Below are 57671 nucleotides of genomic sequence, written 5' to 3' on the forward strand. Positions count from 1 at the left end.
GGAAGGTGCGAATAAGCAGGTCATTTCTTCCCAAGCTGACTCGCTGATTAAAATTTCGCGGATCTGGGCCGATTTTTTTCCCGCAAACACATCGAATCAGCCTATTTAGGCTATTTTTTCCACCATTTCTGGCGTTATTTCCGGTTTTTACTGAGATCTCTCCCACTGACGTATCATTTGGTCCACCCGAAACAGGTTGGCCAGGGTGAATAACATCGCCAGTTGGTTATCGTTTTTCAGCAGCCCCTTGTATCTGGCTTTCACGAAGCCGAACTGCCGCTTGATGATGCGAAACGGGTGCTCCACCCTGGCACGGATGCTGGCTTTCATGTATTCGATGTTGATGGCCGTTTTGTTCTTGCGCGGATGCTGCTTCAAGGTTTTTACCTTGCCGGGACGCTCGGCGATCAGCCAGTCCACATCCACCTCGGCCAGCTCCTCGCGCTGTGGCGCTCCTTGGTAGCCGGCATCGGCTGAGACAAATTGCTCCTCTCCATGAAGCAGATTACCCAGCTGATTGAGGTCATGCTCGTTGGCCGCGGTGGTGACTAGGCTGTGGGTCAGGCCACTCTTGGCATCGACACCAATGTGGGCCTTCATGCCAAAGTGCCACTGATTGCCTTTCTTGGTCTGATGCATCTCCGGATCGCGTTGCTGCTCTTTGTTCTTGGTAGAGCTGGGTGCCTCAATGATGGTGGCATCCACCAAAGTGCCTTGGGTCATCATGACGCCTGCTTCGGCCAGCCAGCGATTGATGGTCTTGAACAATTGACGGGCCAGTTGATGCTGCTCGAGCAGGTGGCGGAAATTCATGATGGTGGTGCGATCCGGCAGGGCGCTATCCAGGGATAATCGGGCAAACAGGCGCATGGAGGCGATTTCGTACAGGGCATCTTCCATGGCACCGTCGCTCAGGTTGTACCAATGCTGCATGCAGTGAATACGCAGCATGGTCTCCAGCGGATAGGGCCGTCGGCCATTGCCCGCCTTGGGATAAAACGGCTCGATGACAGCGGTCATATTCTGCCATGGCAGAATCTGCTCCATGCGGGAGAGGAAAATCTCTTTTCGGGTCTGACGGCGCTTAGTGCTGAATTCACTATCGGCGAAGGTGAGTTGATGGCTCATGATGTCCCTCTGGGATGCGCTCCGGATGAATATGATGATCTCATATCAGGAACTTGTTCGCACCTTCCTTAATCGAGGATGAGATATTTCTCAATAAAAATTAGGCAGAGATACCCTGTCTAATTTTGTAGAAAATTCAGATGGGCGCGGATGTATCTTAAGAATTGCTGATCGTTTTTCACATGCAGCTTTTTCATTATGCCGCGGCGGGTCGCTTTGGCCTGAAGATCGCTTATTGAGAGTAGGTGAGCCGTTTCGGCTAAGGTATATCCGCTGGCGAGAAACATTAAGAACTTGCGTTCGTCGACAGAAAAGTTGCGGGTAGTGCAGTAATGGCAGATAGTTGCAGGCACGTTGTTGCGCAGCGCACGTTTTTGCAGGATGGGGACTAATTTTTTAGTCATTTCCTCAACGTCATCTTCCCGATAGATCAGCGGCAACATGTACAGGCAGGGCCGGAACATCAGCTTATCTTTATCGTTTCTGTTGCAGATGACAACCCGGTGTTGGCGGCGGGTATGGATCGGAATCTGATAGCAATCGGCGCTGAGCCAATCTTCATCCAGGGAGATAAACGCGATGTCAGCGCGATCGATATTCTCGACAGGTAAAAAGCAGATCTCCTGATGCCACTGATTTGCCAGATGGGAGATGATGATTTTCAGTCCATGTTCGAAGTGACTGTTTTCTTCCTTGATGGCGATACTTAACATTAAAGAGTTCCTGAACCACTGGAGGGGTAAGGGAATGTTAAGCAAAATCATAAATATTCTAAATACATGTATCCTTAAATCTGGCGTTTCGTGGGCTGAGTTGTTACCAGGTGATTTCCTGGATACCCTTGAACAAGCAGAAAAAATCAACATTCGTACACTTCGCCAGCAACTGAAATAAAAGGCATTGACTCAGCAGGCGCTGACCGTATAATTCACGCGTTTCATCTGCATGAAGTAATCACTTCGCAATGCGCCCTTAGCTCAGTTGGATAGAGCAACGGCCTTCTAAGCCGTAGGTCGTAGGTTCGAATCCTACAGGGCGTACCATTCAAAGTTAGTCCCTATGCTCAGCTTCAACGCACCGTTACGAGTGGGACGGTTTTTCTGCTTCCAGCCAATGTTCTACCTCATAAAGACTTTGTTGGATCTCCTCTCTGAGTGAAAAATCACCCAACGGCTGCTGTTCAAGTGCTGCACACATCGTGCTGGCTGAGCGCATTCCCATGCTGGCGCAGCTGCTTTTGAGCTGATGTGCCAGACGTTTTATCTGCTCGCGCTCATTTAAATCTCGCGCCGTGTCAATTTCATCTAATAAAGGAAGGGTGTGTTGCTTAAAGAGCGCTAACCATTCGTGCACCTTTTGCCATCCCATGACCTGGATATCCCCAGCCAATTGCTGAAAATCTAACCGTTTGTTGTCATTGTCTGATGCAAGCGGGAGAGACTCGTTGGCGTGCAGATAATGCGTAATAAGTCGACTGAGTTCATCCCGGGGAACCGGTTTTTGAATAATGCCGAGAAACAGGGTACTGGTTCTTTGGTTTAGCGTTTCGTCGATGACGTGTGCGCTAAAGCCGATCAGGTTAAGTGCCGGATAGTCGTGGGCTAACTGCTGTGCCAGCGTGATCCCGTCGATATCAGGAAGATCGAAATCAACCAGAGCAGCATTAAAGCTGGCATCTTCCCGCAACAGGCTTAACGCCTCCTCGGCACAGTCGACAGCGGTGACCTGTGCGCCATTGAGAGTGAGCATTTCTGTGCTGATGCGCTGCGTAAGAGGATTATCCTCGATAAGCAATAAGCGTAAGCCCTGTAACGATATGGAGCGTTGTGCGGGTTTAATGACGGGCATCGTGGTTGCCCGCAATGGCAGACGCAGCTGGAAACAACTCCCGACGCCGGGTGTGCTGGTGACGCTTAGCTCTCCCTGCATTGCCTTGGCGAGACTGGCGCTGATGGTGAGTCCGAGTCCGGTTCCACCGCGTTTACCGCTTACCTGAACGAACGGCTGAAAAATATCGTGCTGACGGGCAGGGTCAATTCCGCATCCCGTATCCTCAACCTCAACATACCAGTCCTGATCTTCACGCCGACTACGCAGGATAATGTGTCCTCGATCGGTAAAGCGTAGTGCGTTGTTTAATAAGTTAGTAATGATTTGCCGGATGCGGCGCGGATCGCCACGTAGGGAAGCGGGAACGTTATCGGCAAAATCCGCAACCAGCACAACCGGACGACCGGCAACGCGGCTGTTCATGAGTTGAAGCGTACTTTCCAGCAAGGGTTTGGGTTCAAAAGGCTCATCGCCTATCGCCACATTTTTTCCACCGGCTTCGATGGCGGAATAGTCGAGGATATCGTTGAGGATGGTCAGCAGAGACTCGCCCGAGTCGGTGATTGCGCGTAGATTTTCCCGATGCTGTGTCAGAGCGGGATTGTCTGAGAGCAACTGCGCAGTGCCGAGGATACCATACAACGGAGTGCGTATTTCATGACTCATAGCGGCAAGAAACGCCGATTTCGCCTGGTTAGCTTTTTCAGCTTCTGCACGGGCCTGCCGGTGTTCAGATACCATAGAATGCAGCTCGGCGGTGCGAGCTTTAACCTGTGCGGCCAGATGTTTGCGATGGTTATTGAGGGCGTGAACGCTACTGCGAAAGGCATCCATCAACCGCCCGATGGTATCCAGCTCGCAAACGCCTGCGGTTTCCGGAAATGGGGAGTCAATATCCCCCTCAAGTAGACGCTGCAACGCCTGGGTTTGCTGTGCCAGTGGGCGTGTGACTGAGCGATAAACCACACGCCAAAGTATAAGAATCAGCAAACATAATGACACGCCACCTAACAGCAGCAGCAAGTGTTGCCCGCGCTGGCTGGCCTGTTTGAGATGCGCCAGTCCGCTTTGATTGCGTTGGCCGATGATTTCCACCAACTGGCTGACTTCGCTACTGAAACGGGTAAATTGTTCGATATTATTCTGCGATAAGATCTGCAATTGGGTCGTGATGTCATTATCCTGGCGATACAGGGACAGCAGCTCAATATAACGGCTAATCGTATTGACGGTGTCGGCCACCTGAGTGCGCACCACTGGATCTTCAATACGTATTTGTCGGCGGTGAAGCACTCTGACGGCGGCATTCAACTGGCTTTCCAGCGCAGCCAGGTTATTCTGCGCCTGGTTATTCCCCAGATTCATCACCATTTGCTGCACGCGTAGCGCGCTCAGGCGCAGCTCATTCATCTGGTTATAATATTCCAGATCGATATCGATGAGCCTGTCCAACGCGTGTTCAGCCGCTTGCCCCTGATGACTCTCAATTAAATCATAAATGCTTGCCTGCGTGGCGCCCGCCGAGGTAGCTGCATTGCTGGCCTGGCCGCGCGCCATTTCGGCAACGTCAGCGGTGGCCTCAATAATTTTCTGGCTAAGTTGTTGCTGTTGAGCGCGTAATCTCAGGCGTTCGCCAACCATCTCCCCCTGATGGCTTAACGACTGGGCGATCTCTTTTTCCTGTTGTTCAATGGCCGAGGTATCAAAGCCCTGTTCACGAAGAGTTTTGAGTAATGTGGTTATTTTCAGACTCTGGGCGGTTAGCATTCTCCCCTGAGCCAGCCACATATTTTCATTGTCTGCGGTGGTTAGATTTTGTGCTGAAAACAGTTCCCAGGCACTGGCCTCGCTGAGCTGGCGTGCCATATCCATGGTTGGAATTAGCGCCTGGGTATTGGCCTGCTCAACCTGGCTGACAAAACGCAGGTTATACCAGCCTGTCAGCGTACTGATAAGAGTCAGTGCCGCCATCAGCGCAAAGCCTATCCACAGTCGTTTGGTCAGAGATAAATTCACTGTCTGGTCGCCACAGATTAAAAAGGTTGAGTCCAAAAGAGGAAAGCAACTAGGATAAAGCCTTATCAATGTTGAGGCTATCATGCGCGTATTGGTTTTCCTGCTTATCACACTTTTTCCCGGCTTAAGTCACGCGGCCGGGGCCGCACTGCTGCGCTGGCAGGATACGCAGCAGGCAGTACCGGAATCGCACGTGGCCGTGACCGCAAGCCGAGTGTGGAAACTGTGCGCGTTGTATCCCAGTCTGAAAGATTCCTATTGGCTCTCCGTGAATTACGGCATGCTTGAGGCGGCAAAAAAATATGGAGTAAGCCTGAAGGTGTTTGAGGCGGGAGGGTATCGTCAGTTCACCACGCAAAAAACACAAATCGCCCAGTGCCAGCAGTGGGGAGCGGATGCCATTTTATTGGGCAGCAGCACAACGACTTTTCCGGATTTGCAGGCGCAGGTTGGTACGTTGCCGGTCATTGAGGTAGTGAATGCGATACACGATCCGACGGTGAAAGCCCGGGTTGGAGTTCCATGGTTCCAGATGGGTTACCAGCCAGGTCGCTATCTGGTTAAGTGGAGCGCGGGAAAACCGTTAAAGGTCTTATTATTGCCCGGACCTGATGACGCCGGAGGCAGCCGCGAAATGGTGGCAGGATTCCGTCAGGCGATTGCCGGCAGTCAGGTGCACATCGTGGATGTGGCGTTGGGGGACAATGATATTGAGGTTCAGCGCAACCTGTTACAAGAGATGCTGGAACGTCACCCGGATGTCGACGTGGTTGCCGGTACAGCAATTGCTGCGGAGGCAGCGATGGGAGAGAAGCGGAATCAGGGGACGCCGTTAACCGTGGTCTCTTTTTATCTTTCGCATCAGGTGTATCGCGGGCTTAAACGCGAAAGAATCATTATGGCCGCCAGCGATCAAATGGTCTGGCAAGGTGAACTGGCGATTCAACAGGCCATCAGAGTATTACAAGGGCAACCGGTGGCGGAAAATATCAGTCCACCGATCCTGGTGCTCACCCCGAAAAATGCCGACAGCCAGCATGTTCAGCGCTCGCTGTCACCCGGCGGGTTCCGTCCGGTTTATCTGTATCAGTACACGTCGGCCGCTAAAAAATAACCTTCGCCGTGCTGCGTCACCAGTAAATCAGCCCGTAGCTTATGGCGCAAACGGCGGATCAATACATCCACGGTGCGTAAGTCTGGATTGTCTACCCGTCGTGCCGAAAGCATACGCAGTAAACGTTCGCGGCTGAGAATTTCCCCTGGGTTGGTAACAAAAGCGACCAGCATTTCATACTCGGCACGGGTGAGTTTGATCGCCTCATCGCCCAGTTCCAGGGTATGACGGGAAATGTTCAGACAATATCCGGCAAACTGATAGCAGTTGTCTTTGGTCTCCGGTTGTGCCTGGCGGGCAAGGTCGATACGCCAGAGCAAATTTTTCACCCGCACTACCAGTTCACGTAGCTCCAGCGGCTTGGTGACATAATCATCGGCCCCCATTTCCAGGCCAACGATACGGTCAATTTGATCGCTGCGACCCGTCACCAGAATGATCCCCACCGTCGAGCGTTCACGTAGAGCGCGGGTCAGCATTAAGCCATTTTCGTCCGGGAGATTGATATCCAACAGAATAAGATCGACAGGATGTTGTGACATGATTTCACGTAGGCCTGTAGCGCTGGCGGTGACCGAGACGTGGTAACCCTCCTGTTCAAAGTATGCCTGTAACCTCGCCTGGGTGACGGGTTCATCCTCAACAATGACAATGTGATGCGACATCCTGATGGCGTGCTCTTTCTGTTCATATCTGTTCACATTGTGCCGTAAGTCATTCATCCTGACCAGTGTTGCTGTTCACATTTGAGAAATAAGATCCTCTGTAACTAAACCATAAGATTACAGGGGCTATTATGCGGAAACTATGGAGGGCGCTGCTCAGACCGAGCGCACGTTGGTCAGTGTTGGCGCTGGTCGTTATCGGGATTGTGGTCGGTATTGCGCTGATCGTCTTACCGCACGTTGGTATTAAATTAACCAGTTCTACCGAGTTTTGCGTGAGCTGCCACAGTATGCAGCCGGTTTACGAAGAATATAAACAGTCTGCGCATTTTCAGAATGCCTCCGGGGTACGCGCAGAATGTCATGACTGCCACATTCCATCCGATATTCCAGGCATGGTGAAACGTAAGCTGGAGGCCAGCAACGATATTTACCAAACCTTTGTTGCCCACTCTATTGATACTCCAGAGAAATTCGAAGCCAAACGCGCTGAGCTGGCGGAGCGCGAATGGGCGCGAATGAAGGAGAACAACTCCGCGACCTGTCGTTCTTGTCATGACTATGATGCGATGGACCACGCTAAACAACATCCTGAAGCTGCTCGCCAGATGAAGATTGCGGCCAAGGACAACCAATCCTGTATCGACTGCCATAAAGGTATTGCGCATCAGCTTCCCGATATGAGTAGCGGTTTCCGTAAGCAGTTTGATCAGTTACGCGCCAATGCAAACGACGATGGCGAGACGCTCTACTCTCTGGACATCAAACCTATTTATGCCGCCAAAGGTGATAAAGAACCTGCAGGATCACTGCTACCCGCTTCTGAAGTGAAAGTGTTAAAGCGTGACGGTGACTGGCTGCAAATTGAAATTGTGGGCTGGACCGAGAGTAATGGGCGTCAGCGCGTGTTGGCGCAATTGCCGGGCAAGCGCATTTTTGTGGCTTCCATTCGTGGCGACATCCAGCAGCACGTGAAGACGCTGGAGCAAACCACCGTTGCGGAAACGAATACGCCATGGAGTAAATTGCAGGCCACCGCCTGGATGCAGAAGGGCGATATGGTCAACGACATCAAACCTATCTGGGCTTATGCCGACTCGCTCTACAACGGAACCTGTAACCAATGCCACGGCGCGCCAGAGAAAGAACACTTTGATGCTAACGGTTGGATTGGCACGTTGAACGGCATGATTGGCTTTACCAGTCTGGATAAACGTGAAGAACGTACCTTACTGAAATATTTGCAGATGAATGCCTCTGACACTACGGATAAGCCGCATGGCGATAAGGGAGAAAGCAATGAAAAATAACGATCTCTTTCAGGCATCTCGCCGACGTTTTCTAATGCAGTTGGGGGGCTTGACCGTAGCTGGTATGTTAGGGCCTTCGCTGCTCACGCCGCGTAGCGCCAACGCCGCAGAAGTCCAGGGCACTGGCGTCAAAGAGGGGATTCTGACCGGTTCTCACTGGGGGGCTATCCGTGCCACCGTGGTTGATGGTCGTTTTATTGAGGCCAAACCGTTTGAGCATGATAAATACCCGTCAAAAATGATCGCCGGACTCCCGGATCACGTACACGGTGGAGCGCGTATTCGCTACCCGATGGTCCGCGTGGACTGGTTGCGTAAGCGCCATCAGAGCGATACCACTCAGCGCGGAGATAACCGCTTTGTACGCGTTTCGTGGGATGAAGCGCTGGACTTCTTCTACCAGGAGCTGGAACGCATTCAGAAGACCTATGGTCCGAGCGCGCTGCTGACTGCCAGCGGCTGGCAATCGACCGGGATGTTCCACAATGCTTCCGGGATGCTGGCACGTGCCATTGCGCTGCATGGCAACAGCGTGAGTACCGGGGGAGACTATTCCACCGGCGCCGCTCAGGTCATTCTGCCGCGCGTTGTAGGGTCAATGGAGGTATATGAGCAGCAGACCTCCTGGCCGCTGGTACTAGAAAACAGCAAAACCATTGTGCTGTGGGGTTCCGATCTCATCAAAAACCAGCAGGCGAACTGGTGGTGTCCGGATCATGATGTCTACGAATACTACGAGCAACTGAAGGATAAAGTGGCGCGGGGTGAGATTTCGGTCATCAGCGTTGACCCGGTCGTCACCTCAACGCATGACTATCTGGGCCGCGACAAGGTTAAGCACATCGCCGTGAACCCGCAGGCTGATGTGCCGCTACAGCTGGCGTTGGCACACACGCTGTATACCGAGAAGCTCTACGATAAGCATTTCCTCGATAACTACTGCGTTGGGTTTGAGCAATTTCTGCCTTATCTGCTGGGCGAAAGTGACGGACAGCCTAAAGATGCCCAGTGGGCGGAAAAAATCTGCGGAATTGATGCAGATACGATTCGTGAACTGGCGCGGCAGATGGCGGGCGGCAGAACGCAAATTATTGCCGGCTGGTGCGTGCAGCGTATGCAGCATGGGGAACAGTGGGCGTGGATGATCGTGGTGCTGGCCTCGATGCTCGGACAAATCGGTTTACCCGGCGGCGGCTTTGGCTTTGGCTGGCATTACAACGGTGCGGGCACCCCGGGGCGTAAAGGGATTATCCTGAGCGGTTTTTCTGGCTCCACCACCGTGCCTCCTGTGCATGACAGTACCGATTATAAGGGCTACAGCAGTACTATTCCGATCGCGCGTTTTATCGATGCGATTCTGGAGCCGGGCAAAAACATTAACTGGAACGGCAAAACCGTTAAGTTACCGCCGTTGAAGATGTGTGTTTTTGCCGGGACCAACCCTTTCCATCGTCACCAGCAGATTAATCGCATTATTGAGGGATGGCGTAAGCTGGAAACCGTCATCGCCATCGATAATCAGTGGACGTCGACCTGTCGATTCGCCGACATCGTATTACCGGCGACGACCCAGTTTGAACGTAACGATCTTGACCAATATGGCAACCACTCCAACCGCGGAATTATCGCCATGAAGCAGTTGGTGCAGCCGCAGTTTGAAGCGCGTAATGATTTCGATATTTTCCGCGATCTTTGCCGCCGCTTTAACCGTGAAGAAGCGTTCACTGAAGGGCTGGATGAGATGGGCTGGTTGAAGCGCATCTGGCAGGAAGGAAGCCAGCAAGGGAAGGGACGCGGCGTTCATCTTCCGGCCTTCGACGTTTTCTGGAATCAGCAAGAGTACGTTGAATTCGAACATCCGCAGATGTTTGTTCGTCATCAGGCCTTCCGTGAAGATCCCGACCTTGAACCGCTGGGCACGCCGAGCGGTTTGATCGAGATATATTCGAAAACCATTGCCGATATGCAATATGACGATTGCCAGGGGCATCCGATGTGGTTTGAGAAAATCGAACGCTCACACGGAGGACCCGGATCGCAGCGTTGGCCGCTACATTTGCAATCCGTGCACCCGGATTTCCGTCTGCATTCACAGCTCTGCGAGTCCGAAGCGCTGCGTAAGCATTATGCGGTAAGTGGCAAAGAGCCGGTGTTTATCAACCCGCAGGATGCCAACGCCAGGGGCATTCGCAACGGCGATATAGTTCGTGTATTTAACGCGCGTGGACAAGTGCTGGCCGGGGCGGTTGTCTCCGATCTCTACTCGCCGGGCGTGGCGCGCATCCATGAAGGTGCCTGGTACGATCCTGATAACGGTGGAGAAATCGGAGCGCTGTGTAAATACGGCAATCCGAACGTGTTAACGATAGATATCGGCACGTCTCAGCTGGCGCAGGCGACCAGCGCCCATACTACGCTGGTGGAAATTGAGAAGTATACCGGCAAGGTGGATAACGTGACGGCGTTCAGTGGCCCGATAAAAATGGTGGCGCAGTGTGAATATGTCCCGGCTGAGCAGGTGACGTCATGACGAAACACTTTTCCCTGACAACAGAACAAATGGCCTGCGTGTACGCCTGGCTGGCGCAGTTGTTTTCCCGGGAGCGTGACGATGAAAGCCTGGCGCTTTTACAGTCCAGCGAAATGGCTGAGTGGTTCGCGGTGCTCAAAGGTGAGCCGCTGCTTGAGGCGCAGGTCCTTTTGCTGGAGGAAAAAATTGCTGCGCTGAAGGCGCGTGAAGACGCTACTCTGGAACTGGCAGCTGATTTTTGCAGCCTGTTCCTGATGTCGGATAAACACGCGGCGTTACCCTATGCGTCGGCTCATCTTGAAGGAGGGCCAAACTATGGGGTCATTAAACAACTATTATCTGATGCGGGCATGCAGGTAAGCGATACGTTTAGCGAGTCAGCCGATCATCTGGCGATTTTTATCGAACTGCTGAGCCATCTGCATTTTTCCCTGGCAGAGGCAGGACCGCGTCATCAGCAGGTTGATGCGTTGCGCAGAGAAACGCTGGCAGGGCTGTTACGCTGGTTACCGGAGTTCACCACTAAATGCCGTCGGTATGATGACTTTGGTTTCTATGGTGCACTGAGCCAGCTGTTGCTGGCATTGGTCAGGCTGGATAATCAGCGCTGAGAGCAGCACATCCGGAGGTAATGAATCTGTTGCCTCCGTGGTATTGCTACGTTCACCTTATGTTTTTCACCTCTCTGAAACGATACTGCCTGTGAACGTGTTAAGGGTACTATCGCCGTACCCTTAACAATCCCGGCTCCCGGCGGGAAAATTGTTGCTGCGCAATACCCTCCGCTTATTCCTTCAGGCTACCGGGTCGGGCGCGAGGCAACATCCCTGTAAAACGCGCCCTGAACCCGCATCCCTGCGGGTTCTCCCGGCCTTACGGAAACACGTCGGCAATTTTCAGCCGGACCAGTCCACACCTGATCTCCTGTGCTTTTATTTGAAAATCGCTGAACAGCAAAACAGATTTAACTGGAAATCAGGGCGTTGAAGCGATGACCTCGTTATGGCTGTTCCACTCTCAGTTATTTCCATGGTCATTCATCTTCGTGAACTGAATGGCATTAGCACATTCGCTCCCGTTTTAATCCTCTCACCGTACAACCAGCACCGGACATTTCGCGTGGCGTACCACGGCTGCTGCCGTTGAACCCAGCAGATAAGTGCTAAAACCGGGTTTATGTGAGGCGATGACGATAAGCTCGGCGTCCACCGCCTCTGCCAACTTGAGGATCTGATCCTTCGGCGGGCCGTAAACGACATGAGTTTGACTCCTGCCTGCAGGAATATTGAACTGCTTAATAATCTCTTCGAGTTTTTCGCTGGCCTTGGCCTGCAGACCACTTCTGTCCGGGAATTCGGTAGAGTAGGCTAGCCCTAGCGAGGCATAGAACGGAACGGTAGGAATAACGGCTAAAAAGTGAACCTTCGCGGTTTTGGCATGCGCCTGAACCTGTGGAACAACATGGCGAGTTAAATCGGTTTCAGAGATATCGATGGGCACCAGAATTGAGCGATACATATTCACTACCTCCTGTTTGTTTACCTCTACTCTGAGTGTAGCGAAAGTTGTCTTTGTATAATAAGTGACCAGATCAAGGTTACGTGCATAAATGTGCGTCAATGAAATGTGTGTGTCGCATGTCTGGCCGTATATGTATATGTGAGCAAAACTGTAAGACAGGTATCTTCATTAATACGTGTAATCAAAAAACAGAAAAGGGTTCTTTTTTATGTGTTTTCATTATATATTTAATTATATAACGATTGTCACCAAAGGATTAATTTCAGCAGCTTTTAATCTTTATCAAACTTTTATTCTGATGTTTGTGTGATTAATAGTTAATCAAACTTTATGTTTGGTTTAAAATTCTAATTTTAAAAGAAATTTGATATTTACATTTCGTTCTCATTAATTATGCGAGCCCCTTCAAACTTACCCGTTGGCTGATTCTTATTTCTCTCTTCGCTTGATGAATATCAATAAGTAGCTGCTTTAGTATATTTATTGTCTACCTCTAAAAGGGTATTCGTCTGATGGAAATAAAAGATGAGAAAAATAAATAAAACTATCATATGGACGATGCTGCTGTGCATTGTTCTTGGTGCAGTTATTGTTTTGGCAGGGCAATGGACATTGCACAAAACCTCGAGCACGGAATTTTGTTTGTCGTGCCATACGATGCAGGCACCTTACGAGGAATATACCGGCTCGGTTCACTTCCAGAATCAGAAAGGCATTCGCGCAGAGTGCGCGGACTGTCATATCCCGGAGGGCGGGCTGGATTATCTGGTGGCTAAGCTGCGGGCCTCAAAAGATGTTTATCACCAGTTCATAACCAAAAAAATCGATACCCCGGAAAAATTTGAAGAACATCGTCTGGAGATGGCGCAAACCGTCTGGGCACAGCTCAAGGCGAGTGATTCTGCGACCTGCCGTAGCTGCCATAGTATGGACGCCATGGATCTTGCTGCACAAAGCGCGGATGCCCAGAAGATGCACAAAATGGGCATCGCGGAAAAGCAAACCTGTATTGATTGCCATAAAGGCGTCGCCCATTTCCCACCTGAAATAAAAATGGATGACAGTGCGCTTAAAGGGCTTGAAGCGCAGTCAGCCTCTACTCCAGCCTCGGCAACTGAGCTTTATGCCGTAAGCAATACCGCGCTTGGCGATCTGGGAACCGTTTACCCGGCAACAAAAATGCAGGTTCTGAAAACAACGGACAACGCGCGACTGGTCGAGATTCGCGGTAGCCAGATGCAGGGAAGTGAACAGGTTATTTACTACGCAGCAGGGCAGCGTTTGATTCTTGCCAGCCTGAGTGAAAAAGGTCAGCAGTCGCTGAAGATCCTCTCCGACTGGAAAAAAGATGACTACGGCAATGCGTGGCGAGATGTCGTGCTGCAGGGCGAATGGAGCGGTTCCGCTCTCGCCAGCCGCGAACCCATGTGGGATTACGCACGCAAACTCGACAATGTGTACTGCGCGGGTTGTCATGCGCCAATTCCGGCGAATCATTTCACGCTCAACGCCTGGCCTTCTGTGGCAAAAGGGATGGGTGCTCGTACCAATATCAGTGAAAACGAACTGGATATCCTGAGCCGTTACTTCCAGTACAACGCGAAAGACATGAACAAATAAGCGATAAATCAGGAGAAATCATGAAACTCACAAGACGTGACTTTATCAAGACGGCTGGCGCGGCAACCGGGACAATGGCAATTTCTTCGGTGATCCCAATGCCGGCCTGGGCCGAAGGCCAGAATGGTGGGGCAATCCTGACGGCAGCACGTTGGGGTGCGGTATTCGTGGAAGTCAAAGACGGCAAAGTGGTTTCCTCAAAAGGTGCGTTGCCGAAAACGGTGCCGAACTCATTACAGCAAACCGCGCCGGATCAGGTTCATACCAATATCCGCGTTAAGTATCCGATGGTGCGCAAAAGCTATCTGGAAAACCCGGGTAAAGCGGATGGTAAACGTGGTAACGATCCTTTCGTGCGCGTGAGTTGGGAACAAGCGCTGAAGCTCATTCACGAGCAGCATAGCCGGATCCGTAGCAGCTATGGCCCGTCCTCAATATTTGCCGGTTCCTATGGCTGGCGCTCCAGCGGTGTTCTGCATAAGGCGCAAACCCTACTGCAACGCTATATGAGCATGGCCGGTGGCTACGCCGGTCATACCGGAGATTATTCAACCGGGGCAGCGCAGGTGATCATGCCTTACGTTGTGGGATCGGTCGAAGTCTATGAGCAGCAAACCACCTGGCCGATGGTGCTAGAGCACAGTCAGGTCGTGGTGCTGTGGGGGATGAACCCGCTCAATACCCTCAAAATTGCCTGGAGCAGCACGGATGAACAGGGGATTGAATACTTTAATCTGCTGAAAAAATCAGGGAAAAGCGTCATCGCCATCGATCCGATGCGTTCTGAAACCATCGAGTTCTTTGGTGATAATGCGACCTGGATTGCGCCACATATGGGGACCGATGTGGCGATGATGTTAGGGATCGCCCACACGCTGGTGAAGAAAAATCTTCACGACAAAGCCTTCCTGGAAAAATACACCACCGGATATCCGCAGTTTGAAGAGTACTTGCTCGGCAAGAGCGACAAAATTGAGAAAACCGCCGAGTGGGCATCTGGCGTGTGTGGCGTGCCTGCTGAGCAACTGGAAAAGCTGGCGGAAATTTTCTCCAGCAACAAAACCATGCTCATGGCAGGCTGGGGGATTCAGCGTCAGCAATACGGTGAGCAAAAACACTGGATGTTGGTGACTCTGGCGGCGATGCTGGGGCAAATTGGTACCGAAGGCGGTGGTTTCGGGTTCTCTTATCACTATTCTAACGGCGGTAACCCAACACGCACCGGTGGGGTATTGCCAGCAATATCCGCCAAAATTGAGGGGGGATCATCTGCGGGCAACGACTGGGCGGTTTCTGATGCGGTGACCAGCCTGCCGGTAGCGCGAATTGTCGAGGCGCTGGAAAACCCAGGCGGCAAATATCAGCATAACGGTAAAGAGCAAACCTTCCCGGATATCAAAATGATCTGGTGGGCGGGTGGCGCTAACTTTACCCATCATCAGGATACCAACCGCTTAATCAAAGCCTGGCAGAAGCCTGAACTGGTTGTCATCTCTGAGTGTTACTGGACCGCAGCGGCCAAACACGCCGATATTGTTCTGCCAATCACCACCTCGTTTGAGCGTAACGATCTGACCATGACCGGTGATTACAGTAACCAGCATCTGGTGCCTATGAAGCAGGTCATCGCGCCGCAGTTTGAAGCGCGTAGTGATTTTGACGTATTTGCCGATCTGGCTGAGATGCTCAAGCCGGGTGGTAAGGCGGTCTACACCGAAGGCAAAGACGAAATGGCGTGGCTGAAGCAGTTCTATGACGTTGCGCAAAAAGCCGCCCGCGCCCAGCGCGTCGCCATGCCTCAGTTCAACGCGTTCTGGCAGCAGAATAAACTGATCGAAATGCGTGAGAATGAAAAGAATAACAAATATGTGCGCTACGCGGATTTCCGCAGCGATCCGGTCATGAATGCGCTGGGAACGCCGAGCGGCAAGATAGAAATCTACTCGAAAACGATTGAAGGCTATCAGTATAAAGACTGTCCGCCGCATGCGTCCTGGATTGAACCGGATGAATGGAAAGGAACTGCGGATAAAGATCAGCTGCAGCTACTGACGGCGCACCCGGCACATCGTCTGCATAGCCAGCTGAACTACGCGTCGCTGCGTAAAGAATACGCGATTGCCAATCGTGAACCGGTGACGATTCATCCGGATGACGCGAAAGCCAGAGGGATTGTCGAGGGCGATCTGGTTCGTGTATGGAATGCTCGCGGACAGGTTCTGGTGGGGGCGCACGTCAGCGACGGTATCAAACCGGGAATCATCTGTATCCATGAAGGCGCATGGCCGGATATTGAAAACGGTATCTGTAAAAATGGCGGCGCGAACGTGCTGACGGCGGATATCCCAACCTCACGGCTGGCGAATGGCTGTGCGGGGAATACCAGCCTGGTATATGCAGAAAAATTCACCGGTGAAGCGCCAAAACTCACCGTCTTTGATGAGCCAGCAATTGTCACCATGTAATGATGATGGCTGATAAACGGGGGCCGTAAGGCTCCCGTTTTTTATTACTGTTTGGGCAACGTTTTACTGTTGTTACTCAGCCAGCTCAATCACATCTCCCGTTGCCGGTGCGTCAGTTCCCGGAAGCCACAATCGCCCCCACGAACCGGTACAATGACAGCCGAGCAGTTTTTCGGGTTGCTGTTGCTTAATAAATAGTCGGGTCCGCCATAGCTTAGCGGGGGAGGCAGCACGTAAATGAAACCCACCGACCAGGGCATAAATTTGGTTAACCCCTGTGATTTTCTGGCAATGGCGTACGATGTTCTCTATTCCCCGATGCCCGCAACCAGTAATGATGACTAACCCGCGTTCAGATTTATAGACCAACACGCCTTCGTCACTGATGTAATCTGGTTGGAGCGTTTTTTCGCTAATCACACCATAGGATTGTGGCGTGGGGACGCTAATTTCCCCGGACCACAAAAAGCGATCGCTGATAGCCAGCGGCTCGCGGGTGTATTCCATGATGAATCGAGAGTAGTTGTTATCACGCGAGAGTTTTTTAATTTTTCGTGGTGTTCCCGCAACCGTAACTGAGGCGTATCGTTCACAGGCTATTTGGGGATGGCAAATGATACGGCTGTTATCCGCAAGCCACGGCACGCCGCCGCAGTGATCGTAATGGCCGTGCGACAGCACCACGGCGGTTAAGTGCGTCAGGTCCACGCCCATTTGTGCAGCGTTATGCATGAAGCTGCCATCCGGCCCGGTATCAAACAATATTGTGGTCGTCTCATCCTGAACTAACAGACTTAATCCAGGCTTTGCCAGTAATGTTTTTCCAGCGCCAGCAGCACGTCGGTTTTCAAGCAGCACCGTGAGGGTCAAAGCCATGTCTGACTCCAGTATTAAAACGGCATACTGTAATGCATGGCTTTTGAGGGTGCTGTGATCGCAGCGCTCTTTAGCGGTATCTGTTATTCACGCACAATTTTGCCAGCGTTTCCTGCATCGCTGTCATTCCAGCTACCGCGACCATTTGTTTTAATGGTGTAAGTGGCATAACCGACGCGGAAGGTCATCGTATCCTTATAGGTATTTACGTCACGCACTTCCTTACCGTTGACGTAAACGCCGGAATCTTCGACGTGAATATCAACGCTGCGTTGACCATTGGCAAATTTGGCCACGTAATTTCCGCTGAATTTGCCATCAATACCCGCATTATCGTGGTTATCCCGGCCTGTGGTATTTTGCTGCTCTTCACCATGGCGATGATGACGATTTTGCTGGCTGTTATCGCTCTCGATAAAGCCATGATCGTGGTTCCACTGATAGGATTTGTTCACATCACAACCATTGAGTTCGCTCATTTGCGTACAACCTGAACGTTCATACTTTTTCTGCATTGCCGGGGTAATTGCACATGCCGTTGTGGCCGTTGTCAGGCCAAGGACCAGGAGGGTCAGCAGACGTTTATTCATTTTTCACTCACTATCATCATTAAGTTTATTTATAGGAATACGAACTTTTTGGCTGTCATTTTTACGACGACGGCAGTCTCCCATTAAATATTAACGACGCATACCAGGGGAAATCCTAATTTATAATTAGGGTGAGGTGATAAATGTTGTGATACGCAACATAATGAGTAGTTGATTTACGATTTTTATACAATCTGAATGGAGGGTTAAAAGGTTTTTACTTTTTAATAGAAGATTTAATGAATTATTAATATTGACATTAACGATGAGCAAGGATGCAGGCTGGTATATAAACAGGCCTGCATGGGGAGAGTAGTCCACAATATTCAAACTTAGCGTATTTATGGATATTGTCGTCAATACAGTTCGTCTTTACCCTTGAGTGGAGATCTGTGCGCGGTGCTGCTCGGCCTGTATCTCATGAGCAAATGAATGGCCGTTATTTAATGATTGGTGAACAACCATTGCTTTTTCATGTTCATTCATTTGTGAAAATGATTGCGCATTGGTTGGTGTTGACGATGAATTATTTGCCTGCGAGGCATGTGCCTGCGCCATTTGTTGATGTGCAGAGGCATCACTGTTATTCATCATTTCATGAGCCATTGCGGCCTGTTGATGCACTTTAGGTGTTTCTGCCGCATTAACGCCAGCTGAAATAAAAAACGCGATAGCTAAAAAAGAGGACATCTTATTCATCATATTTCTCCTGTTTGGGTTTACGGAAGAAAGTATAATTAATGGGGACTGTCAGTGGCGTGACAGGATTATGACGGTTGTGTCAGAGAATAGGTGATGACAGGTATAAGCGTCATCACCATAAATTACATCGCGTGCTTGGGAAGCGTCAGAATAAAGCGAGTGACATAAGGATCGGAAGTTACCGAGACTTTTCCGTGATGGGCAATCACAATCGATTTCACAATCGCCAGACCAATACCGCTGCCTTCGCCTTTACGCTGCCGTGAAGGGTCCACTCGATAAAAGCGGTCAAAGAGTCGCGGAAGATGTTGCGGGGGAATGGGGGTTCCGGGATTCTCAACGACTATTTGGACCAGGTCATCCGCCTCTTTCACCCGCACGGTTACCGACTCACCTTTTGGCGTATAGCGCATGGCATTTGACAGCAGGTTACTCATTGCCCGGCGTAACATTAATGGGTCGCCTGAAACCCAGCATGCGTGTCCTTCAAACCGTAAACCAACCTCACGCTCCTCTGCCCAGGCTTCGAAAAAGTCGAACACTTTACCGACCTCATCAGCCAGATTGAGCGCTTTTTTTTCTGGGATCAGCTGATTGTTATCTGCCTGCGCCAGAAACAGCATATCACTCACCATTTTCGACATACGGCCAAACTCTTCGAGATTGGAATACAGCACATCTTCCAGTTCTTTTTGGCTGCGGGTCTGGCTGAGCGCAATTTCCGTTTGGGTGACGAGGTTAGTTATTGGCGTGCGGATCTCATGGGCAATATCCGCCGAGAAGTTCGACTGACGTTTAAATACGTCCTCGATGCGTTCGAGCATGTGATTAAACGAACTAACCAGTTGTTCCAGTTCAATAGGCACAGCCTGCGGATCGAGACGGACATCGAGATCTTTCGAGGTGATATTTTGGATGCGACGACTAACATTACGGATCGGTTCATGGCCTTTGTATACGGCGAACAGCACGATAAAAACAATCATGATGCTAATCAACGAAGCCGTCATAATTAACTTGTTTTTCAGATCGTTAATATAGTGCAGGTGAAAATCGATCGATAACGCCAGATACAGCGTATATGCTGGTTTTCCATCGGCAAGCTTTCCTACTGGCAGACGAATCATTCGCCAGTTAGACGATGTTTTCTGTCCGTGGATATGTCTGGAGGTTTGCAGTGTAGGGCCTGAGATAATAAAAACGTCGCTGGCATGAGCATTTTTATCCGGCCTTGCGCTGGCGATAAATTGCCGAAGATCCGGCGCATTGGGCGAATGAAAAATGGCCTTCTGGTTGCTATCTACCAGAGAAATAATGACGTTCGAGTAACCCGCCACCACATTTTTTAGCGTTTCCAGTCGGCGTGATTCTGGCTCGTTAGGCTGGTTAATAATCCGCTCCAGCGTGGTGCTAATCTCTTGTAAATCATTGATGTCCTGCTCGGCGAAGTGGACTTTCACGGAGTGGATCATTATCCATGCAAAGGCGAAAAATGAAGCAATTGTCGCCAGGCTGATAAAAAAGGTTAGTCGTGTCGCCAGTGAAAAAGGGCGCCGCCATCGTTTACTGGCCATCAGGAACCTCAAGCATATATCCCACGCCGCGTACGGTCTGAATCAGTTTCGGCTCATAATCGTTATCAATTTTGGCGCGCAGACGTTTAACGGCGACGTCGATGGCATTAGTATCGCTGTCAAAATTCATATCCCAGACCTGGGAGGCGATCAGCGAGCGGGGTAAAACTTCCCCCTGATGGCGCAGGAAAAACTCAAGCAGCGTAAACTCTTTGCTGGTCAGAGTGATGCGCGTACCGCTGCGGGTAACTTTTCTGCTGACCAGATCGACCATTAAATCCGCGACCTGAAACTGGCTTTCGACAATCACCGCCGCGCCTCGACGCAACAGCGTTCTGACCCGTGCCAGCAGTTCGGCGAAGGCAAACGGTTTAACCAGGTAATCATCAGCACCCAATTCCAGACCTTTAACCCGATGTTCAATGGTACCCAGTGCGGTGAGGAGAAGAATGGGCATTCCTTTGTTGGCGGAACGCAGCATCCGCACGATATCCCAGCCGTTTACATCCGGCAGCATGATGTCGAGTATGAGCAGGTCGTAATCGCCGGTCATCGCCAGGTGATACCCGTTCAGGCCGTTATCCGCTAAATCCACGACAAAACCCGCTTCCGTCAGGCCTTTTGTCAGGTATTCACCGGTTTTTTTCTCATCTTCGACTATCAAAACCTTCATCGCATTCTCCTTCTCGCACTGGTGTGCGGACTTTCAATTCTAGGGAAGCGGGATCGGATAGCAATCGGTTATTGGGAAAATGACAGTTTTGTCATTTTCCTGTCACCGGTTAAACAGAGTCACTTGGTTAAAGTACAGCACTATAAATTCCTACACATTTTAGAGACATCAGTCCGGTCAGGACGAGAAGAACTATGAGCAAATTTAAGCTTCTTACTCTCAGCGCTATATTCGTGCTCGCCGGTTGTTCATTGGCGCCGGACTATCAGCGCCCGGCTTTGCCGGTGCCGCAGCAATTTTCTTTAAGCCAGAATGCCCTGGTATCGGCTCAAGGTGAATATCAGGACACGGGCTGGCGGACCTTCTTCGTTGACTCCCAGGTAAAGGCGCTGATTGGCGAGGCGTTGGTTAATAACCGCGATTTACGTATGGCTGTGCTAAAAGTTCAGGAAGCGAGAGCGCAATATGGCGTCACGGACGCTGACCGCTACCCGCAACTCACGGCTGGCTCCAGTGGTACTTACAGCGGTAAATTAAAAGGTGATAGCAGCACCGATCGTGAATTCGAAGCTGGACTCAATCTTAGTTTCGACCTGGATTTCTTTGGGCGGCTAAAAAATATGAGTGAAGCTGAGCGACAGAATTTCTTTGCCAGCGAAGAAGCGCGTCGGGCGGTGCACATCTCATTAATCTCCAACGTGTCGCAAAGTTATTTTAATCAGCGTCTGGCTTACGCGCAGTTGCAAGTTGCTGAAGAAACGCTGCAAAACTACCAGCGCTCTTACGCTTTTGTAGAGAAGCAACTGGTAACCGGTAGCACCAACGTACTGGCGTTGGAACAAGCGCGCGGAGTGATCGAAAGTACGCGTAGCGAAATTGCCAAGCGTAAAGGTGATCTGGCGCAGGCCAATAACGCGCTGCAGCTGTTGCTGGGTACATACGGGAAATTACCTGATGACCACGCGCGCAGCCGTGGGGATATTAAACCGGTAACGCTGCCGCCATCGCTCTCGTCGCAAATACTGTTGCAGCGCCCGGATATTATGGAAGCTGAGCACGGATTATTGGCGGCAAATGCCAATATCGGTGCTGCGCGAGCGGCATTTTTTCCGTCTATAACGTTGACCAGTTCCGTGTCCAGTAGCAGCAGCGATCTTTCCAGTTTATTTAATGCCGCCAGCGGCATGTGGAATTTTGTCCCCAAAATAGATATTCCAATATTCAACGCTGGACGTAATCAGTCCAATCTCGACCTGGCAGAAATTCGCCAGCAACAGTCGGTAGTGAATTACGAACAAAAAATTCAGAACGCGTTTAAAGAAGTGGCGGATGCACTGGTGTTGCGCCAAAGCATTGCCGATCAAATTAGCGGGCAGCAGCGTTATCTGGATTCATTGCAAATCACACTACAACGCGCCAGAGCGCTTTATCAGAATGGTGCAGTTAGCTATATCGAAGTATTAGACGCAGAACGTTCTTTATTCGCTACGCGGCAATCGCTGCTCGATCTTAATTACGCCCAACAGGTTAATGAAATTAAGCTGTTTGCTGCCTTAGGCGGCGGTTGGGTGGAGTAATCCTTAATATTAACCTTTCAGGAGCATCAATTATGAATACTACCGCCAAAGCTGTGCTGTTTAGTCTTTTCTCTATGATCATGTTTAACGCTCAGGCCAATGAGCATCAGCATGGTGAGATGATGAATATGCAGCCAGCGGCTCAACAGGAACAACTCATTAGCGCTACCGGGGTGATTGAAGCTGTTGATATGGAAAGTAAAAAGATTACGATCAAGCATGATCCTATTCCTGCGGTGAACTGGCCAGCCATGACGATGCGTTTTACACTGGTTGCCGATACGAAGGCTGATGATATTAAGCCAGGCGATAAGGTCGCGTTTACGTTTGTTCAGCAGGGAAATCTCTCTGTATTACGCGATATTCACATCAGTAAATAACGTTCTCATTGGTCTCTTTTATTCTTGCCCGGTTTTTTGCGAACGCGGGTGAGACTATCGCGCAATGGAAATCACTATGGCGTCTTTAAATATTAAAAATACCGCGCTTATTCTCGCTGGCATGATTGCCGGTGGGGTTATTTCTGTCGGTATTTATACTTATTATTCATCCGCAAAAGCAACGGCTGAAACCGGGCAGGCTTCGCCAAAAGAAGCCAGAAAAGTGTTGTTTTGGTACGACCCCATGTACCCAAACACGCGTTTTGATAAACCGGGTAAATCGCCATTTATGGATATGGATCTGATCCCGAAATATGCCGATGAAGAGACCGCGAACGCGTCATCACCAGGTGTGCGCATCGATCCTACACAGACCCAGAACCTGGGGCTGAAAACAGAGCCAGTGCGTCGTGGACCACTGCACTACGCGCAAACTTTTCCGGCCAACGTTAGTTATAACGAATACCAGTTTGTTATTGTCCAGGCCCGCTCAGCGGGCTTTATCGAGAAGGTTTACCCACTGACCGTGGGGGACAAAATTAAACAAGGCGCGCCGCTGATCGACCTGACTATTCCTGATTGGGTTGAGGCGCAGAGTGAATATTTATTGCTGCGAGAAACTGGCGGCAGCGCGACGCAGGTGGAAGGAATTCTGGAAAGATTACGTCTGGCTGGAATGCCTGAAGCGGATATTCAGCGCTTAAAATCGACGCGTAAAATTCAGACCCGCTTTACCCTGAAAGCGCCTATTGATGGGGTGATCACCGCATTCGATTTGCGTACGGGTATGAACATTTCCAAAGACAATGTGGTCGCGAAAATTCAGGGTATGGACCCGGTATGGGTCAGCGCGTCGGTCCCGGAATCTATCGCCTGGCTGATTAAAGACGCCTCGCAATTTACCATCACCGTGCCCGCCTGGCCGGATAAGCCTTTCACCATCAGCAAGTGGAGTATCTTACCCAGCGTTGATGCTACCACGCGTACGCTCCAGCTCCGTTTACAGGTCGATAATCCTGACGAGGCGCTCAAGCCCGGGATGAATGCTTACCTGCAACTGAAAACACAAAGCGAGCCAATGCTGCTGATCCCGTCTAAAGCGCTAATTGATACGGGTACCGAGCAGCGGGTAATCACCGTTGATAACGAAGGCCGATTTGTGCCGAAACAAGTTGCGGTATTCCATGAATCTCAAGGACTGACGGCTATCAGCTCTGGCCTGACCGAAGGCGAAAAAGTGGTTTCCAGCGGTCTGTTCCTGATTGATTCCGAAGCGAATATCTCTGGCGCACTGGACCGTATGCGCGCCCAGAACAGTAAGACGCAAGACGCAGCCGCCATGCCAGCCCAGGCTACCCATTCACACTGAGGATATGATAAATGATTGAATGGATTATCCGCCGCTCGGTGGCAAACCGTTTTCTGGTGATGATGGGGGCGCTGTTTCTCAGTATTTGGGGAACCTGGACCATCATCAATACCCCGGTTGATGCGCTGCCCGATCTCTCTGATGTTCAGGTGATCGTCAAAACCAGCTATCCGGGTCAGGCGCCGCAAATTGTTGAAAATCAGGTGACCTATCCGCTGACCACCACCATGCTGTCGGTACCGGGCGCGAAAACTGTGCGCGGTTTCTCGCAGTTTGGCGATTCCTACGTGTACGTCATTTTCGAAGATGGTACCGATCCTTACTGGGCGCGCTCGCGCGTACTGGAGTACCTCAACCAGGTTCAGGGAAAATTGCCGGCTGGCGTTAGCGCGGAAATGGGACCGGACGCCACGGGTGTCGGCTGGATATTTGAGTACGCGCTGGTGGATCGCAGCGGGAAACACGATCTGGCGGAATTACGTTCTCTTCAGGACTGGTTTTTAAAGTATGAGTTAAAAACGATTCCCAACGTGGCGGAAGTCGCCTCGGTAGGCGGCGTGGTTAAACAGTATCAGGTCGTTATTGATCCAATGAAGCTGACGCAATATGGCATCAGTCTGGCGGACGTGAAATCGGCGCTGGATACGTCGAATCAGGAAGCGGGCGGCTCATCTGTTGAGATGGCTGAAGCGGAATATATGGTCCGCGCCAGTGGATATCTGCAAACGCTCGATGATTTCAATAATATAGTCCTGAAAACAGGGGCTGACGGTGTACCTGTTTACCTGCGCGATGTGGCGCGCGTACAGATTGGGCCGGAAATGCGCCGTGGGATCGCCGAACTGAATGGCGAAGGCGAAGTGGCGGGCGGGGTGGTTATTCTGCGGTCCGGTAAAAATGCGCGTGAGGTGATCTCCGCGGTTAAAGCCAAGCTCGATACGCTGAAAAGTAGCCTGCCGGAAGGCGTAGAAATAGTTACAACATACGATCGCAGTCAGCTCATTGACCGCGCCATTGATAACCTGAGCTACAAGCTGCTGGAAGAGTTTATCGTTGTTGCGCTGGTGTGTGCATTGTTCCTGTGGCATCTGCGTTCTGCGCTGGTGGCGATTATTTCCCTGCCGCTGGGGCTGTGTATCGCGTTCATCGTGATGCATTTCCAGGGGCTGAACGCCAATATCATGTCGCTGGGGGGCATTGCCATTGCTGTCGGGGCGATGGTCGATGCCGCCATCGTGATGATTGAAAACGCCCATAAGCGGCTGGAAGAGTGGGGGCATCAGCATCCGCATGAAAAGCTGGATAACGCAACGCGCTGGAAGGTCATTACTGACGCCTCGGTAGAAGTCGGCCCGGCATTGTTCATCAGCCTGCTGATTATCACATTGTCGTTTATCCCTATTTTCACGCTTGAGGGTCAAGAGGGGCGACTGTTCGGGCCGCTGGCGTTCACCAAAACGTATGCCATGGCAGGTGCGGCGTTTCTGGCCATCGTGGTTATTCCGATCCTGATGGGATTCTGGATCCGCGGAAAAATACCTGCAGAAAGCAGCAACCCGCTTAACCGTTTCCTGATCCGTATTTACCATCCGCTATTGCTGAAGGTATTGCACTGGCCCAAGACCACCATTCTGGTGGCGGTGCTTTCAATACTGACGGTTATCTACCCGCTGAATAAAGTCGGTGGCGAATTCCTGCCGCAGATTAACGAAGGTGACCTGCTGTATATGCCTTCGACATTGCCGGGGATCTCAGCGGCGCAGGCAGCGGACATGTTGCAAAAAACCGACAAGCTGATCATGACCGTTCCGGAAGTGGCGCGCGTGTTTGGTAAAACCGGTAAGGCAGAAACCGCAACAGACTCCGCACCGCTGGAAATGGTTGAAACGACGATCCAACTGAAGCCGCAGGACCAGTGGCGTCCGGGGATGACGATGGACAAAATCATTGCCGAGCTGGATAAAACCGTACGCTTGCCGGGACTGGCGAATCTGTGGGTTCCGCCGATTCGTAACCGTATCGACATGCTCTCTACGGGGATCAAAAGCCCAATTGGCATTAAGGTGTCAGGTAATGTTCTGGCAGATATCGACGCCACGGCGGAGCAAATTGAAGAGGTGGCCAGAACCGTGCCGGGCGTCTCTTCGGCGCTGGCTGAGCGCCTGGTCGGGGGGCGCTATATTAATGTGGATATTAATCGGGAGAAAGCGGCCCGGTACGGAATGACCGTCGGCGCGGTGCAACTGTTTGTCACCTCTGCGGTCGGAGGCGCAATGGTCGGCGAAACGGTGGAAGGGATTGCACGTTATCCGATTAACCTTCGCTATGCGCAGAGCTATCGTGATAGCCCGGAAGCGCTGCGTAATCTGCCCATTCTGACGCCCATGAAACAGCAAATCACGCTGGCGGATGTCGCCGATGTGACGGTGGTTTCGGGGCCTTCGATGCTGAAAACCGAAGATGCGCGACCAACCAGCTGGATTTACATCGACGCCCGCGATCGTGACATGGTCTCAGTGGTGAACGATCTGAAAAAAGCGATCGCTGAAAACGTACAGTTAAAGCCGGGGACCAGCGTGGCGTTTTCCGGGCAGTTCGAGCTGCTTGAGCGCGCCAGTCATAAGCTCAAACTGATGGTGCCGATGACGCTGATGATAATCTTCGTTCTGCTTTATCTGGCCTTCCGTCGCTTTGGTGAAGCGCTGCTGATTATCACCAGTGTGCCTTTTGCGCTGGTGGGAGGCATCTGGTTCCTTTACTGGATGGGGTTCCATATGTCGGTTGCAACCGGAACCGGATTTATCGCCCTGGCCGGTGTTGCTGCGGAGTTTGGCGTGGTGATGCTGATGTACTTGCGCCACGCTATTGAAGCCGAACCCGCGCTGGAAAATCCGCAAACCTTTACGGCGGATAAGCTGGATGAAGCGTTATATCACGGTGCTGTGCTGCGCGTGCGCCCGAAAGCGATGACCGTGGCGGTGATTATTGCGGGTCTGTTACCTATCTTGTGGGGGACGGGAGCTGGCTCAGAAGTCATGAGCCGCATAGCCGCGCCGATGATTGGCGGCATGATCACCGCACCATTGCTCTCTCTGTTCATTATTCCGGCCGCTTATAAGTTGATGTGGCTGCACAGGCATCGCCACCAAAAGTAATGCCCTGAAGCGCTCGTCTGCCTCGGTTTTACTGCCGAAGCAGGCGTTGCGTTATACCGTCAACGCTTTCACGCGTTTGCGGTACTCGCCCGGCGTGCAGCCAAATTCCCGTAAAAAGACTTTATGAAACGACGATTCGCTGGCGTAACCCACCGACTCGGCAATAACGATTAACGGCTGTGTACCGCGCGATAGCATCTGGGCTGCGAACTGCAGGCGCAGCGCGGTTAACACCGCCAGCGGCGTGGAGTTTGATACTTCACGGAATAGCTGTGCGAAGCTGGCCCGCGACATATGTGCTCGTTTTGCCAGTTCTTCGACGGTCCAGGCAAAAGCCGGTGACTCCAGCATCATGAATACAACGGATCCAAGCCTGGGGTGCAGCAGTAAATTCAGCACATTTTTAGCGGGTGTCGACTGGGCGAGCCACTCGCGAACGGTTAACGCGAACAGCGTAGCGCATTGCTGGCTGCAAACGATGCTGGAGCCAGGCAGGTCGTTGATGTATTCCTCCTGCATTAGCGCAATCATGGCCTTCAGCCAATGGCTGACGGGGCTGTTCTCCTCAGGTGCCAGTAATAATACTTCCGGAAGCGCGGTTAAAAAATAGCGTGAAGATGCCTGTAATCGCAGGCTCCCGCAGACAATATGCGTTTGTTCTTCCCCTATCTGGCACAGACGATGCGCGGAGTTTTGCGGCAGAATGACTATTGTTCCAGGGCGTAATGTGGAAGATGTTCCGTCAGGCATATCCAGTTGAGCGAATCCCTGGGTTACCGTATGCCAGCGAATAACGGACAGTTCACCCGCCGCATGCGGCAGTTGCCAGTCCCTGCTCAACAGGCAGTTTTGATCAATCGAGCCCTGCGGGTCGTTAAGCATAAGTAATCGGCTAAGTGCGTCCATGAAGACTCCTGGGCAGTTTTTGCTAATGCTAATTGAGATGGCAACAACGCTATCACACATAATTTTATTAATAATTTTATGGTATTAGTTTAATTTCTCAATAAGTTGAGTGGAAGGGAAAGAGCGGTTTTTTAGACGATTTGACAGTAATTGGCGCGTTATGGATACATTGTTCGTGCATCGCTAAACCTATAATTCAGTTCAACAAACGAACAGTGACATGGCGGAGAGACAGCATGAATCAGTATCAGGCGATTGTTATCGGATTTGGTAAAGCGGGTAAAACGCTGGCGGCAACACTGGCCAAAACGGGTTGGCGGGTAGCGATTATTGAACAGTCAAACACCATGTATGGTGGGACATGCATCAATATCGGCTGCATTCCCACCAAAACCCTGGTACACGATGCTGAACTTCAGCATGACTTTGCCGCAGCGATGCAGCGCAAGACCTCCGTTGTCAGTTTTCTGCGTGATAAAAACTTCCACAATCTTGCCGATCTGGAGAACGTGGATGTGATTGAAGGTCGTGCTGAATTCATTGATAACCATACAGTGCGGGTCGTGCAGCCAACAGGTGAGGTTGAACTGAGCGGCGAGAAAATCTTTATTAATACTGGCGCCCAGTCAACGATTCCGAACGTTGAGGGATTAACCTCGACGCCTGGCGTATTTGACAGCACCGGGTTGTTGAATTTGACGCAACGTCCCGAGCGTCTGGGCATTTTAGGCGGTGGGTATATCGGCGTTGAATTCGCATCGATGTTTGCCAACTTTGGTAGCAAAGTCACTATATATGAAGCAGCTCCGCAGTTTTTGCCTCGTGAAGACCGGGATATTGCTGACACTATCGCCAACATTTTACGCGACCAGGGCGTTGAGCTGATCCTCAATGCCAACGTGCAGTCGGTCTCCTCTCACGATAGTGCAGTACAGCTGCACATGCCGGAAGGTACCCAGACGGTGGATGTGCTGCTGGTGGCATCGGGTCGCAAACCGGCGACTGAAAATCTGCAGCTGCAGAATGCGGGTGTGGATGTAAACGACCGCGGTGCCATTATTGTAAATAAATATCTACGTACCTCGGCAGATAACATATGGGCAATGGGCGATGTCACTGGTGGATTGCAATTTACCTATATTTCGCTGGATGATTTCCGTATTGTGCGCGACAACCTGCTAGGCGAGGGGGTACGTAACACGGGCGATCGTCAAAATGTACCATATTCCGTCTTTATGACGCCGCCGCTTTCCCGCGTCGGAATGACTGAAGAACAGGCTCGTGCCAGCGGTGCGGCGGTGCAGGTCGTGACGTTGCCGGTAGCGGCTATCCCGCGTGCGCGGGTGATGAATGATACCCGTGGCGTACTTAAAGCGGTGGTGGATAGCGAAACGAAACAAATATTAGGTGTGTCGCTGCTGTGCGTGGATTCTCATGAAATGATTAATATCATCAAGACGGTTATGGATGCGGGGTTACCTTATACCACATTGCGTGACCAAATATTTACCCATCCAAGCATGAGCGAATCACTAAACGATCTCTTTTCTCTCATTAAATAATAATAGCGTAGTCTACATATTTGCCCCACCCGTGTGGGGCTTTTTTTATATTTCCTGATACTAATTGACAGTTATTTTGGCGTTACGGATGAAATAAAATAAAGTGACATGTTTTATTATATTTCCACTGAAATAACTTGTTAATGGGAATAGAAATGAACATGTTTAAAACTACGTTACTAATGACTGCATTACTGACTGCTCCGGTGACATTTTCCGTGTTAGCGCAAACTGAGGTTGCCCACGTGAGCGTATCGACTGTGTCTGGCACTCCTTCCGTGGTGGAAGATGCCATTGCGAAACTGGCACAGGAAAAGAAAGCGACTTCCTGGAAAATTACTTCAATGCGCATTGATAGCAGCACTCACGCAACGGCAATTTTGTACAAGTGAGGAGAGCCGGAATGGAAAAATATCTTCGTATATTGGGCAAAGGTGATAGGGTTGGATTAACCTTGATTCGCCTGAGTATCGCGATTGTTTTTATCTGGATTGGGTTATTAAAATTTGTACCTTACGAAGCCGACAGCATTACGCCGTTTGTCGCCAATAGTCCGGTAATGTCATTTTTTTATGAGCATCCAGAAGAATACAAACAACATTTAACCCACGAAGGTGAATTCAAACCGCAGGCTCGTGAATGGCAGACGGCGAATAACACGTATACGTTCTCAAATGGCCTGGGCGTAGTCGAAGTTCTTATCGCTTTGCTGGTGCTGGCTAATCCTGTTAGCCGTTGGCTGGGATTAATTGGCGGCGTTCTGGCATTTGCCACACCAATTGTAACTTTATCATTTTTAATAACCACACCAGAAGCATGGGTGATGCCGCTGGGTGATTTACACCACGGATTTCCGTACTTGTCAGGCGCTGGACGGTTGGTGTTAAAAGATACGTTAATGTTGGCGGGAGCGGTGATGATCATCGCGGATTCTTCCCGATCAATTATTAAGCAAAAGTATTGAGTTTTTAACGTTGTACCCTCTGCAAGACAGTAAGCCACTATAGTTCGATTCGGTAATTACCGGGCCAGCAGGACGCTGGCCTTTTTTCTGCCCTAAGGGAAATTTATGTTATACATGAAATACAATGATTCGCTTTGCCACAATAACCAGTCGGACTTATATTACTGATTAATAATATAGTGACGTAAGCATCTTCTTTCTTCTTTCTTCTTTCTTCTTTCTTCTTTCGATAGCGCACCAGTTCGCATATTGCGTAGTTCCTCCATCAAAACCCATTCATTTTTCTCTGTTTTTTTCTGTACAATTCTTGCTATTTGTTATCTCAAAATGACACTTTAAAAAAGATTGTTATTCACTTTTGTTATAATTAAACAACACGTTCGCATGGTTTTAGGCATGACTTCAGCTAGAATTAACTTTGATTAAATGTTTTTACGTATCAATAAATGGCTAAAGATAGTTAAAAACTTAATTTTTAATCAACTGTTCGACATGGAATCCACTATGGTAATTAAGCACCAGGGGTGGATGCTGATCTCGCGTTTTGTGAGTCACCAAACGCGGGACATATCTTAAATATGGAAATAAGGGTTTTAGAATGAGCTTTGGATTAGCAAAGGAAGATAAGTTTGAAATCATAGCTACCCTTCGTGAAGAGCTGCACAAGAAAACGAAACTGGAAGTGTTATGTGAAAACAGTAGCGTTATCACGCAGTTAGAGAAGGTTGATTTCGAGCGGTTTGTTATCTCCTGGCACGAAGACATTGTTCCTGAAAAGGTCCAATACTTTATCCTGCACAGCGAAAGCGGGATTGTGAAATTTAGTGCCAGATTCGAGCAAACCCCATCAGCAGGTGCAGAAGTAGGATTATCCTACCTCATACCGGATTTGATTTTCTTTGCCCAGCAGAGACAAAATCAGCGTTTTTCCTTCATGAAGGGGTATGACTTTTTCTGTTTTGGTCGTTACAAAAATGGAGAAAACTACTCTTTCAAGATCAAAAATATCTCGCAGGGTGGTTGTGCGTTAATCGTTAAAGATGTAAACGCCCGTTTTCTTTATAAAGATGCGGTGATTAAAAATGCATCTCTGGATTTCGATACATTTGGCAGTTTACAACTGGACTTAAAAGTGATCGATGTCGTCCTGATCAATGAATTTGATGAGGATAACCAGTTGTATTCCTGTCATCAGATCTCGTGTGAGTTTGATTTTAAAAATCGTCGTGAAGAGACTGAAGTCGAGAAAATTATTATTAAATTTTTAATGAGTAACAAGATTAGAAGCTTATAAGGAACGGTGAACAGGATGTTGATGTGTGGCAGTGATAATTTTGTGGGCAATGGTATGTTTGCCTACCTAACCAGCAAACATGTACCGATACAAACATTCCAGTTTGAGGATATGTTGCATCAGTCATCATTATGCCAGCATCAAACCATGGTTTTTAATATCATCGATAATGAACATGCGTGTTCGGACATTGTTCAGTTTTTGAATAAAAACCGATTCAAATTCTATAATAACGTCGTGGTGATTGTTGCTGATAGTTTGGTGGCGAAATTATGCGTAGAGTTATTATATGTCGAAAAAATAATAGTTTTGACTGAAAAATCTTCATTGCGTGATTTTGGTCAATTGGCGACATTATCAGTCGGGAAATGGAACCCCCGACTGTATCGTTCGCAGAAAAGATTAACCGAAAGAGAGCAGCAGATCCTGAACTTACTGGTAAGTGGTTATACAGCCAAAGAAATTTCTGAGTTAGTTAGCCTGAACTATAAAACGATTCAGGCACATAAGATGAGAGTCGTCGCCAAGCTTGGCCTGACCAATACCTCTGATTTAAATAAGTTAATTGTCAGATTTACCCATCGTATGTCTTTTTTACCCTAACCTGACCATTCTTTTCTGATGTAATACACCTAATAGTAGATACAATTCGGGAGTGATTTTGACTGGTTTTTAATGTTATGATTTGTAGAGGGAGAGGGGAATGTTTAATTCCAGTGAGGTGCTAACCGCGCTTGAAAAGGCTTTGAATACCAGTCAACTTTATATGGTTTATCAGCCTATTTTCAATTTACATGCCCAGTGTATAAGCGGATTTGAAGCATTAATGCGTTGGAATAGTCCTCAGATGGGTATGATCTCTCCCGATGTTTTTATTACGTTACTGGAAGATAGCGGCAATATTATTTCAATTGAAGATATGGTTACTCACTCTCCGTGGGATGTTGCAACTTCCTGGCCTGACCCCATTGTATTATCCGTCAATATTTCCGCGCTTGAATTCTGCGATCCTCTGTTACCCCAACGCGTCAGACAAAATCTTACCACCTCCGGATTGCCGGTCCATCGATGCCAAATAGAGGTCACCGAAACGTCACCGCTGTACGACAGTCAGATTGCGGCTAAAAATATGACGGAATTAAAGGCGATAGGGGTCAAGCTTGCGCTTGATGATTTTGGAACCGGTCATGCTAATCTTAATTACCTGTTGAAATACCCTTTTGATACCTTAAAAATTGATAAAGAATTTGTCACTGGCATTGAACCCGACACCCGATCGACAAAGATTGTTGAGGGTATTATTTCACTGGCGCATAATTTTGGTATCGAAGTTCTTGCCGAAGGGGTGGAAACCCAGTCCCAGCTGGACCGGTTGATGCAGATTGGTTGTGACAAAATTCAAGGCTTTTTCATTTCGCCCCCGGTGCAGGCACAAGAGATCCCTTCACTCTTAGCGCAATATAATCGTTAATCCTTCCGTATTTACGTTTCCCAATCCCTTGATTGTTCCACGTTGCTGGTAAGTCTGTAGGCCTGATACGCGTCGCGCATCAGCCACCCCTGTAATACTATAAGCAAAAAAAAGCCCCCTGCTAAACAGGAGGCTGGCGAGTTTATGTCAGCTTAGAACGATTTCTTAAAGCCGATAGAGGCATTGACCGGCGCTTCGATCTGCGACTTACTGCCACCGTTGCTGAATTGCGTACCCAGCTCACCGTAGACCTGCAGGTTTCTGTCGATAGACCATGACAGGCCGGCTGCAACTTCAGTGCTGGAGTACTGCTGTGAAGATTCCAGCGTAGTGGTGGCTACCGCATTGCTAAAGTGCGTTTTGTCTTTTGAACCCAGACCCTGCCAGACGTTAACCCTGCCGTACGGCTGGAATTTGCCATGGTTGGTGTCATAGTCAGCGACCAGACGCACGCCCAGACGCGCGGTAAAGGAGTCTGCGGTATCCATTTTCACTTTCGTTGGGGTCACACCATCCAGTGTGCTGTTATCAAAGTCGCTGTACTGGTAGATCAACTGAGCCTGAGGCTCCAGACTCCATGCGCTGGCGCCTAAACGGAACGATTTACCCACCTCTGTCGACGCCGTCAGCGTGTTGCCTCTGACGGTATACGAGCCATTGTTACCGGTCGCCGCCAGGCGGGATTTATGGTTACCGTACTGCAGGACGTTATCAACATACATACCGTCACCCGAGAACCAGGTCGCATAGCCACCGACGTAAAATGCGTTGTCGTCGATGTTACCGCCTTTGCCATCGCTGCCTGTCTTCGTGCCTTTCACGTTGCTGTCGATATCAAGGATGCTGGTATACATCCCGGCTTTCCAGTTTTCGTTAGCATACATATCAACGCCGACCTGGATACCCATGGTATGGGAGCTGGTTTGCGTACCGGCAGCATCATCCAGTTTGGTTTTACCGGAGTAGCCAATCATTCTTGCCCAGGCGCGATTGTCTTCATCAATGCCCGGTTTAACCTCGTCCCCCATACGTTGGTGCATGTTACCTAACAGGCTAATATCACCCTGACGTACTACGCTGGCGAGGCCAGAATACAGCATGGTTTCTGGACGGTATTCACTTCTCAGATACCAGTTTTCACCCTGGCCCTGAGCATTACCCGCATGTAGTTGGTACTCAAACGCACCTGCAGCCATACGATCGGCGGCAAGATGGAAGGCATCCCGCGACGTTTGCGCGGTTGTGGTTGCGCCATTGAGCGCAGTCACCACTTCGATACCATCCCCAATGGTCGGCGCGCCAAGACCAGAGCCATCGACATCCAGCAGTGTGCTACCGCTGGCTTTACCGCCATCGATAATCAGACGGTCGGCAATGCCTGCTCCGCTACCATTCTGGATAGCTGCCATGTTGATAGTCCCTTTTTCGCCGGTGTAATCCCCTTTGACGGTTAAGGTTGTGCCAGTCTGCTGACCTATGAGCGAGACATCGCCACCGTTGCTCAGGCCCGCTACCGTCTGGTTATAGCCCTGCGTGTTCAACGTGGTGTCTGCGACTACATAGTGGTGTGATGCGCTACTCAGGGTGTTGGTATTACCCGCTTGCAGCACGCCGTTGGCGATCAACGTAGCGCCGCTGTAGCTGTTTTCACCTTGCAGCTCGGTAATGCCGCTACCGGTCTGATGCAACTGGCCTTTACCACTGATATTGCCGGTCAGCGCCAGGGTATCGCCACGATTGACGTTGAGTACGCCGTTATCAACGACATCCCCCTGAATGCTGCCAATATCACCGCCGTTACCCAGTTGTAAAACGCCTTGTTCGATGGTGGTGCCACCGGTGTAGGTGTTATCCAGCGTCAGGGTGAGGGAGCCTTTACCGGTTTTGGTCAGTTGACCGTTACCTTCGACTTCCGTCAGCAGAGAAACGTCATGCCCGTTGGTGTCGAATGTCCCGCCGCCGGATTCCAGCGTCACCTGACGGGCAGTATCAAACGCTTCGCCATACTTCAGCGTACCGCCATTAAAGGTAATTCCCGTATCTGCCGCACCCAGGTTGGTATCACCCGCCACCTGCAGCGTCCCTGAGGTGATGGTGGTGCCACCGCTGTAAGTATTGTCGCCGGTGAGAATCAGCGTACCGAGATCGCCTTTATTCAGGCCGCCGGTACCGCGGATAACGCTGTCGATAGTGGCGGTATAACTGGCACCGTCTACTGTGCCATCGCCGACACGAATCAGGGTGTTTGCCGTGTCGGTGGTAATGGCTTCGCCGCCCACACGATAACCATCGGTGGCGAACTGCGCGCCGCTGATGATGACATCGCCTTTGCTGTTATCGACGGTTACGTTGCCCGCTTCACCCTGGAAGACGGCGAATGCGGCATCGGTAAACGGTGCGTTCAACGCGCCTTCTGGCGTCGATTCATCGGTAGTCCAGTTGTCGTTACCCTGGCTGGATTGCCAGATACCGTCGCCGCCGTTGATGACGCCGTTATTTTTCAGCTCGCCATTCTCACCGCCGGTGCCGTCCCAGAAGCGCAGCGTCAGTCCGGCGTGGTTGACCAGGTTGACCTGATTTTTCACCGATGTCTGCACGTACAGGCTGTCAGCTGCTTCCGGTGCGTTAGCAATATCCATTACATTGTTGGTCAATGTGCCGGTGTAGTTGATGACGCGGTAAACGCCCACATCAAAGCTACCGCCTGGTGAGGTTTCAATGTTGAGCTTACCGTCGAGCGTCAGATCGCCATTTACGTCAATCAAGTCGTTGAAGGCACCGCCCGGGGTATAAGCCTGACCAAACTGATAATCCAGTTGGGCGTTATCACTGAGCGTCAGAGAACCGGTAGTCAGTTTACCCACACTGTTGATAGCTGCACCTGCGGTAATATGCGCGTCGTCCAGCACATCAACCGCGCCGCCGATAATACCGTTACCGCCGAGCGTTGCCCCGGATTTAACCGTCACCTGGCCGGTAGCCGCAGACTGATTACCGTTGACCAGCAGCACGCCTTCATTGACGTCCGTGGTGCCGGTGTAAGTGTTATCGCCGGTCAGCGTCAACGTACCGTCACCGATTTTCACCAGGCTGCCGTCGTTGCCGCTGATAATACCGCTGATGGTGTCATCAAGATGCAGATTACCCAGCGACAGTTCTTTATTGCCCAGTTCGACATTACCCGCGCCGGACAACGAGCCGATAGACGTTGCGCTGTCGACTGCGCTGATATCGACCTTACCGCCCACCAGGTTTTTAACGACAGTGTTCTCTGCCATCGCATAGTCAGCAAAGGTCATCAGTCCGCTGTTATTCACGGTGGCATTGCCCCCGCTGGCATTTTCTTCCAGCGCCAGGGTACTGTCTTTTGACACGTTAACCGTCGCGTTGCCCGCGCTGGCGTTGTTGGTTAACACCGCTTTCGCCGTGCCCGTCAGGTTCAGCATTGCGCTTGCGGCGGTGACGTTATCCGCCAGCGTTAACAGGCTGTCGGCGATGTTCATAGTCAGGGATTTCAGGCTGGTATCTGTCCCGCTGACATTGAGCGTCGCACCCTTATTGACGTTCACGGTGCTGCTTTCATTACTGCCAAAGGCTCCGGTTTTGCTGACGTTGACCGTCACATTGTTGGCGTTTCCGGTACCGGCAATTTCGGTGTCGCCTTTGTAGCTGTTTGCGCGGTCGAGCGACAAGGTGCTGCCCGCATCACTAGAGCTGCTGGTGACTTTCAGTTTACCCTCGCCGGTAATCTCACCGGTTGGCGTGAAGTGGTGCGAATTAAGGTCAAACACCGCAGCATTCTCATTCGCTCCCAGCTCAATGGTACGATTGCTGGTCAGGTCCGCGCCCAGTTGCAGCGTTGAACCGTTATTGATGGCCAGGTCAGTTCCGCTCTGGCCGAGATTGCTGTCGGAGGAGATCTGCAACGTGCCGCCATCAATGCGCGTGCCGCCGCGATATTCGTTGTCACCGCTGAGGATCAGACGGCCAAGGTCGGTTTTCACCAGCGTCAGCTTGTCAGCAGTACTGGCCTCGCGGATAACGGACTCAATGGTCGCGGTATAGTTTTGCCCCGCACCACCAGCGCCAACGCGCACCAGTAGTTCGCCAGTCCCCGGCGTCTGGCCTGCGTGGGTCGCGTTTTCCGTGGTGGCATACGCGTTAAGCGCATCGCCTTTAACGACATAGCCATCGGCATCAAACTGTGCTCCGGAGAAGTTAACTTCTCCCGCGGCGTTATCCACGGTAACGGTACCGCCTTTGGTGGTGAAGACGGCGAAGGACTTCTGTGCCCAAGGGGCGTTACCTTCACCGGTTGCGGTGGTCCAGTTGTTATCACCCTGACTGCCGATTGCCATCCATTTGCCATCGCCACCGTCAATTTTGCTGTCGCCTTCAATGCCCGACGCGCCGTGGCTCTGATTAACGGTTGCGCCGTCCCAGAACTGCAGGGTAACGCCGTTGGCATTCACCAGGTTGACCTGTTTGTCGATGGAGGTCTGAACAAAAATATTGCTCTTATCCTGGCTATTCGGTATCGCGCCTAATTCCAGCGTCTGGTTATCCAGCGTGCCACCGTAGTTATAGATACGGTACACGCCCGGTCCGAAGTTACCACCCTGTGAAGTGGTGACGTCCAGAGTCCCGTCCAGTTGCAGATCGCCTGCGACGTTAATCAGATCGTTTAGCGCGCCGCCTGGCGTATAGGCTTGACCCAGTTCGAAAGCGGAGGTCGTTTTGCTGCCAAGCTGCAGATTACCGTTAATGGATAACGTACCCGCACCGCCGTCACCGGCGCTGAGGGTAGAGGCATCGTTCATCAGCACGTCGCCGCCGATCACCCCGTTACCCCCCAGCGTCGCCGTACCGCTTACTTTGGTCACACCCGTCGCGGCACTCTGATTCCCTTTCACCAGTAGCGTACCGCTGGTGACGGTCGTGTCGCCGGTATAGGTGTTATTGCCCGTCAGGCGAGTAATACCGTTACCAATCTGCTGTAACGCACCGATCCCGGAGATTACGCCGCCAAGCAGCACATCATTGGCCCGATTAATCGCCAGTACGCCATTGTCGATGATGTCAGACACGGCGTTGACTCCGCCTGTATTTCCGCCGTCACCCAACTGCAGCGTACCGGTTTGATCAATAGTGGTAGAGCCGGTATAGGTGTTGTTGGCGGTAAAGACGGTGGTGCCGTCCGCCGCGCGTTCAAACTTCCCATCACCGCTGATGACGCCGTTATAGATCTGTGCCGCCGTCGTGTCGCCCTGCGTGTCAAAGATGACCCGGCTGCCTGCACCCTGAGTCGTCACATTGTAGTCAGCGATGGTCGCGGCAGTGCTGGTGGACTCGCCGTGATCGCCGGTACGCAGCGTTGCGCCATTGGTAACCGCAATGGTTTTACTTGCCAGTTGCAGACGATCGACGATGCGCATATCTGCACTTGAACCGCTAATGGTCAGTGAGTCCCAACCCGTGCCGATGTTGGTACCGGTGGTCAGGTTATCGCTGCTCAGACTGCCAATTTTCGCACTGTTACCGTGTGTATTGGTGAAGGTGAGGGCGTTGCCACTGCCGGCTTCGGTAGTGATATGGCGCGTTTTATCCAGCGTCACATTGCCGATGTTGGCTTTATTGTTGCCGCCGGTTCCGGCGAAATTCACCTCGCCGGCAAAGGTTCCGCTTTGCCAGTTAAAGGTGTCCTTGCCTTCACCGGTGTTGATCACGCCACTGGTGATACCCTGGCTGATATCAATGGTGTCATTGCCCTTGCCAGATTGAATCGCCACTACCGTATCGTTGATAGCCTGAAGGGTACCAGTATTGGTGATTTTTTTATTGCTGTCACCGCTGGCATCAATAACGGGTGCGGTGGTGCTGGCAGAGATAATTTTTCCGCTATTGGCTATTGCGCTAACATTTTTAGCGATGATTGCAGAACCACCTGCGCTGTCGTAGACGTTGATATCGGCATTGGTGGTGACCTTACCGTCCGTATTGGCGCGGATACCGCTGCCTTCGCTGTTATGCACCTCAACGATATAGCCTTTGCCGATGGTCAGATTGCCTGTCACTGCGTCACCATTGCGCTGCTCAAAGGCGAAGCCGGTACCTTTACCGTTAACGTTCAGAATGTTATTCAGGCCATCTTTCATGTTTAACGCGACGCTGGTACGGATCCCCGGACCGTCGTTGGCATTGATAGTGACATCATTGAGTGTGATATCGGTATTGTTGGCGTCGTTTTGAATGCCAGCACCAGTACCTTCGGCGCTAATAATCACCCCTTTGGCAGCCAGCTTACCGGCTCCTGTATCAAGACGAATACCATCGGCCGATCCATTAGTCGTGATGGCATCACCGGCATTACCGGTAATACTCAGGCTGGCACCGTTGGTCAGCAGAACCCCTGCGGTTCCATCATCAACTTGAATCTGACCCAATTTTTTAATCTGTGCGTTCGAACCCGAAGCTTGTACGCCAATGCCGTTACTCACATGTAAGGCAGCGGTCGCGTTATTGGTTAAACTCCCGCCTTGTTGCACGTTAACACCAATGCTGTCGGTGCTGGCAAGATCGATAATTGCCTGGGTATCGAGGATCAGGCTGCCCTGGTTCCTTGCCACATAGGCAATAACCTTGTTGCCGCTGGCTTCTGAAGTGATTTTTGCGTTTGAAGTGAGGATGGTCGGAGTGGCGCTACCTTCTGCGTTGCCATTCAACTGATGAGCCTGACCGTCCACTACCCCGGCAATGGTTCTTTCACCGGTTAAATTGATGGTGGTTTTATCGCTGATGTTACCTGTGGCACCGCCTTCAATCAGCAGCGCGGCGGAGTCGGTGCCCTGCACGGTGAACGTGGCTTCGCCGGTATCCACACTACTGCCTGTGCCCGTCGCTAATACGCCAACGGACTGTTCGCCGCTTAAGGTCAGGTCAAGGTTTGAGCTGGGCTGACCGTCAGGAGTGGTGGTGTTACCGGCCAGCATTGCACCATTGGCAATACGGAAAATGGTGGTGCGATCTTGCCCGTTGTCATTCATTACCGCCTGACCAATATTGGCAGTTGCGCCTTTACCATACAGGTAATAGCCAATCTGATCGGTGCTGTTGAATGCCGGGCTACTCAGACTGTCGACGTTAGCGACGGCGTTATCACGCACGTGTACGCCGATGTTCCCGGCTTTGTTTAGCGTGATGTTGGAATAGACGTTGACCACTGCCTTTCCATCTTTGCCACCTTCAGCCCAGACGGCATAGTTACGGTTACCGACACTACCTTCACCATCAACTACGATAGAGCCTGAAGCGCTGGTCGTGGCTTCGGCATTTTTGTTAGTTGCGCTGACGTGGATGCCGACGTTGTTGGTGCCGTTGACGTTAATCTTGCCGTCGTTGCGAATTTCCTGATTATTTTCCGCGCCGCTGTCACGCACGGTGATACCGTAGTTCCTGCTACTCCCCGCGCTGGAATCGCCATTGATCACGATATTACCGGTATTGATGACGTTGCCGGTCGCGTTACCAATCAGCATACCCGCGGCGTTACGTACGCCGGTTCCCAGCGTGATAAGGCCGTTGTTAATCACCTCTTTGGCGCTCTTGGTCATGATCCCGGCGCTCAGACTTGAACCGCCTGACATGGTGACATCTTTAGACGGATCACTTGCGTTACGGCCAAGATAAATAGAGGCACCTGCGCTGTTGGTAAAGGTGGCGTTGTCGGCGACTTCTACGCCATAGGCGATGCCGCTGCCGTAGGATGCACCGTTTTTGCGCCCGTCCACGACGTTGATATCGCCGTTGTTGACCCCTTGCGCATTGTCAGACAGTTGCATACCAATGGCCAGCGTCAGCGAGTCAGTGGGTTTGTCCTTGCTCCAGGGATCGGCGGCAGAAGCGGTACCGAAGTTATCGGTGGTGATCGCCTGGTTGATGGTACCTTCGTTGGTGATTTGACTGGCGCCTTGCCCCTGCATACCAAATGCGCCATAGCTGTTGACGTTTTGGTTGCCGTCTTTATCAATAAACAGCCCGGAGTTGATGATCCCGTTGTTGGTTGCCGTCGCGTCTTTTGCCAGCATGCCAATCGCCAGGCTTTGCCCGGTAGACGTGCGTAATGCGTTCAGCTCGCCAAGGTTAGTGATAACCCCACCATTAATGGCTTTCATCACGCCATTAATACTGCCGTCAACGGCAATAATCGCGTCTTTGTTCAAGGTGCCGGAGGTGCCTGCGCCGTTGGCATAGATGGCATGTAACTCACCACGGCCAGCGGTCGCGTTGTTGGTATGTGACAAACCGTCGGTCCAGACGTCGTAATCCCAGCTGAGTATGTCAGCTGGCTTACCGGAGGTGAGCAGATTTTCAATCAGCTCGGCGTACTTTGTTTGTGCTGCGGTGACGGTTGTGACTTCCTTCGCATCTATCCACAGCTGGATTTGGCTGACTTTTTCACCATCAGGGTTTTGTGCCGCGTCGTCGCTTTTGCCCAACAGCCAGTCATTGAATTCGGCCAGTTCTTGTGTGTTGGTAATAGTAAATGTGCGCTCCCCGGTTTCGACGACCTTGCCATCCTCGTCATAGCCATAGGTCATCAGCGAAAATTCATCGCCAAACACGGAGGTTTGCGCTGAACCGGTGAACGTTTTTTCAGGGATCACCGGGGCTGCGTTAAATTTTATATAGTTATCTGACTGCCAGTTCACCTGGCTTGCAGTACCTTGCGCTTCCAGCAGCGAGGAATCTTTTGCCAGCAATTCGATGGTATTGGCTTTGTCACGCACATTGAGGGTGTCGTCGCCAATATTCAGATTCGCAATGGAGCCATTTGTCGCCAGGGCGATACCAAATTGCTTATAGATTTCTGATTTCTGAGCATCAAAGGTGTTTAATACCGCATCGCCGACTTGCGCTTCGGTAAGAAAACCATTTAACTCATTGGTATCAAAGACTTTGATGGTCGTTTTTTCGCCGGGAAACGCCGGATCGTTGATATCAAATTCTGTGCTCTGCGAAGGCGTCGACGACTGGTTGTAAGTCAGGTATTCCGCCAGTTCTTCAGAGTTGGTAATGGTTTTTACGCTCTGGTCAGGGCTGGTCGCCAGCAGGGTGATTTTGCCGCTTTCCAGCAGTTCCCGGATAGTGGTTGATTCAACAACGCCGCTTTGACCCGGGCTAAATGTTGGGATTGCACCACTGATATTCAGTGCCTGACCGGTGGTGTTATCTTCATATAAGAAGCCGTAGTCGTGGATACCCTCATAAACCCCAGCGGAAATACCTGTCTTGAAGTCTTCATGAATATCGTGTTCACCCGTTGCGGTAATCTGGGCTGCAGAAGCCAGCAATGAAGCACCGCTTAATGCGCCAGCTGCCAGTACGGCGACAGTTTTACGCGAGCTGCTTTTTTTCTTTCCTTTCGTTAATTCAGAAACGACCACCCAGATACCGAGCGCCGCGTTCCAAATAATGCTGTAAACTTTGTTCATATATAACCCTTGTCTACATTCCTGTTATGTATGTGTTAATACGTTGAGTTGTTGGCTATGGTTGGCACGCGGATGTGCTACCCGGTAATGGATTTTGGAAATAGGGTTCCCTTCCGTGCGATGCGGAATTAAAAAAGCGAGTCGAAAGAAAACCTCTTTAAATAATAACCGTGATAATTGTCCTTAAATAAGTCAGTTACGGCTGGCTATAGTGGGAAATGGTGTACTTGAGCCGGGTGTTATTTTTGCCGAGTTTTCTGGCAATATTGCTTTTGTACGCCCCGATGGTTTTTTCACTTTTTTGTGATGCCCCGGCGATTTGTGTCAGTGACCATCCTCGGGCAAGCATCATCATTACGTTAAATTCGTTAGCTGTAATTTTTGTGTGTAGTTCTTTGATACTTTGTTGTTTTTTGTTTTGCGTGATACGTGTGACGGTCTGTAATAGCTGATCAAGGCTGGTGTCTTGATCGAGAAATTGCATGTTCTTCCCGCAAACGGTTTGAAAAATGGCAAAGGTAGCTTCATCTGCCAAAACAATAATTTTGGTGACAGGTCGTAAAGCCATGTTGCGGATAATCCTGGCATATTTTAAAAAATCTGATTTGTCAGGATTAATGATGATGCAATCCGTTTCATAAGGGAGCATTTTGACAGCAGAAAGTGTCTGGGAGGAGTAGTACGTGATATCAATAAATAATGATGAGCCACGTAGGATTTCTCGCATGCCTAGCCAAGGGTAAATTGAGTCACCCAAAAAAATAGCTTTTGACATAACGATCTCCTTGAAATTTTGGTGCAAGCAGTCGCCTCTTTTTTTAGGTTAAAAAAGAGTTTCTTGCGACGCGTGAAATGTTAATTAAATCTCGTATAACGTTCTGTGCTGTGAACGTATCCTTATTAATTCCAGATCAAACAGAAATTCTCTGTATTAATTAGAATCATTAACTATCCTAAAGTGGATATTACACTTTGTTAAAATTTAAGATAAATCGTTTATTTCAGCTCTGCGTAAATGATTGATAGATTTCGCTTATGGATCGGGATAATAATAAGAAGGAGGTTTGTATAAAGGCAGGGTATTCCTAGGGTTAAAGAAAGGTATTTATATGTAATGGCTTTAATTTCAATAAGATACTCATTTTTCTTCATGGGATTAATTGAGGATAGGAGAATTCTTAATCCTGGCCAGGACGTAGGAGGTGGAAGGTCAGGAGAAGAGGGAAATATTGCCGAATTTACACCTATCGGCTAAAAATATGATTATTCCAGATGATATTTCTATGTTAAAGCAATTTATTAGTGCTTTATCCTTTTTTGGTCTTTTTGTGCCTAATGTTGAAATCTGGCTTGCTGGTGTCATTTTGTCTTAATGCGCTAGCGATAGCGCTTAGCCCGCCAACAGCTCCTGCTCAACCTGTTGCACCTGTTGTTCCAGCGTATTGCGGATTTCCGTAAGCGCCCGTTGTTGATCGGAGAAGTAGGCCTCTTTATCTGTCACGGAGGTGGCAAGCCGCCAGGTGTTCTCCGCTTCCAGTTCGGTAATCTCTTTCAGCAGCGCGTTAATATGTTCTCTGAGCTGTTGTATTTTGCTGCGTAAATGCTGCAAATCGTTCAATCGGTCACTCGCCATCATCGGTTCGAGGCCGCTTTGCAATTGAGTCAGTAGCGCCCGGACGGCGGCAAGATCGGCATTTTGGCGTGCCTGGTTAAGCTGCACCATCATCTGATGCGCTTTCTCTTTCAGATCATCGGCTACCACGTCCGGGTGGCAAAGACGGCTGGCCTGACGCCACAGGCGTTTTAGCTCATTACGTTCATCAGAGGAAAGCCGCTGGTCACGGCTAAAACGATGCTGCGCATCCTGCTGCTGCTCCTGATATTCATCATATTCATGGCTGGCCTCTTCCTGTGCCTGACGGGTTGCGCTGTCGTCCTGGCGAGAAAAGTCGTTTTCCAACTCACGAATCTCCGCCAGCAGGGCGGTAATCAGTTCCGTTTGTTGCTGAATACGTTGGCGTGTTTCTACCGATTCGCGCGAATCTGAATTCTGGTTCATCCAGTGCTGCTTGAGCCTGGCCAGTTGATCAACAGCCTGGGAAATATAGTGCTGGCAGGATTGATAGTCTTTTTCCCGGCGTTTTCGCTCCGCTTCCTGTTTGCGCTGGGCGCTGGCGGCGAGCTGTTTACGCAGTTCGAGAATGCGGCTCATCAACGGTCCAAGACGAAGGTGATACAGATCGTTGAAATCATCAAGGATTTGAATGCGCGTGTTGCGCTTATCGATCAGGTCACGCAGCTGTGTTTCGAGCGCTTTGAGTTCCAGCTTACTGGCGGCAATGGCTGGATCCTGCCACGTAGAGACTGCCCGTTGAGATTGCAGCCAGGCCGAGATTTCACGCAGGGCATCACTAAAACGTCGTTCTTCGATCGCCTGCACAATGGTGCCAGGTACGACTGACAAAGGTTCATTTTTAAGATGCGCCACCTGCTGGAAAATAATCTCCTCATCTTCCAGTTCAATAGCGCTTTTGACGATTTCCAGTCGTTTGATGATCTTATTCATGACAGTCGTTGCCTGGCCTGGCTAAAAAACGAGTGGCTGAAGTACAACAGGTTCACCCGTTTGAAAATGTTAGAAAAACAGTAAAGCGCATTCTGTGGCCTGCGATGCCTTTTCGTCCAGAATAATTCACTGTAATTATGAAAAACCGGAAGTCGCGCGCACCTGTCTGCATCTTCAAACCTCTGTTTCATGTTTTTTACTCTCGGGTAATTATTCTTGATTCAGTAAAGATAATGCGTATAGTTCTCATTCTCTTTTATTATTAACTCTCTGTATTACTTCTGGTAAGGATCCCTACAATGAAAAAAACAACATCCGCGCTGGCATTGCTGATTGTTGCGGCGTTAAGCGGTTGTGCGCCGCATACCACGCCAGCCAGCAACGCCAGCGTTACGGAAAAAACAACGCAACCTACCGTCACCGATGTACAGCAACGCGCGCTGGCGGCTGGGTTATATGAAATGGCGCTTAGCCCGACAGGGGATGCGTTGTACGTTGCCAGCGCCGAAGGATTTAAAGATGTGCAGGGCGGTGTGGTTTACAAGCTGGATCCGAAAACGCTTAAAACGCTCGGCTTGAGTCATACCGATATGAAAAACTTTGGTATGGCTATCTCGCCGGACGGTAAAACGGTGTATGTCACCAACTCACTGGATGGCGGCCTGAGCGCGCTGAATACCGCTAACGGTAAAGTGAAAAATCGCGTATTGTTCCCGGAACGTAACCCAGAAGGGTTCCCGTACGGTGCACGTCAGGTTCTGTTGCATAACGGCTTGCTCTATATTGGCGCCGTGGCAGATCCGGCGGTGATTTGGGTGGTTGACGCTGAAACCCTGACACTGAAAACCCGCATTAAAAATACGGGTAAATGGATGACCGGACTGCATTATTCCGACGTGACGCAGCGAATTTATGCGGCTAACGGCGGCGGTGAAATTCTTGTCATCAACCCGCGTAATCAGCGTGTTGAGAAACGCTGGCAGCCGCTGGGGGAACAACCTGCGCTGCTGCTGAATATGGCAGAGGACGCGCAAACGGGTCGCTTGTTTGTTACCGACAACTCGAAAGCGAAGACCACCCTGGTGCTGGATATCCATACCGGTAAGCTGTTGAAAAAATTGGATGTGGGTGATTCGCTGGCGGTGAAATTCAACGCAAAACGCAACGAAATCTATATTACCCAGCGTGATTCAGGGAAATTACTCAGCCTGAATGCGACCGACTACAGTGTGAAGAAAAGCTGGGACTTACCGCCTAATCCCAACAGCCTGCTGCTCTCGGCAGATGGGCAAACCCTGTTTGTCACCGTGAAACAGAAATTTAATAAAGACCACTCCACCTCTGCGCCAGATAACGTGGTACGTATTGACCTGAATAAACAATAACAACTTGCCTTCTTTCTATTGTTTTTCTGCAGAGCCTCGGTGCGTTGGGCAAGGAAGCCCGGCGTATCCAATCGATTGCGCCTTGCGACAACCAGGTTGAAATGTTAAAAGAAGCCCCTTCAATAAAAACGACACAGGGGAAGGGCGTGAAAAACGCGTCAACTGCATCTGACACCAGCGTGTCTGATGCCGCGTCAACAAATGAGCCGACGCTTCAACGAGGGTTGCAAAACCGCCATATTCAGTTAATTGCACTGGGCGGTGCAATTGGTACGGGCCTGTTTTTGGGCATTGGCCCGGCTATTCAGATGGCGGGACCTGCGGTGTTACTGGGTTACGGCGTTGCCGGGATCATCGCTTTTTTGATTATGCGTCAACTGGGCGAAATGGTAGTGGAAGAACCCGTTTCCGGATCCTTTGCCCACTTTGCCTATAAATACTGGGGACCGTTCGCGGGTTTTCTGTCCGGTTGGAACTACTGGGTGATGTTTGTGCTGGTCGGTATGGCGGAACTGACAGCGGCCGGGATCTACATGCAGTACTGGCTGCCCGATGTCCCGACCTGGATTTGGGCCGCGGCATTCTTCGTGATCATCAACGCCGTCAATCTGGTCAACGTACGTCTGTATGGCGAAACGGAATTCTGGTTCGCACTGATTAAAGTGCTGGCCATTATCGGCATGATTGGTTTTGGCGTGTGGATGCTGTTTTCCGGTAACGGCGGGGAACATGCAAGCATCGATAATCTGTGGCGTTACAACGGCTTTTTTGCTACCGGCTGGAACGGATTAATTCTGTCGCTGGCAGTGATTATGTTCTCCTTTGGCGGGCTGGAGCTTATCGGGATTACCGCCGCGGAAGCGCAGGATCCGCAGAAAAGCATTCCAAAGGCGGTAAACCAGGTGGTGTACCGTATTCTGCTGTTTTACATCGGTTCTCTGGTGGTGCTGTTGGCGCTATACCCGTGGGTGGAAGTGAAATCCAATAGCAGCCCGTTTGTGATGATTTTCCATAATCTTGATAGCAACGTGGTGGCTTCTGCGCTGAACTTTGTCATCCTGGTGGCTTCGCTATCGGTGTATAACAGTGGCGTCTACTCTAACAGTCGTATGCTATTTGGTCTCTCGGTTCAGGGGAACGCGCCGAAGTTCTTAACCCGCGTCAGCCGTCGCGGCGTACCGGTTAATTCACTGATCCTTTCCGGTGCTATTACGTCGCTGGTGGTACTGATCAACTATGTGCTGCCGCAAAAGGCGTTTAGCCTGCTGATGGCGCTGGTGGTGGCGACGTTGCTGCTGAACTGGATTATGATCTGTCTGGCGCATCTGCGATTCCGGGCGGCGATGCGTCGCAAGGGACGTGACACGCAGTTCAAAGCGCTGCTGTACCCGGCGGGGAACTACCTGTGTATTGCTTTCCTCGGCATGATTCTGGTGCTGATGTGTACGATGGATGATATGCGTTTGTCAGCTATCCTGCTGCCGATGTGGATCCTGTTCCTGTTCGTTGCCTTCAAACTGCTGCGTCGTAAGTCTCGCTAAGTTTATACCGATCTCATCCTGGTGATGAGATCGGTCATTTATCTATTCTACGGATTAACGCTGAAACGCGCCTGACAGCGCGCGAATATCATTTCCGGTAGGTGACTGATGAATGCGTAAACCAAACTCTTCGACCACCGCAAATATATGGTCGAAAATATCAGCCTGAATACTCTCATATTCCAGCCAGACCACCGTATTGGTAAAGGCATAAATTTCGATCGGTAAACCGTGATCGTCTGGCGCAAGCTGGCGTACCATTAACGTCATATCTTTGCGAATACGCGGGTGGTGACGCAAATACTCGTTCAGATAGGCGCGGAAAGTACCAATATTGGTCATCCGACGGTGATTCAATACCGATTCAGGCGCATCTAATTGCTGATTCCACGCGTCGATTTCCTGATGACGCGTGGTCAAATACGGTTTCAGCAGGTGCGCTTTATGCAGCCTCTGACGTTCATCCTCATCAAGAAAATGAATGCTGGTGGCATCAATGCTAATGCTGCGTTTAATTCTCCGACCACCGGAAGCGGACATCCCACTCCAGTTTTTAAAGGAATCTGATACCAGTGACCAGGTAGGAATAGTGGTGATGGTGTTATCCCAGTTGCGCACTTTGACGGTGGTTAAACCAATATCGATAACAGCACCGTCTGCACCGTATTTCGGCATTTCCAGCCAGTCACCAAGCTTAAGCATGTCGTTGGCCGAGAGCTGTATTCCGGCCACCAGACCGAGAATCGGGTCTTTAAACACCAGCATTAATACGGCTGCCATGGCACCCAGGCCGCTTATCAGTATTGCCGGCGATTGACCTATCAGCAGGGAAATCATCAGGATCCCGACCAGGATGGCGGCGATCAGTTTGATACCCTGAAATATACCTTTTAAGGGTAATTGGGATGCGGCTGGGAGCTTTTGTGACAGGTTGAGAATAACGTCCAGCAGAGAAAACAGGGACAGCAGGGCGTACATCATGATCCACAGCTGTGCGCAAGTCACTAATATATCTGCTGCTTCACTGCCTTTTTGTAGCCAGAGTGTGGCCTGTATATTGACGATGATACCTTGCAGCGTAAACGCCAGGCGGTGGAATAATTTGTTCTGCGTGATAATTTGCAACCACAGACGGGAACTGGTGCTGGCGCGTTTTTCAAATGCGCGTAATACCACCCAGTGTAAAATAACGTGAACAATAATGGCGGTGATAAAAATAATGCCAAAAATCATCACCAGCGAAGTGGTGTGATTTATTTCAATGCCGAGTTCTTCTACCTGAGATATCAATTCCTGCATAACGTCTCCTTAATAAACAGCGGTCTATGATGACCGCTGTGTGGAGCTTATGCAAATGCGGGGATTAGACTTCCGTCAGCGTTGTTTCCAGCGGCAGACGGGATTTCGGCAGCGTGGCGTTGAAATCCTCAACACTGTGATGACCCACCGGGACCACCACTACGCTGGTGAAACCTTTTTCTTTCAGACCAAACTCTGCATCCATCACCGCCGCATCAAAGCCTTCGATCGGCACTGCATCCAGACCCATTGCTGCAACGCCCAGCAGGAAGTTACCGACGTTCAGGTACACCTGTTTTGCCATCCAGTGGTTGTCATCTTTTAGTTCTTTGCGATGCATATCAGCAAAGAAGGTACGACCTTTGTGGTTTGCAGCTTTAGCTTCAGGGGTGGCGAAGCGGCCATCGCTCTCTTCCTGATCCACCACGCGCTCCAGCCACGCGTCGTCCATCGCCGTTTTGGCGCAGAACACTACTACGTGGGATGCATCCAGCATTTTACGTTCGTTGAACACAAAGCCGCCGGCTGCGGATTTGGCCACACGCGCTTTACCTTCATCAGTGCTGGCAACGATAAAATGCCATGGCTGAGAGTTGGTGCTGGATGGGCTAAACTGCAGCAGCGTTTTTAATTTTTCTGCCTGCTCAGCGGTCAGTTTTTTAGTCGGATCGAATGCCTTAGTGGAGTAACGTTTTAAGGCGACAGAAACAATATCCATAACTACTCCTGGTGGTTTTTTATACCCTGCGGGTACGTTTTGTTTCAGCAGGGTACAGGGTTAGCAGGAAAAAGATAAGACAGGAAAATGCAAAAACACTTATCGGGGTTAGCGATAAATCAATCTGGACGCAGGCGTTTTTGATCCCGCTTCGGCAAGCCGTCAACGACGCGGTGCCAGGAATCATTCACCAGCTCTGCCAGTAATGACTCGGTAATGTCGTCGCCCGGATAGACCGAGATCCAGTGCTTTTTATTCATGTGATAGCCGGGTTTAATGCTGGGGTAGATCTGCTGGTTTAACAGTGATTTTTGCGGATCGGATTTCAGGTTAATAAGCGGACGTCCGCGAAGCTCCGTGACCAGCATAAAAATTTTACCGCCAACCTTGAAGACATCGTATTCCGGGCCGAATGGCCAGCAGTGTTCGGTAAAAGGCAGTTCGAGCGCAAGGCGTTTCGCACAGGTAGGCAGGGTTTGGCCGTCCATTATTGTTCCTCGCGGGTTAGAGCGCGCCACATCGCTTCAAATCCCATCGATATGTATTCCTTGGCCCGGGCAGAGTCTCGGGCAGCGAACTCCATGGTGGTTTCCGCCAAAGAGAGAAAAAGGCCATCGCCAAAGGCGCGATATTCGTCAGACATAAACTCAGGTCGTACGTAACGATGACAAAGATCGCGCAGTTCGGGAAACATATCGTCAGCCTGCTGTTCTGTTTCTTTGCTGATTTTCTCGCTAACGGCTAACTGGCGAATCGTGCGATGCCCACAGGTATGGTTCAGGCCCCAGCTAATGTAGCTGTTCCAGATATAGTGAGTCATGGTTTTGGCATCGGTCACCGAGCGATCCAGATTTGCCATCATCGACTGACAGAGATCGTGCTTTAAAAAGAGGTAAAGCTCGTTGATTAAATCATCTTTGGTCGCGAAATAGCGAAACAATGTTCCCTCCGCAACACCTGCATTGCGGGCAATTACGGCGGTAGACGCCGCAATACCTGATTGTGCAAATGCTGTGGTTGCAGCTTCCAGTAATGCCAATTTTTTGTCTTCACTCTTCGGACGAGCCACTACACTTTACCCTTAAGTTGTAAAAAGCATGATTGAATCACGGCCTTTGCAGCACCGCAACGGTGAATGTCAAAGATTGAAAATCATCTTGACGGCGAACTTTCGATTTCTATAATGAGTGCTTACTCACTCATAATCAAGGGTCAGTCACGCAAACCAGCGGAAAGGGGGCGTGTTTAAGGTCAGGATATGAAGCGTCTCACAGTTTGTGTGGTTGTTATTATGCTCATTGGCGCAGCTGCAAGTTTACCGTTTTTACTCAATGCCGGGTTTGGTCAGGCACCGAAAGGGGCACAGCTGAGTCAGGTTGAACAGTCACCGCACTATCGTGATGGACAGTTTCATAACCAGGTGCCAACACCGGGCTATACCGGCAACAAAAGTATGCTGGCTGCCTGGTGGGAGTTTTTGGTCGCTAAGCGCGAAAATGCGCGGCCAGCACATCCGTTGCCATTGGTGGCGACCGATCTCGTCGGGTTATCTCCAGAGCAGGACACGCTTGTCTGGCTGGGTCACTCTTCATGGTATTTGCAGCTGGCGGGTCAACGTATCCTGATCGATCCCGTGTTTAGCAACTATGCTGCACCGCTTTCCTTCCTGAACAAAGCCTTTGTCGGTGATTATCCGTGGTCCGCACAGACGATGCCGGAGATCGATCTGCTCATTATCTCGCACGATCACTATGACCATCTGGATCTCGCCACGATCAAGGCGTTAATGCCGAAAATTAAGCGGGTGATTACGCCGCTTGGCGTAGGGTCACATCTACGTTATTGGGGAATGCGCGGCGAGATAATCGACGAGATGGACTGGAATCAATCCATCAGAGTAACGGATTCGCTGATCGTTCATGCGTTGCCAGCCCGTCATTTTTCGGGGAGAGGCATCAAGCGCAATCAGACGCTATGGGCGAGTTTCATGTTTGAAACGCCGGAGCAGAACGTTTATTACAGCGGCGATTCCGGCTATGGACCGCATTTTAAAGCCATCGGCGAGCAGTTTGGCTCGGTTGACTTGGCGATTATGGAGAACGGCCAGTATGACCATGACTGGAAGTTTATTCACATGATGCCGGAAGAGACGGCACAGGCTGCGGTCGATCTGCATGCGAAAGCCGTTCTACCAGGGCATGCAGGTCGTTTCGTTCTGGCGAAACATACCTGGGATGATCCTTACAAACGACTGGCGCTTGCCAGCCGTCGTTACAATTACCGATTGCTGACGCCAATGCTGGGTGAACCGGTAATACTGTCCGAACCGGACCAACCGTTTACGGCCTGGTGGCAACAGGTGACTCAATGAATACAGGGGAGAGCATGATGACGATTTCTGCTCAGGTAATTGATACGATTGTTGAATGGATTGATGATAATTTGAATCAACCATTGCGCATTGATGATATTGCACGCCATGCGGGATATTCAAAATGGCACCTGCAGCGTCTTTTTATGCAGTATAAAGGCGAAAGCCTCGGGCGTTACATTCGGGAACGTAAGCTGCTACTGGCCGCGCGCGATCTACGCGATACCGACCAGAAAGTGTACGACATCTGTTTGAAATACGGATTCGATTCGCAGCAGACCTTTACGCGTATTTTCACCCGTACGTTCAGCCAGCCGCCGGGCGCTTATCGCAAAGAAAATCATAGCCGAACGCATTAACAGCAAAGGGTTCTCGCGGGTCTAATCCGCCAGCGAGAACCAGCGCCGCCAGATGAAGCGCAGCACCAAATATTCAATCACACCCAGCAGTAAAAACCATAGACAAAACAGCAAAGTATAAAACTGATTGAGATCCATCAGATGAAAAATGGCGACGAGTTTTTGCGCCAGCACCAAGCCAAGCGAGGGGGCGGGCAGCAGCAGGCAAGACAAAAAAGCCAGCAGCAGGATCCCTGCTACGGTCATCAGTGATTCAAGCGGGTGTTTCATAACATTGTTAAACTTGAGTTAAAAAGCCATTGTCCGGGATCTCTGCGGGCAACGCAAATTCCCACGCTCAAAGCCCGGCCCAAATCTCACAATGTTTTTTCACCAGACCACTCAGTGACCCGCCTTCGGCGACGAAGTCACGCATGTTTTGTGCTTCATCATGATCATTTTTAACCTGCAGGTGTATAGCTTCAATCGCGCTGGCCGCGCCCACTTTATCCGCAGAGACCGCAACATTCTCCAGTAGTCGCAATGTGTCATCTGACAGGCGACAACCGTCGCCGGTATTGACGTCGGTGATGATTCCCGCCATACCAAAGCGACAGGCCTGAAAACGATTGAATTTATACAACAGGTAATCACGCTCCTGGTGCTTGAACGGCCGTTTGGTGAGTAACCAGTGGGCGGTAGCCTGAATAAGCCCTGCCATATTGACCGCATGATCAAGGGTCAGCGGCGTATCCATTACCCGAACCTCTACCGTGCCAAAGTGCGGGCTGGGACGGATATCCCAGTGTAAATCTTTAATACTATCAATCATGCTGGTGTAAGCCAGCCGACGGAATAGCCCCTCGAATTCTTGCCAGTTATTCACCCATGGCATCGGGCCATTATCGGGAAATCCGGAGAATATATTCAGTCGCGCGCAGGCAAACCGCGTGTCGGACGTCTGCATATAAGGTGAAGCGGCAGAGAGCGCAATAAAATGCGGAACAAATCGCGACAGGCCGTGCAGCAGGTAAATGGCATCATCGCCGTTTGCGCAGCCGATATGCACATGCTGGCCAAACACCGTCGCCTGCTGAATGAGATAACCGAAATTTTCCAGGTTGCGCCGATAGCGTTCGTCATCGCAGACTTCCTGACGTTGCCATTTTTGAAATGGATGCGTACCACCGCCACAAATGGCGAGGTGCTGCTCTGCAGCAACCCGCGTGATTATCTGCTGCATAGCGGATAATTCAGCACTCGCCTGGTCGATATTGCGACAAACTCCGGTCGCCATCTCCAGCATACTTTCCGTGATATCGTGCTTCACTTCTCCGGCGGTAAGCAGTGGCTTTACGGCGTCAATCAGCCTGGAAGAATCCTGACTCAGGTCGTAGCCCGGAGGATTGACCACCTGCATTTCCAGTTCAATGCCTAACGTGAAAGGGTCAGAAACATGAAAATCGGGAAGTGGCATAAGACTCTCTTCAGCGTTGATTTTTAATCAGTATAGAAGGGCGGCTGATTTTCTGTTTGTTGTCAGATATTCCCTGGTGACGCTTTGAAGGTGAAATAGCTGGTGTTATAACTATTTTTTACTTCGCAACAGGGGTTGAATCGTGCCGGAAATAAATCTTTATGGGCAGACCGTCGGCGATGTTGTGCCGGACTGGAATGGCGCTGCCGTACTGCCACGGGAAACGCTTGTCGGTCAATATTGTCGACTGGTTCCTCTGGATGCCGACAGCCATGCCGCCGATCTGTTTGATGCCTACGCGCAGGCACCGGACGATCGCGACTGGACCTGGCTTGCAAGCTCTCGCCCCACAAGCGTTGAGGCTGCAGCTTGTTGGGTTGAGGGGAAATCCACTGATGCCTCTCTGGTTCCCTATGCCGTCATTGAGCAGCGTTTCGGACGTGCCGTCGGACTGGTGTGTTTTATGGCGATCGAACGAGAGCACGGTTCGGTCGAAATTGGTCATGTGACCTGGTCACCGCGCATGAAAAATACGGTACTTGGCACCGAAAGCATCTGGCTGCTGCTGCGCCAGGCGTTTGCGTTGGGTTATCGTCGCGTGGAGTGGAAATGCGATTCTCTGAACACCGCTTCTCGACGGGCGGCGGAGCGCCTTGGGTTTATCTTCGAAGGACGCTTTCGCCAGAAGATTGTGCGTAAGGGCCGCAATCGCGACAGCGACTGGTTATCGATGATTGACGGCGAATGGCCCCAGTGTGACGCCGTGTTACAGCGCTGGCTGGCGGCGGAGAACTTTGATGAACACGGGCGGCAACGCCGGTCAATGGCGGACTTTGTTACAAAGTCGCTTCACACAGAGTAATGATGTTTTCATCATGCTGAAACCAGCGAACATTAACTTCCTGTCCGGCGAGGTTTTGCGAAAATGACGGGGTGATTTGCACCGTTAAGTGTGTCGCTGTGAGTGCAACTATTTTGGCGCTGGCAAAACCCGGCAGCTCTGATGCCTGCGCGGAAAATGTTTTATACACGCTCTCTTTGGCGGAAAACGCCAGGGTTAAGGCGAGCGGAAAGGGCAAAGGACTGAGCTGTAAAATTCGTTGTTCGCTGTTGTCGATAATACCGCCAGTCAGCTCAACTGCGGTTTGTGGCGTAAAAATAGCTTCTATATCCAGTCCGACGGGATGCGTCGATACCACCGCCAGCGCAGTTGACGTACTGTGGCTGATGCTGCCAAACAACTTTTGTGGCCACAGCGGTTGTCGCTGCCCGCCGATGCCAGGCACAGTTTTGATACCGTATTCACGTAATGCATGTACTGCGGCAATACGCCCCGCTAAGTGCTCAGCTTTACGCTTACGCCCACAGGATTGAAGCTGAGTATGGTGGGGGAGCCAGAACAGGTCGTGCTCTTGGAAGGTGTCGGGATCGAACTCGACAATGTGCAGCGTGTGGTCTGCGAAAGTGAGCGTTGTGTGCGTTGTGTGCATCGTCGTTATTGTTTCCCTCTCCCCGTAGCGAGGAGAGGGAGAAACGTTATCAGAAGTGCGTATTAACGCTCATGAACCACGTCCGGCCCGGTTCGTTATAGGTGTGCGCGCCTGCGCCCGCCATATAGTTCCCGGTTACAATATCGCCCGTGGTCTGGGCATTGCCTTCACGCCACAGACGTTTGTCGAAGACGTTATCCACGCCGCCAGTCAGGCTGACATTTTTCGTCACATCCCAGGTCGCGCTCAGGCCGACGATGCTGTACGGGCTGACTTCACTCGCCGAACTACCGGTTACGGGTTTACCCTGGTAATCGTATTTCTTCGGCTGCTGTTTACCGTACCAGGTGAAGGTTGACTGCAGCGATAAATCTTCACGCGCCTGCCAGCTCAGCGTTGAGTTCAGCGTGTATTCAGGAATAATCGACAAGCGCTCGCCGGTCTCTTTATTCTTACTTTGCAGCATGTAGGTAATGTTGTTGGTCCAGTTAACGGTTTCGCTAACCGGTACGTTCAACGTACCTTCCAGACCCTCAACCACTGCTTTAGGAATGTTTTCCCACTGATAGATATCAGTGTAAGTCGTCTTCCCTTTGCTGGTGATAGACGTTCTGTCGAACGGTACCGTACCCGCTTCAATCTTGTTGCGGTAATCGTTACGGAACCAGGTTACCCCGGCCAGCCAGCCGTCACGTTTGAACTCAAGACCAATCTCTTTGTTGATACTGGTTTCGGCCTTCAGGTCATCGTTGCCCATCATGTAGCAACCAATGCCCGTCGCGGAACCGGTGGCGTAGCAACCCTGGCCTTTGCTGTACAGAATGTAGTTCGGGTTGAGCTGGTACAGGCTTGGTGCTTTATAGGCTCGCGCAATCCCCATCTTCAGCGTGAAGTCATCACCCAGACCCTGGGACAGGTTCAGAGATGGGCTCCAGTTGTCGCCAACGATGCTGTGGTGGTCGAAACGCAGACCCGGCGTCAACATGGTGCTGTCGGTCAGTTCCATGTTGTTTTCAGCAAACAGAGAGAAAATCTCTGCGTCTGAGTATGGGCTACGGTTGGTACTGCTCGAACCTGGAATATCACCGCCCATAAAGGTCTGTGAATTGGACAACATGTCCTTCATGCGTTGCTGGTTCCATTCGGTACCAAGCGTCAGGTTTTGGTTGACCAGCAGATCTAACGGAATGCTGACTTCACTGTGCAGCATGACGTCACTCAGGTCGGCGTCGAGATATTTTTGTGACGCATTCGGGTCGAAGATACCCTCAGTACCGCCCGCCAGACCTTCAGGCGTACGGGAGTTACGTGTATGTTCGTACTGTACCCAGTTGCTGGTGGTGACGCCGTTATCCCAGCCGCCATTCCAGGTCAGAGAGTAGTTCTGGCGGTAAAGACGGTTGGTCTCTTTCCCGTAGTTATCTTTCACCAGTTGGTTGGTGTTAGTGTTTTGAGTGTCGCCCGCATACAGGTTGCCCTGACGGCTATAACCGGCTTCCAGTTCCAGTGACTGGAGTGGGGCGAAATCCCAGCGAACCACACCGTTAATGTCTTTGTTGATCACCCCTTCACGACCGGCTGGTAAGGTATTTGAATATGTGCCGGTACGTTCTGACTGATGACCCTGGTTGATGTCCCATGCGTCGGCCTGGGTTTTATCGAGATTACCGTACAGGCGGAAGCTGAAATCCCCACCCATTGGA

The 57671-nt window shown here is 50.7% G+C and carries 44 protein-coding genes and 1 tRNA gene (1 of these 45 running past the window's edge); 23 read left to right on the top strand and 22 right to left on the bottom strand.

All coding sequences use genetic code 11. The annotated features are described in order from the left end of the window. Positions 1-147 precede the first annotated feature (147 nt). Complete coding sequence (locus OGV71_RS21080; RefSeq protein WP_000019445.1) at positions 148-1128, bottom strand: IS5-like element ISKpn26 family transposase; 981 nt, start codon at positions 1126-1128, stop codon at positions 148-150. A 119-nt stretch (positions 1129-1247) separates the two neighbouring features. Continuing rightward, entirely contained in the window at positions 1248-1841 is a 594-nt protein-coding gene (fimW, locus tag OGV71_RS21085) for a fimbria biosynthesis transcriptional regulator FimW (protein WP_003021906.1), read from the bottom strand. 253 nt (positions 1842-2094) lie between these two features. Between fimW and OGV71_RS21090 the strand changes: the two genes are divergently transcribed. Continuing rightward, positions 2095-2171, top strand: a tRNA-Arg gene (locus OGV71_RS21090). 37 nt (positions 2172-2208) lie between these two features. Here the strand turns inward: OGV71_RS21090 and torS are convergent. Further along, positions 2209-4974: a TMAO reductase system sensor histidine kinase/response regulator TorS gene (gene torS / locus OGV71_RS21095; protein WP_204583940.1), complete on the bottom strand. Its 2766-nt coding sequence runs from the start codon at positions 4972-4974 to the stop codon at positions 2209-2211. A gap of 82 nt (positions 4975-5056) precedes the next feature. On the opposite strand from torS, the gene torT reads away from it, so the two are divergent. Continuing rightward, positions 5057-6088, top strand: coding sequence for a TMAO reductase system periplasmic protein TorT (torT, locus tag OGV71_RS21100; RefSeq protein WP_257651673.1), 1032 nt, complete (start codon positions 5057-5059; stop codon positions 6086-6088). On the opposite strand, the gene torR is transcribed toward torT, so the two are convergent. After that, complete coding sequence (gene torR, locus OGV71_RS21105; protein ID WP_204583938.1) at positions 6061-6753, bottom strand: two-component system response regulator TorR; 693 nt, start codon at positions 6751-6753, stop codon at positions 6061-6063. The genes torT and torR overlap by 28 nt on opposite strands. A gap of 131 nt (positions 6754-6884) precedes the next feature. Between torR and torC the strand changes: the two genes are divergently transcribed. Genes torC through torD form a run of 3 tightly spaced genes read left to right on the top strand, consistent with a single transcriptional unit; the run spans position 6885 to position 11204 of the window. Then, positions 6885-8063, top strand: coding sequence for a pentaheme c-type cytochrome TorC (gene torC / locus OGV71_RS21110; RefSeq protein WP_003021915.1), 1179 nt, complete (start codon positions 6885-6887; stop codon positions 8061-8063). Then, positions 8053-10593: a trimethylamine-N-oxide reductase TorA gene (gene torA, locus OGV71_RS21115; protein WP_204583936.1), complete on the top strand. Its 2541-nt coding sequence runs from the start codon at positions 8053-8055 to the stop codon at positions 10591-10593. Before torC ends, torA begins: the two co-directional genes overlap by 11 nt. Continuing rightward, on the top strand, positions 10590-11204 hold the full coding sequence (torD, locus tag OGV71_RS21120; protein WP_003021920.1) for a molecular chaperone TorD: 615 nt from the start codon (positions 10590-10592) through the stop codon (positions 11202-11204). The genes torA and torD overlap by 4 nt, the downstream gene beginning before the upstream one ends. A 478-nt stretch (positions 11205-11682) precedes the next feature. On the opposite strand, the gene uspF is transcribed toward torD, so the two are convergent. Continuing rightward, positions 11683-12111, bottom strand: a complete 429-nt coding sequence (gene uspF, locus OGV71_RS21125; RefSeq protein ID WP_003021923.1) for a universal stress protein UspF — start codon at positions 12109-12111, stop codon at positions 11683-11685. Positions 12112-12639: 528 nt separating this feature from the next. On the opposite strand from uspF, the gene OGV71_RS21130 reads away from it, so the two are divergent. Both OGV71_RS21130 and OGV71_RS21135 read left to right on the top strand, forming a co-directional pair. Continuing rightward, positions 12640-13734, top strand: a complete 1095-nt coding sequence (locus OGV71_RS21130; protein WP_003835730.1) for a NapC/NirT family cytochrome c — start codon at positions 12640-12642, stop codon at positions 13732-13734. Between the two features lie 20 nt (positions 13735-13754). Next, positions 13755-16199, top strand: a complete 2445-nt coding sequence (locus tag OGV71_RS21135) for a trimethylamine-N-oxide reductase 2 (RefSeq protein ID WP_106875514.1) — start codon at positions 13755-13757, stop codon at positions 16197-16199. A gap of 72 nt (positions 16200-16271) precedes the next feature. On the opposite strand, the gene OGV71_RS21140 is transcribed toward OGV71_RS21135, so the two are convergent. The 5 genes from OGV71_RS21140 to cusR all read right to left on the bottom strand — a co-directional run bounded on the left by OGV71_RS21140 (position 16272) and on the right by cusR (position 20614). After that, positions 16272-17075: an MBL fold metallo-hydrolase gene (locus OGV71_RS21140; RefSeq protein ID WP_204583934.1), complete on the bottom strand. Its 804-nt coding sequence runs from the start codon at positions 17073-17075 to the stop codon at positions 16272-16274. 83 nt (positions 17076-17158) lie between these two features. Further along, positions 17159-17665, bottom strand: coding sequence for a hypothetical protein (locus tag OGV71_RS21145; protein WP_057101255.1), 507 nt, complete (start codon positions 17663-17665; stop codon positions 17159-17161). Between the two features lie 372 nt (positions 17666-18037). Continuing rightward, complete coding sequence (locus OGV71_RS21150) at positions 18038-18364, bottom strand: PcoE/SilE family metal-binding protein (RefSeq protein ID WP_204584327.1); 327 nt, start codon at positions 18362-18364, stop codon at positions 18038-18040. A gap of 125 nt (positions 18365-18489) precedes the next feature. After that, positions 18490-19941, bottom strand: coding sequence for a Cu(+)/Ag(+) sensor histidine kinase (locus tag OGV71_RS21155; RefSeq protein WP_057101257.1), 1452 nt, complete (start codon positions 19939-19941; stop codon positions 18490-18492). Continuing rightward, positions 19931-20614 carry a copper response regulator transcription factor CusR gene (gene cusR / locus OGV71_RS21160; protein WP_003021940.1) on the bottom strand — a complete coding sequence of 228 codons (684 nt, stop codon included), beginning with the start codon at positions 20612-20614 and terminating at the stop codon, positions 19931-19933. The genes OGV71_RS21155 and cusR overlap by 11 nt, the downstream gene beginning before the upstream one ends. Before the next feature lie 194 nt (positions 20615-20808). Here cusR and OGV71_RS21165 point away from each other — a divergent pair, with 194 nt between their 5' ends. From OGV71_RS21165 to OGV71_RS21180, 4 genes are all read left to right on the top strand, one after another. Beyond that, positions 20809-22191, top strand: a complete 1383-nt coding sequence (locus OGV71_RS21165; RefSeq protein ID WP_071667416.1) for an efflux transporter outer membrane subunit — start codon at positions 20809-20811, stop codon at positions 22189-22191. A gap of 32 nt (positions 22192-22223) precedes the next feature. Then, complete coding sequence (cusF, locus tag OGV71_RS21170) at positions 22224-22571, top strand: cation efflux system protein CusF (RefSeq protein WP_016149747.1); 348 nt, start codon at positions 22224-22226, stop codon at positions 22569-22571. 76 nt (positions 22572-22647) lie between these two features. Next, the gene (locus OGV71_RS21175; protein WP_192464673.1) at positions 22648-23940 is read left to right on the top strand and encodes an efflux RND transporter periplasmic adaptor subunit; all 1293 of its coding nucleotides are present in this window, start codon (positions 22648-22650) and stop codon (positions 23938-23940) included. 11 nt (positions 23941-23951) lie between these two features. Beyond that, on the top strand, positions 23952-27095 hold the full coding sequence (locus OGV71_RS21180) for a CusA/CzcA family heavy metal efflux RND transporter (RefSeq protein WP_003835712.1): 3144 nt from the start codon (positions 23952-23954) through the stop codon (positions 27093-27095). A gap of 51 nt (positions 27096-27146) precedes the next feature. Here OGV71_RS21180 and rclR read toward each other — a convergent pair whose 3' ends face one another. After that, the gene (gene rclR, locus OGV71_RS21185) at positions 27147-28001 is read right to left on the bottom strand and encodes a reactive chlorine-specific transcriptional regulator RclR (protein ID WP_106875510.1); all 855 of its coding nucleotides are present in this window, start codon (positions 27999-28001) and stop codon (positions 27147-27149) included. Between the two features lie 236 nt (positions 28002-28237). Here rclR and rclA point away from each other — a divergent pair, with 236 nt between their 5' ends. From rclA to OGV71_RS21215, 6 genes are all read left to right on the top strand, one after another. After that, entirely contained in the window at positions 28238-29563 is a 1326-nt protein-coding gene (gene rclA, locus OGV71_RS21190; RefSeq protein ID WP_115489853.1) for a reactive chlorine resistance oxidoreductase RclA, read from the top strand. 161 nt (positions 29564-29724) lie between these two features. Beyond that, complete coding sequence (rclB, locus tag OGV71_RS21195; RefSeq protein ID WP_003835706.1) at positions 29725-29955, top strand: reactive chlorine resistance periplasmic protein RclB; 231 nt, start codon at positions 29725-29727, stop codon at positions 29953-29955. Positions 29956-29966: 11 nt separating this feature from the next. Next, on the top strand, positions 29967-30527 hold the full coding sequence (gene rclC, locus OGV71_RS21200; protein WP_003021961.1) for a reactive chlorine resistance membrane protein RclC: 561 nt from the start codon (positions 29967-29969) through the stop codon (positions 30525-30527). 598 nt (positions 30528-31125) lie between these two features. After that, the gene (locus tag OGV71_RS21205) at positions 31126-31821 is read left to right on the top strand and encodes a flagellar brake protein (RefSeq protein WP_003021965.1); all 696 of its coding nucleotides are present in this window, start codon (positions 31126-31128) and stop codon (positions 31819-31821) included. Positions 31822-31842: 21 nt separating this feature from the next. Further along, positions 31843-32424: a helix-turn-helix domain-containing protein gene (locus OGV71_RS21210; RefSeq protein WP_008319941.1), complete on the top strand. Its 582-nt coding sequence runs from the start codon at positions 31843-31845 to the stop codon at positions 32422-32424. Positions 32425-32524: 100 nt separating this feature from the next. Continuing rightward, positions 32525-33292, top strand: a complete 768-nt coding sequence (locus OGV71_RS21215) for a putative bifunctional diguanylate cyclase/phosphodiesterase (protein WP_204583933.1) — start codon at positions 32525-32527, stop codon at positions 33290-33292. Positions 33293-33444: 152 nt separating this feature from the next. Here the strand turns inward: OGV71_RS21215 and OGV71_RS21220 are convergent, their stop codons facing one another. Together OGV71_RS21220 and OGV71_RS21225 are read right to left on the bottom strand one after the other, a co-directional pair. Next, complete coding sequence (locus tag OGV71_RS21220; RefSeq protein WP_204583932.1) at positions 33445-42783, bottom strand: autotransporter outer membrane beta-barrel domain-containing protein; 9339 nt, start codon at positions 42781-42783, stop codon at positions 33445-33447. Positions 42784-42979: 196 nt separating this feature from the next. Continuing rightward, positions 42980-43558 (bottom strand): LuxR C-terminal-related transcriptional regulator, encoded by a 579-nt coding sequence (locus OGV71_RS21225; protein ID WP_003835695.1) that lies wholly within the window; start codon positions 43556-43558, stop codon positions 42980-42982. 427 nt (positions 43559-43985) lie between these two features. On the opposite strand from OGV71_RS21225, the gene OGV71_RS21230 reads away from it, so the two are divergent. Then, complete coding sequence (locus OGV71_RS21230) at positions 43986-44156, top strand: hypothetical protein (RefSeq protein ID WP_204583930.1); 171 nt, start codon at positions 43986-43988, stop codon at positions 44154-44156. A gap of 17 nt (positions 44157-44173) precedes the next feature. On the opposite strand, the gene OGV71_RS21235 is transcribed toward OGV71_RS21230, so the two are convergent. Beyond that, positions 44174-45349, bottom strand: a complete 1176-nt coding sequence (locus tag OGV71_RS21235; RefSeq protein ID WP_204583928.1) for a coiled-coil domain-containing protein — start codon at positions 45347-45349, stop codon at positions 44174-44176. 299 nt (positions 45350-45648) lie between these two features. Here OGV71_RS21235 and OGV71_RS21240 point away from each other — a divergent pair, with 299 nt between their 5' ends. Next, positions 45649-46734 (top strand): YncE family protein, encoded by a 1086-nt coding sequence (locus tag OGV71_RS21240; RefSeq protein ID WP_286533980.1) that lies wholly within the window; start codon positions 45649-45651, stop codon positions 46732-46734. Between the two features lie 146 nt (positions 46735-46880). Beyond that, the gene (pheP, locus tag OGV71_RS21245) at positions 46881-48275 is read left to right on the top strand and encodes a phenylalanine transporter (RefSeq protein WP_204584325.1); all 1395 of its coding nucleotides are present in this window, start codon (positions 46881-46883) and stop codon (positions 48273-48275) included. Positions 48276-48329: 54 nt separating this feature from the next. On the opposite strand, the gene OGV71_RS21250 is transcribed toward pheP, so the two are convergent. The 4 genes from OGV71_RS21250 to OGV71_RS21265 all read right to left on the bottom strand — a co-directional run bounded on the left by OGV71_RS21250 (position 48330) and on the right by OGV71_RS21265 (position 51361). After that, complete coding sequence (locus OGV71_RS21250) at positions 48330-49574, bottom strand: mechanosensitive ion channel family protein (protein WP_204583926.1); 1245 nt, start codon at positions 49572-49574, stop codon at positions 48330-48332. A 64-nt stretch (positions 49575-49638) separates the two neighbouring features. Beyond that, positions 49639-50292, bottom strand: a complete 654-nt coding sequence (gene nfsB, locus OGV71_RS21255; RefSeq protein ID WP_103856652.1) for an oxygen-insensitive NAD(P)H nitroreductase — start codon at positions 50290-50292, stop codon at positions 49639-49641. Positions 50293-50411: 119 nt separating this feature from the next. Further along, a complete protein-coding gene (locus OGV71_RS21260; RefSeq protein WP_032948764.1) occupies positions 50412-50780 on the bottom strand; it encodes an MmcQ/YjbR family DNA-binding protein in 369 nt (122 codons plus the stop codon). Beyond that, complete coding sequence (locus tag OGV71_RS21265) at positions 50780-51361, bottom strand: TetR/AcrR family transcriptional regulator (RefSeq protein ID WP_003021988.1); 582 nt, start codon at positions 51359-51361, stop codon at positions 50780-50782. Before OGV71_RS21265 ends, OGV71_RS21260 begins: the two co-directional genes overlap by 1 nt. 189 nt (positions 51362-51550) lie before the next feature. On the opposite strand from OGV71_RS21265, the gene OGV71_RS21270 reads away from it, so the two are divergent. Continuing rightward, on the top strand, positions 51551-52663 hold the full coding sequence (locus tag OGV71_RS21270; protein ID WP_204583924.1) for an MBL fold metallo-hydrolase: 1113 nt from the start codon (positions 51551-51553) through the stop codon (positions 52661-52663). Between the two features lie 17 nt (positions 52664-52680). Beyond that, the gene (locus OGV71_RS21275; RefSeq protein ID WP_003021996.1) at positions 52681-53022 is read left to right on the top strand and encodes a RamA family antibiotic efflux transcriptional regulator; all 342 of its coding nucleotides are present in this window, start codon (positions 52681-52683) and stop codon (positions 53020-53022) included. Positions 53023-53043: 21 nt separating this feature from the next. On the opposite strand, the gene OGV71_RS21280 is transcribed toward OGV71_RS21275, so the two are convergent. Next, positions 53044-53292 carry a DUF1158 domain-containing protein gene (locus tag OGV71_RS21280; RefSeq protein ID WP_008784044.1) on the bottom strand — a complete coding sequence of 83 codons (249 nt, stop codon included), beginning with the start codon at positions 53290-53292 and terminating at the stop codon, positions 53044-53046. Between the two features lie 67 nt (positions 53293-53359). Continuing rightward, positions 53360-54478 carry a YbdK family carboxylate-amine ligase gene (locus OGV71_RS21285; RefSeq protein WP_003835665.1) on the bottom strand — a complete coding sequence of 373 codons (1119 nt, stop codon included), beginning with the start codon at positions 54476-54478 and terminating at the stop codon, positions 53360-53362. A gap of 142 nt (positions 54479-54620) precedes the next feature. On the opposite strand from OGV71_RS21285, the gene OGV71_RS21290 reads away from it, so the two are divergent. Beyond that, positions 54621-55340, top strand: coding sequence for a GNAT family N-acetyltransferase (locus OGV71_RS21290; RefSeq protein ID WP_003835662.1), 720 nt, complete (start codon positions 54621-54623; stop codon positions 55338-55340). Here the strand turns inward: OGV71_RS21290 and entD are convergent. Both entD and OGV71_RS21300 read right to left on the bottom strand, forming a co-directional pair. After that, complete coding sequence (entD, locus tag OGV71_RS21295) at positions 55315-55968, bottom strand: enterobactin synthase subunit EntD (protein ID WP_286533985.1); 654 nt, start codon at positions 55966-55968, stop codon at positions 55315-55317. The genes OGV71_RS21290 and entD overlap by 26 nt on opposite strands. Positions 55969-56017: 49 nt before the next feature. Continuing rightward, positions 56018-57671: the 3' portion of a TonB-dependent siderophore receptor gene (locus OGV71_RS21300; RefSeq protein ID WP_003835658.1), read on the bottom strand. 620 nt of this gene lie beyond the right edge of the window; 1654 of the gene's 2274 nt are visible here — the last part of the coding sequence; the start codon falls outside the window, past its right edge; the stop codon is at positions 56018-56020.

This window comes from Citrobacter sp. Cf088, assembly GCF_030334295.1.
GTDB lineage: Bacteria > Pseudomonadota > Gammaproteobacteria > Enterobacterales > Enterobacteriaceae > Citrobacter > Citrobacter freundii.

Coding starts and splice junctions, on each gene's coding strand:
- OGV71_RS21080 (WP_000019445.1), bottom strand. CDS start 1,128: ATGAGCCATCAACTCACCTTCGCCGATAGTGAATTCAGCACTAAGCGC.
- fimW (WP_003021906.1), bottom strand. CDS start 1,841: ATGTTAAGTATCGCCATCAAGGAAGAAAACAGTCACTTCGAACATGGA.
- torT (WP_257651673.1), top strand. CDS start 5,057: ATGCGCGTATTGGTTTTCCTGCTTATCACACTTTTTCCCGGCTTAAGT.
- torR (WP_204583938.1), bottom strand. CDS start 6,753: ATGTCGCATCACATTGTCATTGTTGAGGATGAACCCGTCACCCAGGCG.
- torC (WP_003021915.1), top strand. CDS start 6,885: ATGCGGAAACTATGGAGGGCGCTGCTCAGACCGAGCGCACGTTGGTCA.
- torA (WP_204583936.1), top strand. CDS start 8,053: ATGAAAAATAACGATCTCTTTCAGGCATCTCGCCGACGTTTTCTAATG.
- torD (WP_003021920.1), top strand. CDS start 10,590: ATGACGAAACACTTTTCCCTGACAACAGAACAAATGGCCTGCGTGTAC.
- uspF (WP_003021923.1), bottom strand. CDS start 12,111: ATGTATCGCTCAATTCTGGTGCCCATCGATATCTCTGAAACCGATTTA.
- OGV71_RS21130 (WP_003835730.1), top strand. CDS start 12,640: ATGAGAAAAATAAATAAAACTATCATATGGACGATGCTGCTGTGCATT.
- OGV71_RS21135 (WP_106875514.1), top strand. CDS start 13,755: ATGAAACTCACAAGACGTGACTTTATCAAGACGGCTGGCGCGGCAACC.
- OGV71_RS21140 (WP_204583934.1), bottom strand. CDS start 17,075: ATGGCTTTGACCCTCACGGTGCTGCTTGAAAACCGACGTGCTGCTGGC.
- OGV71_RS21145 (WP_057101255.1), bottom strand. CDS start 17,665: ATGAATAAACGTCTGCTGACCCTCCTGGTCCTTGGCCTGACAACGGCC.
- OGV71_RS21150 (WP_204584327.1), bottom strand. CDS start 18,364: ATGAATAAGATGTCCTCTTTTTTAGCTATCGCGTTTTTTATTTCAGCT.
- OGV71_RS21155 (WP_057101257.1), bottom strand. CDS start 19,941: ATGGCCAGTAAACGATGGCGGCGCCCTTTTTCACTGGCGACACGACTA.
- cusR (WP_003021940.1), bottom strand. CDS start 20,614: ATGAAGGTTTTGATAGTCGAAGATGAGAAAAAAACCGGTGAATACCTG.
- OGV71_RS21165 (WP_071667416.1), top strand. CDS start 20,809: ATGAGCAAATTTAAGCTTCTTACTCTCAGCGCTATATTCGTGCTCGCC.
- cusF (WP_016149747.1), top strand. CDS start 22,224: ATGAATACTACCGCCAAAGCTGTGCTGTTTAGTCTTTTCTCTATGATC.
- OGV71_RS21175 (WP_192464673.1), top strand. CDS start 22,648: ATGGCGTCTTTAAATATTAAAAATACCGCGCTTATTCTCGCTGGCATG.
- OGV71_RS21180 (WP_003835712.1), top strand. CDS start 23,952: ATGATTGAATGGATTATCCGCCGCTCGGTGGCAAACCGTTTTCTGGTG.
- rclR (WP_106875510.1), bottom strand. CDS start 28,001: ATGGACGCACTTAGCCGATTACTTATGCTTAACGACCCGCAGGGCTCG.
- rclA (WP_115489853.1), top strand. CDS start 28,238: ATGAATCAGTATCAGGCGATTGTTATCGGATTTGGTAAAGCGGGTAAA.
- rclB (WP_003835706.1), top strand. CDS start 29,725: ATGTTTAAAACTACGTTACTAATGACTGCATTACTGACTGCTCCGGTG.
- rclC (WP_003021961.1), top strand. CDS start 29,967: ATGGAAAAATATCTTCGTATATTGGGCAAAGGTGATAGGGTTGGATTA.
- OGV71_RS21205 (WP_003021965.1), top strand. CDS start 31,126: ATGAGCTTTGGATTAGCAAAGGAAGATAAGTTTGAAATCATAGCTACC.
- OGV71_RS21210 (WP_008319941.1), top strand. CDS start 31,843: ATGTGTGGCAGTGATAATTTTGTGGGCAATGGTATGTTTGCCTACCTA.
- OGV71_RS21215 (WP_204583933.1), top strand. CDS start 32,525: ATGTTTAATTCCAGTGAGGTGCTAACCGCGCTTGAAAAGGCTTTGAAT.
- OGV71_RS21220 (WP_204583932.1), bottom strand. CDS start 42,783: ATGAACAAAGTTTACAGCATTATTTGGAACGCGGCGCTCGGTATCTGG.
- OGV71_RS21225 (WP_003835695.1), bottom strand. CDS start 43,558: ATGTCAAAAGCTATTTTTTTGGGTGACTCAATTTACCCTTGGCTAGGC.
- OGV71_RS21235 (WP_204583928.1), bottom strand. CDS start 45,349: ATGAATAAGATCATCAAACGACTGGAAATCGTCAAAAGCGCTATTGAA.
- OGV71_RS21240 (WP_286533980.1), top strand. CDS start 45,649: ATGAAAAAAACAACATCCGCGCTGGCATTGCTGATTGTTGCGGCGTTA.
- OGV71_RS21250 (WP_204583926.1), bottom strand. CDS start 49,574: ATGCAGGAATTGATATCTCAGGTAGAAGAACTCGGCATTGAAATAAAT.
- nfsB (WP_103856652.1), bottom strand. CDS start 50,292: ATGGATATTGTTTCTGTCGCCTTAAAACGTTACTCCACTAAGGCATTC.
- OGV71_RS21260 (WP_032948764.1), bottom strand. CDS start 50,780: ATGGACGGCCAAACCCTGCCTACCTGTGCGAAACGCCTTGCGCTCGAA.
- OGV71_RS21270 (WP_204583924.1), top strand. CDS start 51,551: ATGAAGCGTCTCACAGTTTGTGTGGTTGTTATTATGCTCATTGGCGCA.
- OGV71_RS21275 (WP_003021996.1), top strand. CDS start 52,681: ATGACGATTTCTGCTCAGGTAATTGATACGATTGTTGAATGGATTGAT.
- OGV71_RS21280 (WP_008784044.1), bottom strand. CDS start 53,292: ATGAAACACCCGCTTGAATCACTGATGACCGTAGCAGGGATCCTGCTG.
- OGV71_RS21285 (WP_003835665.1), bottom strand. CDS start 54,478: ATGCCACTTCCCGATTTTCATGTTTCTGACCCTTTCACGTTAGGCATT.
- entD (WP_286533985.1), bottom strand. CDS start 55,968: ATGCACACAACGCACACAACGCTCACTTTCGCAGACCACACGCTGCAC.